Genomic DNA, 57,671 nt, shown 5'->3' with positions numbered 1-57,671 from the left:
GGCGGGAACTGCTCCACGCGCTGCTGCGCCACGGCCGTGCGGAGGCGTGGGAGCTGGTCGCCGACCTCGGCGCCGGGGCGTCCGGTGTCCTGCGGCAGGTGCCGTCCGAGCGGGGCTTGGCCGCGGTGCGGGAGTTCGCGCTCGCGGGCGACCGCGCTTCGGTCCACTCCTGGCTGGCGTTGCACCGGTCGCTCCGTGAGGCCGACGCGGTACGGGCCGCCGCCGACCTCGCGGCGGCACTCGCCACGTCCGGCGCCCCTGAGACTTCCCTGCGCGGGTTGTACGACGCGCTGATCGGGGCCGTCACGGCCGACTGGCGCCGGGAGACGGGGGCGGACCACCGCACCGGCCTGTCCTACGCGGCGCTCTCGACGGTCCGCTTCGGCACCGACGAACGGCTGCCCCACGCCCTGCGCGTCCTCGCGGCGGGCGCAGCCCGCGACCAGGTGGATCTCGTACGGGAGGAGGCGCTCCGGCCCGGCGGTACCGTGCTCGTCGGCACCGACACCGCCGAGGTGCTGGCCGCCGTGGAGCGCTACGAAGCCGTCCGGGACGGGCTTCTGTCCGGCACCGGCACCGATCTCACCGCCTCCGAGGGGGCGCTGAGTCGCGTGTGGCACCGGTACCGGACGCTCACCGACACCGATGTGCGCTGGTTGCGGGAGCGGGTGGCCGACCCGGCCACCGGTCTGCAGGGACTCGGCTTCTGCCTCGAACTCCTCCTCGCCCATGGCAGGGCCACGGAGGCCGATGTCGAGGCGCTGCTGCCGCGGCGGCTCAAGGACCTCACCAAGACGTACCGGACCACGTACACCGAGTGGCGCCACCCGCTCGTCACCTTGACCTGCCTCGCCCTCGACCTGGACCATCCGGCCGCGGGAAAGCTGGTCTCCTGGTGGAACGGAGCCCGGCCGGTGTGGAAGGACAAGGTGCGGCTCCTCACCCACCTCGGCGCCCCGGACGAGGCCAAGGCCGCCGAGCTGTGGGACTTCGTCACCTCACCCGCCCACGACGTGGGCCAGTTGATGACCTGGGTCCTGGTCCGGGCCCGCCTCGACGGGGAGCGTCCGCTGCTCGTGGCCGACCGGCTGCTCGGCACCCCGGGCATCAACGGTCACGTCCTGCGCCGGGTGCTGATCGGTGTGGCCGACGCCGAACAGCCGCTGTGGCACTACTCCATCAGCCCTCACAGCCGGAGCTGGTGGCAGCGAGCCATGGACGTCGCCGACCACCCCGGACTGTCGCCGGAGGCCCGCGCCATCGGACTGCAAGCCGCCCGAGACCACTTCCTGATCCGCAACCCGGACCAGCTGAACCCGAAGCCGACCCAGGCCGAACGCACGGCGGCCCAGGCCTGGTTCGACCGTCACACCGTCGGCCAGGGCGAGGCCACGCCGTTGCGTTGACGGACGCCCGCCCCGGGGCGGCGGCCACGAGCAAGGCAGTGAACGAGCAGGGCCCTGAACCACCGTGCGCGGCCCTTCTCGTGTCCCGGAGTCCTGCGGTACGGCTCACATCGGCGACACGAGGCGTGGCGGTGGGTCCACGCGGGGCGCGCGGACCCACCCCGGGAGGTCAATGGTCCCGCGTCCACCACATGATCCCGGCGATCAACGCCGAACCGGTCGCGGTGGCGATCCCGCGCACCAGGCCGAACAGGGCCGTGCGGCCGAGGCGCAGGGCGGTGGGGCCGTCGTCCTGGCCGCGGCGCTTACCGGATTCGGCGTCCTCGTTCACCCGGTCGTTCGCTTCGTTGTTCATCTTGGTCCTTTCGTGGCGGCGGCTGCCGATCGCTGTGGAGCAATCGGTGAAAAGGAGCACGCGAAGCCCCTTTTGTGGCGAACCGAGACACCTGTGCGGGCCCAGCGCATACGCTCCTGACGGCATCGCGTGAGCGGCGGGGAGGCAGAGCGTGACTGTTGGTATTCCGGTCGGCCGAACACCCGTGAGCGATCGGGGGAGTTCGGCTGGGGCCAGCCTGCACCGGAGCGGGGAGGACCGGCCCCGGTGGCGGTCGATGCCGGAATCACCGGGTGAACGCGCAGGCCGGAGGCGGTTCCGGCACGGTGGCGCCGGAGTTCACCGGAGCTCCGGCCACCGGGTGAGCGGATGACGCCGGCCCCGGGCGGCAGCGACGAGGCGAGCGTGCGGCGTGCCTTGCTGGGGCGGCATCTGCGTGAGCTGCGTGTCGAAGCCGGCCTGACCCAGGAGGCTCTGGCCCGCCGGAACGGCTGGGCCGGTTCGACCATCTCCGACCTCGAGAACGGCCGGGGCACCAGGGTTCCGGACCGCACCCTGTTCGACTCGTACGTCAGCACGTGCCTGGCCCGGTTGAAGATCGACCGAAGGGAGACGCAGAACCGGACGGAAAGCCTGCTCGGCGACTATCTGGCGCTGAAGAGCCTGCTGGCCCGCCCCACCGGTTCCGACCGAGGATCCGGCGGCACTCAAGGTCGCGTTGACGAACGATGCCCCTATCCGGGACTGCACGCCTTCACCGAGGACACCGCCGTCTGGTTCTTCGGTCGCACCGCTCAGGTCGAGGAACTTCTCAGACTCCTGAAGAACCGCCTCGACGGCGGACCGCCGCTGTTCGTCACCGGAGCGTCGGGGGCCGGCAAGTCCTCCCTGCTGAGTGCCGGCCTGGTCCCGGCGCTGCGCCGAGGAGAGCTGTCCCCGTACGACGCCGGTGCCTCGACGGCGCTGCGTATCACCCCCGGCCCGCACCCGCTGGAGGCGCTGCGCCGGCTGGACGGGCTCGATCGGCCGCCGGCGGACGAGAACGGTCGGACCAGTCAACCAGTGCTGATCGTCGACCAGTTCGAGGAGATCTTCACCCAGTGCGCCGATCGGGAGGAACGGCGTCGCTTCGTGGCCCGCCTCATCGAGCGGGCCGCCGGCGAGGCGGGCGGCCGCGGGCCGGCCCCGGTGGTGCTGGCCGTGCGCGCGGACTACTTCCACCGCTGCATCGCCGTACCGGGACTGGCGGGAGTGGTCGGCTCGGGCAGTCTCGTCCTGGGGCCGATGAGCGAGCCGGAACTTCGCGAGGCGGTCGTGGGCCCGGCGCGCACCGCGGGTCTGGAACTCGAACCCGGTCTGGTGGAAACCCTGTTGCGCGACCTGGGCGTTCAGGACGGCGGTCACGACGCCGGATCCCTGCCGCTGCTGGCGCATGCGCTGCGGGCGACCTGGGCACAGGGCGACGGCCGCTGCATGACCCTGGCCGGCTACCGGGCGTCCGGCGGAATCCGGGACGCGGTGGCCAATACGGCTCAGGGGACGTATGACGCCCTCGACCCAGACCAGCGGCAGGCGGCCCGGCGGCTGCTGCTCCGGCTGGTCAGGGTGGACGAGGGCGGCGAGGCGGTGCGCCGCAGGGTCCGCGAGGACGAACTGGCCCACGAAGGCGGTCCGGCTCGGGTGGCCTTGGAACGGCTGGTGGACAAACGTCTGGTCACCGCCGACGACGGGGTCGTCCAGATCACGCACGAGGCGCTTGTACGGGCCTGGGATCTGCTGCGTGGCTGGCTCGCCGAGGACCGCGACTGGCTGCGGGCGCACCGCGACCTCACTGCCGCCGCCGAGTCCTGGCAGGCTCTCGGACGCGATCCGGGGAGCCTGTACCGCGGCCACCGGCTCGTCCGTGCCGCGGACATGGCAGAGGGGCGGCGTGCCGACCTCAATCCGCTGGAGAGCACGTTCCTGGCGGAGAGTGAGGCGGCGGCACGGGCCGAGATCCAGGCGGCGACCGCGCGGGCCGAAGCCGCGCTGCGCAGCAATCGGCGGTTACGACGTCTCACCGCGGTCCTCGCGCTGCTGGTCGTCTCCGCGCTCACCGCGACTCTGCTGGCGGGCTGGCAGTGGCGGACCGCCGAGGCCGAGCGCAGGACGGCCGACGACCAGAGTCGCACCGCCAGAGCGAGCAGCCTTGCGGCGGACTCCCGCGCGGCACTCGCGACCCGGCCCGAGCTGGCCGGCCTCCTGGCCCTGGCCGGGCTGCGTTTCCGGTCGAACGCGACGACCGCCGCGAGCGCGCAGGGCGCCCTGGCGGCACCCGTGCACCCTGTACGGCCGCTGATCGGCCACACGGGCGGGGTCACCGCGGTGGCGTACAACCCCGACGGCCGCGGGGTGGCCACCGGCGGCAGGGACCACACCGTCCGACTGTGGCGTGCAGACCACGGCTGGAAGGCGACCGTTCTCACCGGGCACACCGGCGAGGTCACCGCCGTGGCCTTCAGCCCCGACGGGAAGACCTTGGCCACGGGCTCCCTCGACGGCACCGCCCGCCTCTGGGACGCCCGCACCGGTGAGAGCGTCATCCGGCTGACGGCGCACGCGGGCCCGGTCACCTCCGTCGCGTTCGGCCCCGACGGCAGGACCCTGGCCACCGGTTCGGAAAGCGGCACCACGCAGCTGTGGGAATCCCGTACGGGCCGACCGCTCGCCACCCTGACCGGCCACACCGGCAGAGTGGGCTCGGTGGCGTTCAGTCCCGACGGCCGCACGCTGGCAACCGGCAGTTGGGACGACACGGCCCGGCTGTGGGACTTGCGGAGCGACAGGGGCACCGCCGTCCTGCGCGGTCACGGGAGAGAGGTGTTCTCCGTGGCGTTCAGTCCCGACGGCAGGACGCTGGCTGCGGGCTCCGCGGACGGCGCGGCCCGCCTCTGGGACGTGCGCACCCGGCGTTCCTCGGCCGCTCTGCACGGACATACACGCGTGGTGAGCTCGGTGGCGTTCAGCCCCGACGGCCGCACGCTGGTGACCGGAAGCCGGGACGGCACCGCCCGGCTGTGGGACCTGCGCACCCGGAAGGGCTCCGTCCTGGAGGGCCATACGGACGCCGTCAACGCGGTGGCCTTCGGTCCGGACGGGAAGTCCGTCGCCACGGCCTCCTCCGACGGCACCGCCCGGACATGGGGCATCGCGGTCCGGCGGGCGTTCAGGGAACTGACCGGTCACAGCGGCTACCTCGATGCCGTGGCGTTCGGCCCCGACGGCCGCACGCTGGCGACCGGGAGCAGGGACGGCACCGCCCGGCTGTGGGACCCGGACAGCGGCCGTACGGTCGCCGTACTCCCCCAGGGACCGCACGTGCTCGCGGTGGGGTTCAGTCCCCGTGACCCCGTGCTGGCGACCGGAGACGAAGAGGGCCGTACGCGCCTCTGGGACACCCGCACCCACCGCGCCCTCGCCACCCTGCGAGGGCATGTCGCCGCCGTGGACTCGGTGGCGTTCAGCCCCGACGGGAAGACGCTGGCGACCGCCTCCACCGACGGCACCGCCCGGTTGTGGGACACCCGCACCCACCGCTGCGTCGGCACCCTGCACGGCCACGACGGCTGGGTGGACGCGGTGCGGTTCAGCCCCGACGGAAGGACGCTGGCGACGGCGTCCGCCGACGGCACGGCCCGCCTGTGGGACCTGCGGACTCACCGCACCACCGCGCGCTTCGACGTCGGCGCCATCGTCAACGGGGCGGCGTTCAGCCCCGACGGGAAGACCCTGGCCATCGCCACGAACGACGGCACCACACGCCTGTGGGACATCGCGGCCCACTCCGTCGTCCGCACCCTCGCACGGCAGGACGCCCCGGTGACGACGGTGGCGTTCAGCCCGGACGGCAGCATGGTCGCGATCGGGAGCCGGGACCGTACGGCACCGGCACGCCTCTTCGACGTACGGGACGGACACCTCGTGACCACCCTCGGCGCCACGGCCGGCTGGGTCACCTCGGTGGCGTTCAGCCCGGACGGCACGCTCCTGGCCACCGCCTCCTGGGACAGGGCCGCCAGGATCATCCCCGTACCCCGGCAATGGGCCGACGAACTGTGCCGCAGGGCGGGCCGCAACCTCACGCACCAGGAATGGGAACGACACGTCGGAGACACGCCCTACAGGCGCCTGTGCCCGCAGTACCCGCCCGGCCGCACCCAGACCCGGTGACCGCTCCGGGGTCAGCGGGCGGGCGGGGTGAACTCGGGCTGGTCCAGCAGGCGCAGCCAGCTTCCGTCGGGCTGGCGGCGGACGACCTGCGCCCGGGCGCCCGCCCCGTCCTTCGGCGGGGTCGAGGTGAGAGCGATGTCGCCGCTGACCAGCGTCGGCAGGGGCGGTTCCGGCTCGAAGCGGGGAGCGGCGGCCAGCACCTTCTCCCACAGCGCGCGGATCGCCTCCCGCCCGACCGTCAGCTCGCCGGGCGGGAAGGCCATCACCGCGTCCTCTTCGTAGAGCGCGGCGACTCCGGCGGCGTCACCGGCGTTGGACCGCTCGACGAACAAGCGGGTGATGTCCTCGGGTCGCATGGCCTTCTCGTACTCCGGCATGGGTTCCTCCTGGGGCTGGGCTCCGGCACTTCCCAGCGTGGCCGTCCGCCTTCCAGAAGTCCAACAGATGGATCTTCTGCGAACTAGAATCAACAGTCATGGACCTGAGGCAGCTGGAGTACTTCGTCGCGGTCGCCGAGGAGCGGAACTTCACCCGCGCCGCCGAGCGGGTGCACATCAGCCAGTCCGGCGTCAGCGCCCAGATCCGGCAGCTCGAACGGGAACTCGGTGCCGAGTTGTTCGACCGGTCGGCCCGCACCGTGACCCTCACCGTCGCGGGGGCCGCGGCACTGGACCACGCCCGTGCCGCACTCGCCGCGGCAGGGGCGGTCGGTCAGGCGGTGGGCGAGGTGACCGGCCTGGTCCGGGGCCGGCTCACCGTCGGAATGGTCATCGGCTGCACCCTCGCCCCGCTGTTCGACGCCCTCGCCGCGTTCCACGCGGCACATCCCGGTGTGGAGATCTCGTTGCTGGAGGACGGCTCCGACAGGCTCGTCGACGGGGTGCGTGACGGCACCGTCGACCTGGCGCTCGTCGGCGCCGCGAACGCCGCCCCCGACGGGCTGGACTCGCTGACCGTCATCAGTGAACGGCTCACCGCGGCGGTCCCGGCCGGACACCCCTTGGAGAAGCGACGGCGCGTCACCCTGCGCGACCTGATGCCTTACCCGATCGTGTGCATGCCGCCGGGCACCGGCCTGCGTGCGGTGTTCGACCAGGCTTGCGCCGCGCAGAACCTCCGGCCCACGATCGCGCTGCAGGCCAGCGCCGCGGACGCCATCGCCGGCCTCGCCGCCCGCGGGCTCGGCGTCGCCGTCCTCAGCGCCTCGATGGCCGAGAACCACAGCGACCGGCTCACGGGCCGCACGATCGCCGATGTCCAGGCGCCGGCGTTGCTCGCCCTGCTCTGGAAAAACGCGCACAATCCACCGATCCGCGAGTTGGTGATGCACTGCCGGAAGACGTTCACGGGCTTTCCGGACCATCATGACCCGCGGTGAACGGGCGTGAGACCCGGCCGCCGGACGGGCAGCCGGGCCCCCTGGGCGCGCCGCGTCAACTGACACGGACCTTCTTGGTGGTGGCCGTGCCGGTGGTGCGGCCGATCTTCTTGGCGGTCACCTTGACGGTGATGTCGCGCCCGCGGTCGCTCGTCGTGAGCCTGTACGTGGACCTGGTGGCGCCGTGACGCCACTTGCCGTTGCAGTACCACTGGTACACGTACGACGTCGGGGCCGGGGTCCAGGTGCCCTGGTCCACCGTCAACGCCTCGCCTGAGACGCTCCCTTGCCCGCTTCGAGCTCTCCACGGGTTCGGCCTCGCCGTCTCCCCCGCGGCCGTCACCGCGCTCGCGCCCCGCGGTCCCGCCGCCCTCTGGGGCAGTCTCTCCACCGCGAGCGGGGGCTCCGTCGCGGCCGCGCGCCCGCGAACGCGCCCCCGATCAAGGACTGCTCCGAGTGGAGCCCATGAGTGGTGGACCTCTGGCCACGCGTCCAGGCTGGCCCACGTGGTGCCCGCCCGCAGCAGGCGGTGGCGGGCGGAGCCCTGCGCCGGCGTCGCGACATCGGCGTGGCCGGGGACGTCAGAGAAACGGGATCACATGAGGGAACAGGGCATCGGAACGGGCTGTCCGCCCACCGTCGGCGGGGCGGGCGGCGAGCCCCGGAACAGCGGAGACGGCGGCAGTAGCTGCAACAGCGGGAGCGGGGACGTCGGTCACTGGAGTGGCGGGGGCGGCGGTGGCCGGCTCGTGGGCGACGTCCATCGCGGCGGCTCCGGGGCCGAACCGGTGCGGACACCGTACCGGTCCACGCGGCGGCGCTCCCGGCACGCACGCACCAGGCTGGCTGTCGTCACGGCGGGCGTGGCCCTGCTCGGTGTCCTGGCCCCGACACCTGGCCACGCCGTGACAGCATCCGAGAGCGGACCGCGGCCCGGGGCGCCCGCACGATTCGTACCCGGCCCCTGCCCGGAGACGCCCGAGCCGGTCCCGGGACGGTGCGGGTTCCTGGAGGTTCCCGAGAACCGCGCCCGCCCCGGCGGGCGGACGGTCCGGCTGGCCGTCGCGATCATCCCGGCCGTCTCGGCGAAGCCAGGCGCGGATCCGGTCGTGTTCATGAACGGCGGTCCCGGGGGTGACGCGTTCGACGACATGCCGTTCGTGATCGGCGCGGGCGTGAACCAGGACCGCGATCTGATCGTCATGACCCAGCGCGGAACGCTCTACGCGCAGCCGAACCTCGCCTGCCCGGAGATCGACCGCTTCAACGCGGAGTCCGTCGGGCTGCGCTACGACGCGGCGTCGACCGGACGGCGCCTGGTGCGCGCGACCGAACAGTGCCGGGACCGTCTCGCGGGCGAAGGCGTCGACCTGAGTGCCTACAACACCACCGAGAACGCCGCCGACTTCGCCGACCTGCGCAAGGCGCTCGGGATCCGCCGGTGGAACGTCTACGGGTACTCCTACGGCACCGACCTCGGGCTCACCTACCTCCGCCGCCACCCCCAGGGCATCCGTTCGGTGGCGATCGACTCGGTGGTACCTCCCCGGATCGTGAGTCTGCCGTGGACCTGGGACAGCGCGCAGGAAGGCATCAACACCATCTTCGCCGCCTGCGCGGCCCAGCCGGCGTGCAGGAACCGCTACCCGAACCTCTCGCGCACGTTGACCCAACAGGTCCGGCGGCTCGAGGCGCACCCCCTGACGGTGATGGCACAGCCTCCCGCGGGAGGCGCGCCGGTCAGGGTCGTCCTCGACGGAGGCGCGCTCGTCAATCTGCTCGTCGCCAACGCCGTCCCGGCCGTCGACGTACCCGCGGCGCTCGACGAACTCGCCCACGGCGATCCGGAGCGCTTCGCGCGTGCCCGCGCCGCCGGCGCCACACCCGTCATCGGCGAGTTCGCGCACGGCCTCACGCAGTCCGTGGCCTGCAGCGAGTGGGTGCCGGGCTATTCGCAGGCCGACCTGCTCGCGGCCGGCCGCCGGGCCTTCCCCGGGTGGCCCGACTCGGTGCTGGCCCAGGCACCCCAGCTCCCCTTCCAGCACGAGGCGTGCCGCGTCTGGAACGTCCCGGACCGCACCCCGGTCCAGCGGGTGACGACCGTCAGCAACGTGCCGGCGCTCGTGCTCTCAGGAACGTTCGACGCCAAGACGGGGGCCCGCTGGGGCACGTACGCGGCCCGCACGCTGTACCGCTCGACCACTGTGCGGATTCCCGGAATCGGCCACTGGGTGGTCCCCCAGTCGCCGTGCGCGGCGAGCGTCCTGACCTCGTTCCTCACGCGTCCCACCGCGCCCGACACCCGCTGTGTCGCGGGCCTGACGCCGAAACCGTTCACCATCGTCCCCGCTCTGGAGAAGTCATGACGTCCATCCGTCCGCCGCGCCGTCGCAGCAACGCGCGACGGCTCCCCGCCGCGCTGGCGGGGGTCACGGCCGGCCTCCTGGTCGCCGGTCTCGCCGCCTCCCCCGCCGAGGCCGAGTCCGGCACCACCACACCGGGCGCGGTCGCCCGGACGGCCGGCCACTCCCGCTTCGTACCGGGCCCCTGTCCACGGACCGCGGACCCCGTCCCCCCTCTGGCCGGGGCGAACTGCGGCACGCTCACCGTGCCCGAGAACCGCTCCCGCCCCCGGGGGCGGAAGATCACCCTCTCCGTCGCCATCGTGCCGGCCGCCACCCGCAGGCACGCGTCCGACCCGATCGTGTGGTTGGCCGGCGGGCCCGGCGACGACGCCGTCTCCGAGGCCCAACTGGCGGTCGACGGCGGCCTGAACCGCGACCGGGACGTCATCTTCATGTCCCAGCGCGGGACCTACTCCGCCGACCCGGTGCTCACCTGTCCGAACATCGACGAGTTCAACGCCCGCGCCGTCGGCCTGGTCTTCGACGCCCCCTCCACCGGGCGTCTGCACGTGCAGGCGACACGCGCCTGCCGCGACCGACTGGTGCGGCGCACCGCCGACCTCGGCGCCTACAACACCACCGAGAGCGCCGCCGACTACGCCGACCTACGCGTCGCCCTGGGCATCAGGCTCTGGAACGTGTTCGGCATCTCGTACGGCACTGACCTGGCCCTGACGTACATGCGCACGCACCCGCAGGGCGTCCGGTCCGTCGGCATCGACGGCGTGCTGCCGCCCTCCCTGGCCGGGGGCGCGGTGACCTGGAAGGCCGCGCGCGAGGGCTTCGACGGCCTGTTCGCGGCCTGCGCTCAGCAGCCCGCGTGCAACCAGCGCTATCCCCATCTGTCGAGGACCTTCCAGGGCCTGGTGAGCAAGCTCGAAGCCCATCCGGTCACCACCCACGTCACCGTCCCCGGACAGCCCGGACCGGTGAAGGTCGTCATCGACGGCGGCACGCTGGTGACCTGGCTGACCTCCGCCACCCACCTGGCGCCCGGAGTGCCGCGCTCCATCGACGAGTTGGCGCACGGCAACCCGCAGCGCATCGCCGAGCAGTGGGCCGGGGGCAAGCTCAGCCCGCAGGCTGTCGGCCGGGTCGCGCACGGGCTCGCCTACGGCGTCTTCTGCGGCGAGTGGACACCGTACGAGACCCAGGCCGAGGTGATCCGGGCGGGACGGCGCGTGTTCCCCACGTTCCCCCGCTCCGTCCTCGCCAACGCGCCGCAGCTCGCCTTCCTCCACGACGACTGCCGCGCCTGGAACGTCCCCGCACAACCGCGTGCCGTCCGCAGCGTCGTACGTAGTGACATCCCCACCCTGGTCATGTCGGCCGGCTTCGACGCGCAGACCGCGCCGAGCAACGGGCCCTACGTGGCGCGCACCCTGAGCCGCTCCACCACCGTCAAGATCCCGTACGTCGCCCACGTCGCGTTCGCCGAATCACCCTGCGCGCAGACGATCACCCGGTCGTTCTTCGACACGCCGACGGCACCGGACAAGTCCTGCCTCGCGGGCCTTCAGCCCCCGCGGTTCGAGATCGCGCCATAGAGCGCGACCCATCAGGTCCGGGGAGACCGGGGCGGGCGAGCAGCCGAGGACACGGCGCCCACCCGCCCCTTCTCGGCGTCCGAGCACGCGGCTCCGGACCACTCCCCTCGTGGTCCGCCGGACGTCAGGGGCGCGTGGCCGGAGCGGTACGGGTCGCCGGGGCCTGGGGGAAGTTGGCGGCTGCCACGACCTCGGGCCGGCGCACGTATCCGCCGACGCTCTCGACACGGACCACGAGCGCCAGCGGCGACGTCGTGTCGTACGCCTTGGCCAGTGCGCGGATCTCACCGCGGGCGAAGAGCTGGGTCGCGCCCGAGGTGGCCAGGAGCGCGCAGCCCGCGATCATGATCAAGCGGCTCCCCGCCGCGAAGGGATTGTGCGCCAGCACGACGACGGCGTGATCCACGAGGGTCGCCGTGTCCACGTCCGACTCGCCGTACTCCTCGCCGCTCTCCACGCCGACGATGCGGTATTCGTCGGGGAACTGCCGGAAGACGTACGGCGGGTCGAGCCGGTCGGTCATCAGCGTCCAGACGCCGTTGTGCACCGGCCCGCCGATCACGACCAGGTTCTCCTCGGCGTCCGACGCCATGGCGAAGGCCCTGGCCCGTACCGTCGCAGCCTCGTGCAACCCCAGGTCCTGGGAGAGGAACTGCCGCAGGTTCATGGCCGCGAGGGCATCGGTCTCCGGGATCTTCGGGTACGCGGACGACGGCCCGCCCGACTCCCCTACGACCATCACGACCCGGCGGTCCCGGTCCAGCCGCCACACACGCGCCGCCGGTGTCCTCGTGCGGTAGTGGTGAAGCAGGGCGCGGCCGAGCCAGCCCACGCCGAACGCCAACAGTGAGGCCACGAGGTTGACCGCCAGATCCTGCCGCACGACCGGCTCCCCCCACCCTCGTCCGCACGTCAACGAGCAGTCTGCACCACGGTGTTGGCCAGGGGGAGGAAAACAGCAGCACGGCAGGCCCGGACCCCGACAAAGGGGTCCGGGCCTGCCGTCCGAACGCTCAGCGGCGCTCTCGGCCGACGGTCCGGCAGTCAGCCGCACCGGTTGGTGTGGTTGAAGTCCAGGACCACACGCTCCGGGCTGTGCAGCTTGAACACCTTGTACGCGGGTTTGGTCTGGAACGCGGTTCCGAAGGAGACGACCCCTTCGAAGTCCCCGGTCAGGGCCAGACCCTTCAGCTTGTACAACGGGATCTTCACCAGTCGGGGGCCCTTGTACACAGACTTGCCCGCGTTGTCGTGAGCGACCGCAGGGGACAGCCTGATGGACAGGAAGTACTTGCCCGTGAGCGGGACCTTCTTCCCTGAAGGGTCGTAGCGGAGTGTGCTGACCCGGCTCACGGCGACGGACGGGGTGCCGCCCTGGACGTCGATGACGAGCCGGTCGTAGGTGCAGTGCCCGGCCCACCGGGCGTTGACGATGCGCGCGGGGGACGAAGGCGTCGCGGCTGCCTTCGGCTGGGTGACCGCGGAGGCGGGGATCGTGGCGCCGACGGCGGTGAGAACGACGCCGGCGACTATGGCTGCGCGGGATGGGTGGTGGTGCATGACGCCCCCAGTTGCTCCTGGTGAAGGGGACACACTATTTCACTAGGGAAGACATGCTCGGGGTACGAATGGTTGCACTGCCGGAGACTTGTTGTGGCGCGTTCGAGCCAGTGGCCGGATCAGGCAAGGTCATGCACGGCATGCACGGCATGCACGGCATGCTGGAGGCTCCCAACGGCTTCGTCCTCATGGGGGCCGACGCCCCGCCGGGGATGGAACGCCGTGCGGGCAACAACTTCGCCGTGAGTCCGAGCGGCGACGACGCCGGGGAGCTGAGCGGCTACTGGGCCAGGCTGTCCGCCGGCGGCAAGGTGGCGGTCCCGCTGGAGAAGCAGATGTGGGGCGACACGTTCGGCATGTGCACGGACCGGTTCGGCGTCGAGTGGACGGTCAACATCGCCGGGGCTCCGACGGCCTGATCCGTTCCGGCCCCGCCAGGGTGCCCGGCGCGGCAGTCGCCCGACCACGTCGAGCACCCCGGGCCCCTCACCCGGAGTGAAGGATCCGGAAGCGACCGGGTTCCGCCCGTACTCGCTCGACGACCTGGACCGGTGCCCATGACCACTGCCAGACACTGATGCCCGGAACACGGGAGAACCTGATCCGCCCGCGGGTCCCCTCGACGTCGACACCCGGCCAGGCCGCGGCGATCCGTGCCCGGTCCGCGCCCTGGGTTCGCAGCACATCGGCGAGGACGGTGACCGTGTCGTAGCCCTCGAAGGCGACGAAGGAGGGCGCCTGGCCCAGCCGCTCACGCAGGGCGCTCCCGACGCGCGCGCCGAGTGGGCTCAGGCGCTCCGGCAGGTAACGCAGGAACGGGACGGCGGCGCCGTCGTCGCCCGCCGACGTGGCCCATTCGGCGAACTCCGGCTGCCCGGCCGGAGCACCGATCGTGATCCCGGGCAGGCGCTGGTCTCGGCGTACCGACGTGACGATCGACACCGCGGGTTCCGGATGGCCGACCAGGAGAAGCAGTGCCGTCGCGCGATGGCGGACGAGTTCGTCGCACACGGCCGCGGGAGTCAGCGTGCGCATGTCGAGTTCGACGACGGAACCACCGTGTGCGGCGAGGCGGTTCCGCAGGATGCCGGCCCCGGACGCCCAGTAGACACTCGGTTCGGTCGCCACGGCGATACGAGTGTGGCCCGCGCCGAGGAGAAAGTCCGCGTAGATCGTCCAGCCGTGGGACTGCGCCGGGGCGAGGCGCGCGACCCAGGGCGTCGGCCGCTCGGTCAGTGTGTCGAGCACCGCCGACGAGCAGAGGAACGGCACACCGAGGGCGTCGGCCCTTGCGGCAGCGGCCCGAGCGACGACGCTGTGATACTCCCCCGCCAGGGCGGCCACGCCCAGCCCGGCCAGTTCGTCCACGGCCGCCGCGGCCTTCTGCGGATCGGCCGCGGTGTCGCGGACCAGCAGTTCGAGGGGTTTCCCGGCCATGCCGCCGGTGTCATTGACTTCGTGAACGGCCAGCTCGAGCCCGGTGAGCAGGTGTCGGCCCGCCTCGGTCCAGCCGGGCCGGGTCAGCGGTACGAGAGCACCGATCCGGACGGATGATCCGTCGGTCGGCGTCTCCCCCGGCAACACGGGCGGCGATGGTGGCGTCTTCATGCGTCGGTGTCTCCCGTGAACCTGCGCGGTGCGTCATGGGCGTCAGACCGGGCCGTCGAAGAGGGCCCGGCCTGCGGAGCGAGGCCGGACCGTCGAAGGCGGCCGGTCACGGAGCGAAGTGCTGCCGCTCCGTGACCGGAACCCGGGTCGCTCCAGGAGGCTACTTGCACCCCCTACTGAAAGGTGACGGTGATCGGGGCACGCACGCTGCGGCGCGGAAGCGTGATGGTCAGCACCTTCGAGGTGTCGTCCCAGTGGTACGCCTGCGGGGACAGGTGCACACCGGTCGCCGAGACCTTGGTGGGCGCGTGCGCCGCCATGAGTGCGATCGTCCACCGGCGGGTCCGCACCTGACCGGCGAAGGAGCCCCGCGCCGGACCGATCGACACCGTGTGACGCTCTCCCTTCTGCCGGTACCGGATCGTCGTCGTGGCGCTCCTGCCCTTGGGGGCGGTGACTCCGTCGTCCTCGTAGAGGCGCAACGATCCCGGCCGACCGGCGGCGATGCTGAGCGTGACGTCGGTCAGCGGGTTCCCGTCGTTGCCGCTCACGTCGTGGGTGCGCGTGGGCAGGATGCCGCCCGCCTTGATGAAGACCGGCATCGAGTCCAGGCCGGTGGTGACGTCCTGGATGCCTCCGCCGGTGTACGTCTCACCCGTGAAGTAGTCGGTCCACCGGCCGGGCGGGAACCATACCGGAGTGGTGGCGGAGGTGCCCGGCGTGGTCACAGGGGCGACGAGGACGTCGGAGCCGTAGAAGTACTCGCTGTCGGCGGCGGCGTACGCCTGGGGCTCGTCGGGGTACTCCAGGTAGGTGGGGCGGACGATGGGCACGCCGGTGCGGTTCGCCTCCTCGGCGAGGGTGTACGTGTAAGGCACCAGGTTCTCGCGGAGGTTGAGGAACGTGTCGGCCGACTGCCGCGCCGCGGTCCCGTACTGCCAGGGCAGCCGGTCGCTGTGATTGCTGTGCAGCCGGTCGATGGGCTGGAACGTTCCGAACTGGACCCAGCGGGCGTACAGGTCGTCGGGCAGTTTGCGTGTGGTGCGGCTCTGCCCGCCTTCGGTGTACTTCTCCGAACCGGTGAGCCCTGTCGTGTCGTTGTGCCCGCCGATGTCGTGGGTGACGGCCGCCATGCCGGTCGCGGCGGACTCCCCCGGGGTGTAGCCGACCTCCAGCTTCAGCGCGCCCCAGGTCGAGGAGGTGTCACCGGTGAAGTGGACGGTGCTGCGCTTGTCGGCCCACGGCCCGGTCGGCAGCCCCTGCTGGCCGCTGTACCCGGCCGCCTGCAACGAGCCGTAGGCCCGGGAGAGGACGAATCCTCGGCCGAGGTTCGCCGAACTGGCGGTGGCGTACGCCTGGTTGATCCACGCGTCGGGGGTGACGCCCCTCAGTGAGGACCGCGACGCGTCGCAGCACCAGTCGAGCCACCAGAAGTCGTTGCCCTGCCGGTCCATCGTCCGGTGCAGGTCCATGTACGCCTTGAGCTGGTCCGGGTCGCCGAAGTCGAAGGTGTAGCAGTTGTCCTCGACGGCGGCTCCCGAGGCGCAACCGCCCTTGGTCAGCTTGCCCTTGGCCGTGGCCTGCGCCTGGGCGAACTGGGGATCGGACGCGAGGATGCTCGGGTGCACGTTGAGCGTGTTGTGCAGCCCCTGCGAAGCCGACCAGTCGAAGAAGCCCTGGGGATCAGGGAACTTCGCGGGATCCATCTCCCAACCGCTCCAGGTGTTCACGGCTTTGAAGTCCGTGTCGGTCACCAGGACGTCCAGCGGAGTGCCTTCGGAGCGGAACGCCGGGAGGATGGTGTTCTCGTAGTCGGCCGCGGTGCGGTCGATGTACTCCGAGTACCAGACGCCGTAGGCCCATTGCGGCAGCAGTGCGGGCGGACCGGTCAGTGTGGCCAGGTCGGTGAGTCCCCGCTTGTAGTCGTGTCCGTAGCCGAAGACGTAGCCGTCCTGGTAGGGCGTGCCGCCGTGGTCGGGGCGGGGGGCCGTCTTGTGAGCCGTGGCGTCGTACACCGCTGACGTCGTGTCGTCGAGGAGGTACCAGCCGTCCTGGTTGAGCAGGCCGGGCGTGGTGGGCACGGAACTCTCGTTGCCGGTCACACCGTCGAGGCCCCGGCGGTATCCGCCGAGCGCGAGGTGCGGCGGGGGCGCGGCCGTACCGGGGGCGGCCACCGAGACGGTGTCCGCGTTGATGTGACAGCTTGCCGCGTCGGGGCAGCCGAGGGTGATGTCGTTGGTGCCCGCGGTGAGGGTGACGGGGAGCGCGGCGGTCTGCCAGTCGTCCCAGCCCTTCGTCGTGGGGAACGACAAGGTGTCGCCGGCTCCGGCGGCGGACACGGAGGCGGTGCGCCGCTGGTGGAGGCCGTCGCCGCCGACGCCGTTGGCGTACCGCACCCGGAGGGTGTAGACGCCGTCGGCGGGCACGCCGACCACGTGGGTCGTCAGACTCGATCCTTGGTGGAGGTCGCCGACGAAGCCGCCGCCCGCGTATCCCTTGTGATCGGTGGCGCCGACCGCCGCGCCGCCGATGCGTCCGGCTTCCGCCTCACAGCTCGCGCCGTACGCGCAGTCCATGATCGCGGTGCTGGAGACGGGCGGGTAGGTGTCGCCGGGCCGGACGAGCGCGACGCTGTCGACATTGACATCGCCGGAGTCCGAGGCGGTCCGGGTCAGGGCGAGGGTGTGATGGCCCGCGCCGAGCCGGACGCTTGCCGAAGCGGTGTTCCAGGTGTCCCAGTTCGCCGTGACCGGCAAGGACATCGTCTGCTGTGCGCCGCCGTCCACGCTGAGCGTCAAGGTGCGGGTGCGGGTCTGGCCGTCACCGCCGAGGGAGTTCGCGTAGCGCAGGTCGAACCGATACGCCCCGCCGTCCTTGACATCGATGTCAGCGGATGCCGAACTGCCTGCACTCTCGAATCCCGCGGCGAACCCGCTCCCGGTGTGGCCGCCGTGGTCGGAGGCGACGGAGAGCCCGTCGAGACGAAGACTCTCGGCCTCGCACAGGGTCCCGAGCGCGCAGGTCAGACGCTGCCAGGGAGCGGAGGCCACGGGAGTGCCGCCCGCCGTCGACCGCAGGGAGAAGTTCTGGGCGTCGAAGGGACCCGAGCCGACCTTGTAGCGCAGGCTCATCGCGCTCGTCTCGATGGTGAGCCAGCCGTTGGACGTCGTCGCGCTGTACGCGGCCGGCTCGAACCCTTCGCGGCCGATCGCGTTGAACGTCGGTTCGTCGGTGAACTTCTGGTCACCCGCGTATTCGGTACGGATCAGGGTGGGCGAGAGGATCTCGAAGCGGGCGTTGCCCGAGGAGACGGCCGGGATGCGCCGAGTGTGCGCAGCACCGGCTGACGGTAAGTCGGCACCTGTCAGCGTCATGGCGGCGGACACGGCGAGGACGGCTGCGACGCTTGCCCGCCCTCGTACGCATCTCAGCCGTCGCCTCTTCGACGCCTTTGCCGTCTTCGACGTCATTGAGGTCTTTGATGTCCTTGCCGCGGTCTTCATACGCACATCCGTTCTGCTCTCAGCAGGAAGACATGTCCCCCTGTGCCGGTCGAGATCCGGAGTTGCCTGACCGCTCGTGGGCAGTGGCCGAGCTGCGGCGTCCTCCGAAAGTGCGGCGGTGCAGCGGTGCGAGGTGCAAGGTGACACGGGTCTTCGGCCCGTGCCCGAAGAAACCGGCCAGTGCTCGAACAGACCGGCCCGCACCCGAAGCGATCAACCTGGGAATCAGAGCATGTCGACTCTCGCGGTGTCCATATGCCCGACCGCATCCGGACTCGGCCCGATGACATGGCCGAACCCGACCTCTCCCGCCCCCGTGACGAAACCCATGGGCGTTGGCATAAGACCGTTGGTATAAGAGCCCGCGTCAGGGTTTCCGTGTCTTCGCGGGATCGGGGTAGCGCCGGGCGCTTGCCCAGGCGAGCTGCTCGGCCGCGCTGTTCAGCAGGGTGTCGAGGACGACGGGGTAGGCACTGTGGGTCATCCGTCCGGCCAGGAGCCGTGCCGTGGCCGCGATATGCGGGTGGGTGCCCGCGGGCAGCTCGGCGTATGTGGACTGCCACATCTCCTCGTCCGCCGCGCGGGCCTCGTCCGTCAGCGCCAGCGACCCGGCGTCCAGGGCGGCGAAGGCGAGAGTGAGGTCGATGAACGCGTGGTAGACGACGACCGCGTCCACGTCCGGGAAGCCCGCGCCGCGCAGGATGCCCAGGATCGTCTCGTCCACCGCGATCTCGCGCGGCCGGCCGGTGACCCGGCTGGCGGTCAGCACGGCGGCCTGGGGATGCGCGAGATAGGAGGCGTGAATGGCCTGGCCGAGCGCCCGCAGGTCGGCCCGCCACTCTCCGGTGGCCGTCCAGACGTCCAGCGCCCGCCCCATCAGCTCCTCGCCGATGGCCCTGGTCAGGTCGTCGAGACCGGCGAAGTAGCGGTAGAGGGTGCTGGGGTCGGCGCCGAGGGCGGTGCCGAGCCTGCGTGCCGTCAGCCCGGTGCTGCCGTGCTCGCGCAGCATCCGCAACGCCGTCCGCACGATCAGCTTCTCGGACAGCACCGTGCCCTGCCGGGTCGGCCGGCGTCTGCGCCGTTCCGTCTCCGGCACCACCTGTTTCGCCATGCCGACCCTCCCTGCTCACCGTGCGGCGACAGTCCTTATGCCAACATGATTGACCTTAACCGAAGGCATCCCGTTGCATCTGTCCAGCCCGGAGACATTCGTCCCCGGCGACGAAAGGTGTGTGACATGCGAGTACTTCTCGTGGGCGCGGGCGGCGTGGGCACAGCCGTCACCCGGATCGCGGCCCGTCGCGGCTTCGTGACCCACATGGTGGTCGCGGACTACGACCTCGCCCGCGCCGAGGCGGCCGTGGCGGCGATCGAGGAGCACGGGCACCGGTTCAGCGCGAGGCGCCTGGACGCCTCCGACGAGGACGCGGTACGCCGGGCGCTCACCGAGGAGAGGTGCGACGCGCTTCTCAACGCGACCGATCCACGGTTCGTGATGCCGCTGTTCAACGCGGCCCGTGCCGCGGGCACCCACTACCTCGACATGGCGATGTCCCTGTCCGCGCCGCACGCCACCCACCCTTACGAGCAGTGCGGGGTCAAGCTCGGCGACGCGCAGTTCGAACAGGCCGATTCCTGGGAGCGTTCCGGACGACTGGCCCTCGTCGGCATGGGCGTGGAGCCTGGTCTGTCGGACGTCTTCGCCCGGTACGCGGCCGACGAACTCTTCGACGAGATCGAGGAGATCGGTGTCCGCGACGGCGCCGACCTGACGGTCGAGGGCTACGACTTCGCCCCGTCCTTCAGCATCTGGACGACCATCGAGGAGTGCCTCAATCCCCCGGTGGTCTACGAGAAGGACCGCGGCTGGTTCACCACCGCCCCCTTCAGCGAACCCGAGGTCTTCGACTTCCCCGAGGGCATCGGTCCGGTGGAGTGCGTCAACGTCGAGCACGAGGAGGTCCTGCTCATCCCCCGCTGGGTCGACGCCCGCCGGGTGACGTTCAAGTACGGCCTCGGCGACGACTTCATCGCCAAGCTGAAGACCCTCCACGAGCTGGGCCTCGACTCCACCAGGAAGGTCACCGTCCCTTCGGAGAACGGGCCGGTGGAGGTCTCCCCGCGCGATGTGGTCGCCGCCTGTCTGCCCGACCCGGCCACACTGGGCGACCGCATGACCGGCAAGACCTGTGCGGGCACCTGGATCAAGGGAACGAAGGACGGCTCGGCTCGCGAGGTGTACCTCTATCACGTGGTCGACAATCAGTGGTCGATGCGTGAGTACGGGTCTCAGGCGGTGGTGTGGCAGACGGCGGTCAATCCTGTCATCGCCCTCGAACTCATCGCGGGCGGAGCCTGGTCGGCGAGCGGTGTCCTCGGCCCGGAGGCTCTGCCGCCCCGCCCCTTCCTCGACCTGCTCAACGAGTACGGCTCGCCGTGGGGCCTGCGCGAGGAGATCTGAGACACCGGGCGTGGCCCATGGCCCACGGCGAGGGCGTCGTCACCGGCGGAAGGTGCGGTATGAAGTCTGCTGTGCACGATCAGACGCGACCCGCGACCGTTCGGGTGTTCATCGCCCTCGCCCCGCCCGACCCCGCGAAGGAAGAACTGGCCCGGGAACTGCGCCCCGCCTACGGCACCCACCCTCACCTGCGGTGGAACCGTATCGAGGACTGGCACATCACCCTGGCGTTCCTGGGGGAGCTGCCGGTCGGGACGGTTCCTCTCCTGCGACCGCCGCTCGCCGACCTCGCGGCGGGCCGCCGGTCACCCTCGCTGGCCCTGCGCGGCGGCGGCCACTTCGACGACCGTGTGCTGTGGAGCGGAATCGACGGAGACCTCGACGAACTGCACGCCCTCGCCATGGATGTGCGTACCACCGTCAAGGACTGCGGAGTCGTCCTCGAGGAACGGCCCTTCCGTCCGCATCTGACGCTGGCCCGCGCCCGCAGGGGAGACCGGTCCTCGGCGGGCGAGATCGCCCAGGGGCTCGCCGGGTTCACCGGTCGCCGGTGGCCCGCCGAACGGCTGCACCTGGTCGGCAGCAACGTCGGCCGCAGCAGCGGACCGATCCATTACCGCGACATCGAGGCGTGGCCCCTCGGCGACGGGCGCTCCCCCGGTTCCTGAGTCGCCGGCCGGGCCGCTTCACACGGGCCGCATCACTCGTCGGAGTCCGGCTTGTTCCGCGCCGCCGCGTAGGCCTGTGCCGGAGTCATGGGGACTCCGTTGAGGCTGACCGTCTTGTAGGGGCTGACGTCGGCGCATTTCTTGGCCTCGGCGGTGGAGGCGTGGGCGTCGGCGACCGCGGTCTTCCTGTCGGCCGGGGCGGACGACGAGCCGCCGGGGTAGGTGCTGCCGCTGGACCAGTCGCTGCCGACCACCAGGACCAGACCCGGGCCGGTGCCCTGCTTCAGATGCGAGGCGGACAGCCCCAGGGCCTTGGCGGCCGTCAGTGCCTCGCCCTTCTGTCCGGTGCCGTAGGTGAGCGTCGTGGTGGGGGCCGAGGCCGGGGCGTTGGCCGTGGTCGTCCTCGGGCTGAAGCCCTTCCCGGTGAGAGCGGCCGCGACCACGGAGGCGCGGCCGGTGATCCCGGTGCCGTTCTCCACCGTCACGGCGACCTCGGAGGCGGGTACGGCCGGTGTGGTGTCGGTGGGCTTCGCGGTCGCGGCGGCCGCCGCGGACTTCTTGCCCGATCCGGTGGTCAGCGACTTGTCGTCGGCGATCGTCGCGAACAGGCTCTTCGCGCCCGCGCCCACCACCACACGGTTGCGGTCGGCGGGGTCGGGTGCCGTCTGCATCGTCGTGAAGGTCATCCGCTTGGTCGGAACCTTGTCCAGGTCGGACGCGAGCCCGATGAGCTTCTTCACGCTGCCCAGGCCTTCGTCCACGGTCAGGGCCTTGGTGGCGGCGTCCGCGAGGTGGTACACGGCGCTGGGGTCGGTGAGGGTGCCCGCGCTCTTGAACTTGCGGATCATCGCGCTGAGGAAGATGTGCTGGGAAACAGTGCGGCCCAGGTCGCTGCCGTCGCCGAAGCCGTGCCGGGAACGGACGAACTGCAGCGCCGCCTCGCCCTTGAGCGTGTGGCTGCCCCCGGACAGTTTCAGGTGCGAGTAGGTGTCGTACACGTCGTCGTTGACACACACGGAGACGCCGCCGACGGCGTCGGACATCTTGACCACGCCGGAGAAGTCGAGTTTGACGAAGTGGCTGATCGGGATGCCGGTGAGCTGGTGAACCGTCGCCACCTGGCAGGCCGGGCCGTACTGCAGAGCGCTGTTGATCTGGCCGTAGTAGCCGGCCGTCGACTTTCCGGTCTCACTGTCCTTGCAGGCGGGGACACGGGTCATGGTGTCGCGCGGGATGCTCATCACGGTGGCGTTGGATCGGTCGGCGGACACGTGCACCACCATCTGCACATCGGCGTTGCTGCCGGTCTGCACCCCGGTCCGGGCGCAGCCGCCGCCGAGCTTGCAGTCCGCCTTGCTGGTACGGCCGTCCGAGCCCATCACCAGGATGTCGATCGGGGTGCGACCGAAGGCGTCCGCCTTCTCCGCGCCGCCCTTGCCGTCCAGGGGGAGGGTGTCGATGTTGCCGTTCAGGTGCTCGTAGAACCACCAGCCGACCCCGGCCGTGCCCAGCACCAGGAGTGCGACACATATCCCGGCGGTCCTCAGCACCCGCCTGCCGCGCCCCGCCCGGCGCGTCCGTCTGCCGCCGTGCGAGCCGGAGGCCGTTCTGGATGCGAACCGGTCGCCCGGAAGGCCGGTTCCGTCGGGCTGCGACGTGCCTTGCCCGGGAACCCGCGACGTTCGGTTGCGTGTCGCCTGGCCGCCCGAGCCGTCCCAGGGGTCGCTCATCTCCCACTCCCATGAACACTCGGGCCCGTCGGCTCCGGCCATCAGGAGTTACGGCCGAGCGTGAACTGCGGTCTACGGGCGGATGAAGCGCGCGTCTGTCCGGGTTGCGTAGTTGCGCAATCTAACAAATCGACGGCCGGGTCAGCCGCGATCCTCTCGCGATGCGCAGGTGAGGCATCTCATGGCACCGGTGGGGCAGTTGATGGAACCGTCTCCTCAAGGGAGACGTCCGCCCGAGCCGTTCCGTTCCGCGGGTGCCCCGGTTTTGGACCCGGCTCCCCCAATCCCTCGTACGTCACCGACGCACCCGTGCGCCGATCCGGCTGCGTTCCCGGCTCCCGGGAGTCGTCAGAGTCCGTGCAGGCCGGCCGACAGCAGCGGCCATGTGGCCGCGAATCCGGGGTGCAGACGAAGCGAGTCGATCTCCACGGGGGCGCACCACCGGTAGGCGGCGCCTTCGCCGTCGCCACGACGCGGGGAGAACGACTCGGTGACCTCCGCGACGACGGTGTGGTAGGCCCAGCCGCCGTGATCGTCGACGAAGGTGTGGATCCGACGGAGTGCGGGAACACCGCCGAGTTCCTCCGCGAACTCCCGGCGGGCCCCGTCCCAGGGGCTTTCACCCGCGTGCAGCGCGCCACCCGGAGTGCTCCAGGTGCGGCCGTGATGGACCCGCCAGGAGCGACGCTGGAGCAGGAACCGGCCGTCCTGGCGCAGGAGCAGTCCCGCCGCGCCGTGGGGGCCCCAATGACGGCATCCACGCCGGTCCCTGACATATCCGCGACCGCTGTCGGCCATGCTGCCTCCCTTGCTCCGCAGGATGCGACGCGCCTTCATTGTCTGCGGACCTACGGCCTGCCGATGACAGTCGCGGGAGAGAACGGCGAGCGTGCGGGCCGACGAGCGGCTGACACCCATCCCGTGTTTGCCTCGCACGACGCAGGAAACCCGGCGGAAGAAGGGACGCCCGCAGACGACGTCCCACCACCGGAGGACGCCATGATCATCCTCGGAGTCATCCTGCTTGTCATCGGCCTCATCGCCGGTATCGGAATCCTGTGGACCATCGGGATCATCCTGGTCGCTGTCGGTGTCCTGCTGTGGATCCTGGGAGCGGTCGGCCGCGAGGTCGGTGGGCGACGCCATTACTACTAGGTCGCGTGACCGCAGGTCGCCTGACCGGAGGTTCGGCACGCCATCGGGCGTGAGTAGCCGCGGTACGGAAGGGAGCGGGTGGAGGAGATCTCCGCGTTCGCGAGCCTACGAACATGGCCGAACCGGACCGGAAGAGTGGCTCCGGTTTCGGCCACGTCCGGAGCGTTCGGCAAGGGAGTGTTTCGAAGTGCGGTGACTCGACCGTGCAGCCGCAGGACGGGTATCCCTGTCACGGGCAGCGCGTCGACCGGGTTCAGGATCCCGAGATGTCGACCGAGATCATTCTCGCGACCAGCACTGTCTCCTGATGGGCTGGCATCGGCTTCATCCGGTGGACTACGTTGTGCAGCCATGACTACCGGGACGGCATTGCGCCACACACGGTTCGGTGACCCGGTGCTCTCCTGAGCGCCGTACGGGCCGGTGTCGGCCCGCTGTTGGACCGAAGATCTTGCCCTGCTGCGCGGGCCCCGCCTCCATCGTGTTGACCACAGACTCGGCACGTCAACCACGACAGGAGAGTTCATGCCCACCAAGACGCTGCAGATTCCCACCGCGGACGGACAGGCCGACGCGTTGGCCACCTTCCCCGACGGTGGCGGGCGGCACCCGGGGGTGCTGATGTACGCGGACGCCTTCGGGATTCGGCCCGTGCTGCGGGAGATGGCCCGCGAACTGGCCGGGCACGGGTACTACGTACTCGTCCCCAACTTCTTCTACAGGCACGGCCCCACACCGGTGATCGAACTTCCCGAGCACATCGGAGAAGAGGTCCGGCCCACGCTCTTCCCCCAGCTGATGCCCATGATCGAGGCGCACACCACAGAACGTGTCCTGAGCGACGCCGACTCCTATCTCGAGTTCCTCACCGCTCAGCCCGAGGTCGGCGCCGGACCGGTCGCGGTGACCGGTTACTGCATCGGCGGCCTCCTGGCGACGCGCACCGCCGCGGCCCACCCCGGCCAGGTAGCCGCCCTCGCCGCATTCCACGGCCCGGTGGGAGCCGACGGCCCCGACAGCCTCTCCAAACTCACCGCCGAGGTCCACTTCGGCCACGCCGAGAGCGACTTGACGCCCGAGGCCCTCGACGAGCTCAACCAGGCCCTGGACACGGCGGGCGTCGGCTACACCTCCGAGATCTACCCCGGCACCATCCACGGCTTCACCATGTCCGACACCGATGCCTTCAGCCCCGCCGCACTGCAGCTTCACTGGGACCGCCTGCTGCCCCTTCTCGGCCGCACCCTGACCAGGAGCTGAGGCTCCGGCCCGGAAGTCAGGCCCGAAGTACACGTCTCCGGAGTCCTGGCGACGTTTCGGAGTCGGTGGAGGGCGAGCGACGCCCGCCCTCCACCGAGGGGTCCTTCAGGCAGAGCCGGCCGCGATCGTTGATGGAACCAGGCTGCGGACGTCCCCTGCACTCGGTGATCCACAGGGCCGGGTGATCGGGGAACCCGAACCGTGGCCGGACATTCTCGACGTAGTCGGCGACCGCATCGACGGCCCAGTCGGATGCGTCATCGCGCGACGGCCCACCACCCCGTCCTCCGGTACGAGCCCGAGCCGCGTCCTGACATGATCCGGTGGTATGACCGCGATACCTTCCGACGATCTTGCCGCCGCTTTCGCACGTCTGGGTGGTGAGGACGACAGACAGGTCTGGAGCGAGTTGTGGGACGACTTGTGCCATCAGGGGTACGTCGGCAGCGGCAGCTCCGTCGCCCTCCCCGACCTGGCCGAGATCGCGGACGGCCGCGCCCCCGGCGAACCGGACGAAGCCGTCGAACTGGCGGGCCTCATCGCGTCGGCGGCCGACGACGAGCACAGCGCGCGCTACGCCGAAGAACTCGCCGTCCTCCTCCCGGTGGCCCGCCGCCTGCTGGACGCGGCGCGCGGGTCCGCCGTGGCGTTCGTGGACCTCCTCCAGTGCGTCCTGGCCTTCGAGGGGGAACGGGTCTGGAGCACGGGGCTGTTGGAAGGCCTGTACCAGCACGAGTACGAGATCGAGTGCCCGAAGTGCACGTGGGAACTGTTCATCGCCTTCGGCGACCGGGGCACCTTCGCCTCGGCCGGCGACTACGTGACGTCCGACCCGGCCAAGGCGGCCCTGCTGCCCGCCGATCCGGCCGCCCTCGCTCCCTTCCCCACGCGCCTGCACCGCACCGCGGCACAGACCGGACACGAGGACATCGCACGCGGCATCACGTACCTCTTCGGCCGGGCCACCTGCCCGGACTGCGGTGACGTCTTCCCCGTCGAGGACCAGGTCGAGGCGAGCCGGATATGAGTGAGGCGCCCGCGCGGATCGAAGCCGTGGACTGGACAGCCCTCAGGCACGCCTACGGGACGGCCGAGGACGTGCCCGCCATGCTGCGGGACCTCCGGCGGCCGGAGGCGGCCGCCGAAGCCGCCGACGATCTGCTGACGCACGTCCATCATCAGGGCGGTGGAGTCTATTCGTCGGCACCCGCCGTGCTGCCCCACGTGCTCGCGGCCGCCGCGGACCCGGCCGTCGCCGCGGGCGTCCGCGGCGATCTCCTCCACCTCGTACAATCCCTGGCCCACTCGGGAAACACCGCACAAGCCCGCTTCGTCACCTCCGACTGGCCCGAGGCGTGGGACCTGGCGGTCACGGACCTGCTGCCACTGCTCGACGACCCGGTGGCGGAGCACCGTACGGCCGTCGCGCACTGTCTGGCCGAGGCCAGGCGGCGGGCCGACGAGGTGATCGCCGCGCTGCGGGCACGCTGGGACGTCGAGTCCGCGCCACGGACTCGGCTCCAGCTCATCGACTCGGTCGGCTCACTGGCCGCCCACACCGGTGAACAGCGCGGCACCTCCGTCGACTGGCTGCGGGCGCAGATGAACGGCACCGAGCCCTCCGTACGGCTGACGGCCGTGCAGGCCCTGCGCCGCGCGCTCCCGGGGCAGGCCGACAGCGACTGCGGACGGACCGTGTCCGACGTGCTGTCCAACAGCGAACCGGCCACGTGGCGACCGGAAGGCGCGACCACGGGGACCGTCGTCTGGGCGGCCGGCCTGCTGGGAGACGACCGGACCGCCCTGACCGACGCGACCCGCGAACTGCTCGCCCACCGGGACCCCGTGGTGCGCGCGGGAGCGCTGCGGGTGGCGGCCCAGTCGCTCAGCAGCCGGCGCTCCGCCGTCGCCGACCTGCTGCCGGCCGTGGCCCGCCGCCTCGGCGATCCCGAACCCGACAACCGGCTCTTCGCCGCCCGGGTCCTCGGCATGTGCGGGCGCGCCGCCCGCCCCTGGGCGGACGCGCTGGCGGCCATGAGCACGGACGCGGGCGAACCGCATCCGCCCACCCGGTCCCACGCGCTCTGGGCGCTGTCGCGACTCGGTGACGCGCGGTGCGTCCCGCCCCTGGTGCGGCGCCTGACCGAAGAACGACACGGGTTCGCCTCCCACTCGTCCCACGCCGACGGCTGGTGGACGTACGAGCTGAGCCTGAACGAGGTCGCCGCGGATCTCGGCGCCCACGCGGACGTGCTGCTGCCTCCGCTGCGGGCCCGTCTCCCCGCCGCCTCCAGTCTCGACGAACGCCGTTCGCTCTGCCGGTTGCTGACGTCGTGGGGTGCCTCGGCCGCCCCCGCGATCCCGGAACTTCTCGCGCTCCTGGACACCGACGCCGCGGTCTGGGCGCTGGACGCCCTCGCCGCGATCGGGCCGGAGGCGTCGAAGGCCGTATCTCCTGAGCGACTGCGCGCCCTTCTCGACGCCCCGCCGGCGGACCAGCCCTTCGCACCACGCAGCCTGGCCCTCGCCTACGGGCGGCTGACCGGCGACCGCGAGCCCGCACTGCGACTGCTCCTTCCCCGGCTCGGCGAGCCGTACGGCCAGGAAAGCGCCGCCACGCTGCTGGCGGAACTGGGCCCGGCGGCAGTCCCGTACGTCGGACAGTTGCGTGAGCTCCTGACCCGGCACGCGCAGGGCTGGCTGCCGCTGCGCGCCGGTGAGGCACTGTGGCGGATCACCGGCCGGACCGACGAGGTGGTCCCTGCCCTCGTCCGGGCCATCACCCCGTTCGCCGAACGGGGCGGCGCCTATCCGGCGGTCATCGAAACAGTGCGGCTGCTGGCGGAGATGGGCGCGGACGCGGCTCCCGCGCGCCCCGTCCTCAAGATCTTCCTCGACGCCGACGAACGGCCCGTGAGACACGGCACCTGGCGCTCCGTCCCGGAGGACGACGCACTGTGCGAGGCCGCACGCACGGCACTGCTCGCCGCCTCGGCACCGGGTGGTGCCGTCTGACAGCACCAGGGCAGCCGGGCCCCTTGTCGCCCGGCACCGGCACGGACCAGTCCCCGACCGGCCCCGGACAGCGAGAAACCCTGTCCCGCACACCGCGGAACAGGGTTTCGACAGAGCGCCGGGCAGGCCTTGCACCTGCATTTCCCCGCAGGAAGCGGGGCGTCTTTCCTTGGACCACCGACGCATCACCAACCGGAGTGACTTCCTCCGACCGGCTCTGGCGAAATAGTAGCGCACACATGTATGGGCGATGTCCTGCCCACCCATGAGCATGGAGACCGGCCGCACCTCCTGCCGCCGGCCACTGGGGAGCTCCGGGCGTCTCACCGATCAGCGTTCACGGATCGCCGGAAGTACCTTGTCGGCGATGGCGAGGAGAGCGCTGTCGTCGGGGAGCGCTCCGGACTCGCTCCACACGGTGATGTCGCAGTAGCCGCCCCGGTCCTTGCGGTCGAGGGCCACGGTCAGGGTCCTGGCCAGGGGACCCCGTTCGACCGGACCGCCGGTACTGCCGCTCCCACCACTGATCCGAATCTGCATGGTGTAGTCCGACGAGAAGACCGCGGGCCGGCCGAGAACCGTGAGGGGCTTGATGTTCTGCTCGGTCCCGTACTTCATCAGCTTCACGTACTGGCCGGTCGTCAGATGGTTGTACGTGGCCGAGACATTCACGGTGTACGTGTCGAACTCGACCTCGGCCTCCGGCGCGGCCACCTTGCCGTCGGTCAGGGGAGCGGTGTTGTTGGTGCCGGAAACACTGGTCGCGGTCTCCGTCGGCGTTCCGAGCAGCTTGGCCAGGTCCGGTCGGTTGAGCGCCTTGCACAGCTCTTCACCGGTGACGGTCCTGGGCGTCTTCTTGTAGACCCTCGGCAGCTCCTCCTGCTCCGCGCCCGGACACGAGACGGCCTGCGGGGTGCTGACGTCGGACGGCATCACGCGGGGGCCCAGCCACAGCGCGGCCCCGAGCGCCCCGAACAAGGCTATGGCCGCGACGGCCTGGCCCCACGCGTTGTGGTCCTTCCGCGGAGTGACCGGGCCAGGGCGCGGCCCGACCGCGATCCGGTCGGGGGCGTCGGCAGCGACCGCCACCCCGGCCGCGGGGACCGCCGGAGTGGGAGTCCGGCGGGCACGCAGGGCCCGGACCACCTCGTGGACGCGTAGTGCGGTGAACACGAGGAACACCGCACCGATACCGGCCGGGACCAGTTCCTGATCGCGGATGGCGAGATACATGATGCGTACGCCGAAAACCGACCCGACCACGATGAGCAGAGGCTCACGGACCCAGAACGGCAGGAGACGCAGGACGAAACCGAGCATCCGACGATCTCACCACACCAAGATCACAATCACCGTGGTGGAAGCCACAGTTCCGGGCACGTGCAGCGAATTGGTGCGGCGACATCGCCTGGATCACCTCAACTGGCTTACCACACACCGGGGCCGGCGCACCCGTCAGACGAACGCCGCGCGAGGGCTGACCGGCACGCGTCAAGCGGTAGGGTGCAGAGCCTTCCCGCGGTCTTCACGGAGGTACACACCCATGTTCCTGTACCGGGCGATGCTGACGTTCGGCACCCTCGCCCTGTTCGTCGGCATCGGCATGCTCTACGACCACGACTATCTGCTGGGCGCCCTGCTGCTGGCGGCCGGCGTGGTGTTGGGCGTGATCCCGATCGCCACGGGTGTCGCGCGCGCCCTGGCCGCATGGCGGTATCAGGGCGAGGACATGGGCGCCCTCGCCGACCCGGTGCTGCGCAAGCGGCTGCGGATCCTCGGCGGTGTACTGAGCGCGCTGGGCCTGGTGGTGTTCGTCGCCGGGGTGGTGATCGAGTCGCTGATCTGGGCCACCAACCACGAGGACCCGCCGATCCCGATGCCGGTGCTGCTGCTCATCGGGCTGATCCCGGCCGGTCTGGTGTGCTTGGTGGGCTACGGGCTGGTGAACGCGGGCCGGCTGACGTTGGCCGGCGACGCCGAGGGCGTGGATTCCGGCTATCGGCTGGGCTGGATCCTGGTGGGGTTCTGTGTCATCGTCGGCGGCTCGGTGACCGACCCCCGGCTGTCCTGGCAGATCGCCGGAGGCATCGCGATCCCGACCGGCGTCCTGGCACTGGCGTCCTGCCTGGCGTTGCGAGCGCTGCGCGGGCCGATGGCCGAGATCCAGTCGAAGTTCTGGGCCGCCCACAGGGCCGCGGCACGGGAGCAGGCGATCCGCGCCGGGCGGATCGACGACGCCGGGCAGAGCCTGCCACAGCCTCCGCAGCAGTGACGAGGGCCGCGCGTCGCGCGGCTTTCATCGGTCCACGGCGGCTGGTCATCGGCATTCACTTCGTCTGCGTACATCGCGCAGGCGCCAGGTCGGACCGGCCGTCGATCACCAACCGAACGCCCAACTTCACGGCTTTGTTCTGGAGTTGGGCGTCCGACCACGTCCAACCGCCTTCGATCGCATCCTCCAGCGGTCCGGGGCCGATGCCTGTGCTGTCGAGATCGCACGATGGCATCCGCGGCAAGCATCCGTGACTTTCGCAGCCAACTCGGCGAAGCCGGACCCGAGTTCCTGACAGAGGGGCATCGCCTCGCGGCTTGTTCGCCGGGCTCGCGGAGGTTTCCGAGCGGTCCGCGGAGGCGGTTGTCCATCTCTCGCGTGGTACGACAAATCCATCGCGAGGGAACGGCGGGCACGCGCGGGTCATACGCCGTGTCGCCCCCCGCCCGGCATATGCCGTTCTAACCGCCCCCCAGGGCCCAATTGACCGGGACGGCCGACACCACTCACTCCTGCGAAAACTCCTGGTCGCAGGCCCGGCGAGACAGCGCCCGCCTTCACCGTGCCGGCGACGGCTCGGCGCACCGGGCCGGTCCGGTGATCCGGTGTACGCCTCGGCGCTGTCGGCGATGGGCGGTCCCAACATCACGCCCGGGGCGAATATCTTAGGAAAAGCCTTCTTTCGCGCCGTTGTGGCCGAAGTATCGCCTTCCCAATACTTCGAGTGGCCGCAGCCCCGCCAAGAGCTCCGGCCACCAGCCGAAAACGCGCAGCCCGCTCCCGCTCCCCGGGCCGGCGCACCTCCCCGCTCCCCGCTCTCCAGGCCGGTCGGATCTCCGCTCCCCTTCGCCGACTCGCCTGTACACGTCCCTGCCCTGAGGAGAAGTCCGATGGACAACCGGTACGAGGCCTATGCCTACGCAGACCCGATCTTCTACGACTCACCCCGACGCTGGGGCGCTCAGGAGGAGTTCGCGGCCGTCAGCCGGCCGCTGCCCGCCGGCTGGGAGCGCGGCGACCTGGAGATCTGGGCGGTGGTACGCCCCCAGGACGTGCAACTGCCCCCGCAGGGCTGGAAGATCCACGTGTCCTCGTGTGCGGAGGACGCCGAGGCGGTACTGGAACAGGTCTACGACTACTGTCTGCGCGAGCACATCACGTTCAAGTTCCTGCGCGGGCTGCCCATCCTGCAGATGCAGAACTCCAAGTACTCCCCGCGTGGTTCGAGCGGAAAGTTCTGCACGCTCTACCCGGTGGACGACGCCGGGCTGCGGCGGTGTCTGGAGGGCCTCGGACCGCTGCTGGCCGGACGCCGCGGCCCGTACATCCTCAGCGATCTGCGCTGGGGGGAGGGACCGCTGTATCTGCGCTACGGGGGATTCGCCGAGCGCCACTGTCACAACGACGCCGGTCAGCGGGTGCTGGCACTCGAAGACCCGGACGGCCGGCTGGTCCCCGATGTCCGTGGCGCCGGCTTCTCGGTCCCCGGCTGGGCGCCCGTACCCGCATTCGTCGAAGGCGCCATCGCCGAGCGCAACGCCCCGCAGGCGCCCTCGCTCCCCTACACCGTCGAACGCGTCCTGCACTTCTCCAACGCGGGCGGCGTCTACCTGGGCCGCAAGGACGCGGACAGTCCGCAGGTGGTGCTCAAGGAGGCTCGCCCCCACGCGGGTCTTGACCAGCGCGGGGTCGACGCCGTCGCCCGGCTCCAGCAGGAACACGACATGATGGCCCGCCTGGCCGGCTCGCCCGGGGTCCCCGCACTGCACGAACTGCTGTCCGTGTGGGAACACCGTTTCCTGGTCCAGGAATTCATCGAGGGACAGTCACTGAGCGAGTGGCTGACCGCGAAGTACCCGCTCATCCATCCGGACGCCGACGACACGACGGTCGCCGAGTACACCCGCGAGGCGATCGGGATCGTGGGCCGGATCGAGCACATCCTGAAGGCCATGCATGCCCGCGGGGTGGTCTTCGGAGACCTCCACCCCCGCAACCTGATCATCCGGCCGAGCGGCGACATCTGTTTCATCGACTTCGAACTCGCCAGCCCTGTCGACGCCTTCGTGCGTCCGGCGCTGGGCGCCGCGGGCTTCACCGCGCCGAAGGGATACACCGGACCGGAGATCGACCTGTACGGACTGGCCGCGATCCGCCTGTGGTTGTTCCTGCCGCTCGCCCAACTGCCCACCCTGGACGCGGGCAAGAGCACCGAACTCGCCGACGTCATCGAGCGCCGGTTCCCCGTGCCCCCCGGGTACACCGCCGAGATCCGCCGCATGCTGGCCCCCTCCCCCTCGGACGGCCGCACCCCGAGGCCCGAACTGGGCCTGCGCAGGGCCGAGACACAGGCCCTGCTCAGCGGGCCGCAGGCCGACTGGCCGGCCATCCGCGACTCGCTCGCGGCCGGCATCCGGGCCATGGCCACCCCTCACCGCGGCGACCGGCTCTTCCCGGGCGACATCGCCCAGTTCACCCAGGGCAGCCTGGGCCTCGCCCACGGAGCGGCGGGTGTCCTGTACGCCCTCCACGCCACGGGCGCCGGAACGGACAGCGAACACGTCCGGTGGCTCATCGACGCCGCCCGCACCCGACCGGCCCAGCCCGGTCTCTACACCGGCGGACACGGCGTGGCCTACACCCTCGACCTCCTCGGTGAACGGGACGCCGCACTCGATCTGCTGCGACGGCTCGCCCACACCACCTCGGACGGCCCGCCGGGCCCTGACCTGTCGTCGGGCCTCGCCGGCATCGCCCTGACCCTGTCGCACTTCGCCACGGCCACCGGTGACCCCCATCTGCTGGACACCGCCCTCACGCACGCGCAGGCCGCGGCCGACGAACTGGAGAAGGAGGGCCCTTCGAGCGGGCGCCGCAAGGCCGGCCTGATGAACGGAGCGTCCGGTGCGGCCCTCGCCCTGGTCCGCCTCTACGAACGCACCGGCGATCACGCTCTCCTCGAACGGGCCCAGACGCTGCTCGAACTGGACCTCGAGCGATGTGTCACCGCGGCGGACGGCACCGTCCAGGTCCTCGACGAGTACCGGGTACTGCCCTACATCGAGACCGGCAGCACCGGCATCGGACTGGTTCTGGACGCCCTCCTCGGCCATCATCCCGCCAGTCCGACGGCCCGCTACCGGACACCGATCAGCCGCGCGGCCGAACCCGAGTTCATCATCCAGCCCGGCCTGTTCAACGGCCGCGCGGGGCTCCTCGGCTACCTCGCCCTCACCAGGCTCCAGCCGCACCCTCCGGGTGTTCGGCACTCCCCGCCCCCGCGCACCCCGGACGACGTGGAAGCGGCCGCCCACCGCCAGACCGCGCTGGACCGCCACCGCAGGCTCCTGGCCCTCCACCAGATCTCGTACCAGGGCCACCTCGCCTTCCCGGGCGACCAGCTCCTGCGGCTCTCCGCGGACCTGGCGACCGGCTCCGCCGGAGTGCTCCTGGCCCTGGGCACCGCCCTGGCCGGCACCCCCTTCCTCCCCTGGACCGGCGGAGCCGGACCCGTACCGACGAGCGCGACCCGAACGGCTCCGCCCACCGCCGGCCACAGCCCTGTCTCCGCCGGGCACACGATCGGCCACCTCTGACCACGTCACCACAACGCGCAGCGGGATCAACCGAGTTGCGCACCCCAGACTCCCGGCCGCCCGGCCGGGTGATCCACCCGTCAGTGAATGAAGGAGAACCGACATGATGATCCTCGACCTGCAGACGATGGACCTGCCCGAGACCGAGGCCACCCCGATCGACGACACCCTCGCGAGCACCAGCTCCCTGAGCGTGCTCAACTGCGGCACCAGCACCGTGAGCACGCTCCTCTGCCTCTAGCAGGCACCGCCCCGTAAGGGGCGTACGCAGCGCAGTCGGCCGGGCCGCCACCAGCGGCCCGGCCGGTCGCCCATCAGTGCCTGTACCCGCAACAACACCGGACGGCCGCACAGCCCACAGACCCATCCCAAGGCAGCCCGTCCACCACCACCGCACACCCCCGGCGAACCCGACCGGCTTCCGCGACTCCGCCACCCCGGCCCCGACGTTCAGCCGGCCTCAGCCCCGGCAACCCCTCCCTCCGCCGGGTGCGTGCCGTACACGACGACGCCCCCTCGCCCACCAGAGAGGTTCCCCGTGGCCGACGAGCCTGCTCCCCACGCTCTCCACACAACGGGCCCACTGCGGCTGCGCCGTGAACTGACGGCCGAACCCGGCCCCCTCACCGTCGCACTGCTCCTCGCACTCGCGGCCACCGCCTCCACCCTCGCCCTCCCCCTCTTCCTCCAGGACGTCATCACCGACTTCTCCGACCATCACCCACTCACGGGTCACATCACCCTGATGTGCGCCGCCGCCGCGGCCGGTGCCCTCACCCAGGCATGCTCCGGCTTCCTGCTCGCCCGCATCGGCGAACGCATGGCGTACAGGCTGCGCATCACCTTGATGGAACACGCGCTGCGGCTGCCCCTGCCCGTCGTCCGGACCCAGGGCACCGGCGAACTCGCCGCCCGGATCACCTCCGACGCGCTGCTGCTGCGCCAGATCGTGGACGTGGCCAGCCAGTTGCCCCTGGCCACCGTGACCATCGCGGCGACCCTGGGCGTGATGCTGTGGATCGACTGGGTCCTCACCGTGGTCACCCTTGTCGCCCTGTCCGTCCTGACCCTCATGGTGATGCTGGTCCTGCGCCGTATGCGGGCCAACGTGACCGGCCAGCAGGACGCCGTCGGACACATCGCCCAGCGCTTCACCGCGAACCTGGAGGCCCTCACCACGATCAAGGCCAACCGGGCCGAGCCGCTGGCCACCCGCGCCCTCGCCGAGGACGCCGAACGGCTGCGCTCCGTCTCCCTGGAAGGCGCCCGGCTGGGCACGCTGATCCCCGCCGTCCTCACCCTCGGCAACCAGCTCGCCATGATCGCCGTGATCCTCACCGGGGGCGCGCGCCTCGCCGCGGGCGACATCACCGCGGCCGCGTTCGCCGCGTTCCTCCTCTACCTGCTGCAGGCCATCCCGTCCGTCAACACGCTGGCCACCGGCCTCGGCCGGCTTCAGTCCGGCCTGGCCGCCCGCGACCGCTGCAACGACCTGCTGCTCCTGCCACCGGAGAACGACCCCACCGACGACGACCAGGCCGCCCCCACCCCCCTGCCCGACGCACCCGCCGTCGCCTTCGACTCCGTCTCCTACACCCATGCCGGAGCCGGCCGGCCCACCTTGCAGAGCATCTCCTTCGCCACCGCCCGCACCGGACTCACGGCCGTCGTGGGCGCGTCGGGGGCCGGCAAGACCACCACCCTCTCCCTCATCGACCGGTTCATCCGGCCCTCCTCGGGCACCATCACGGTCCTGGGTCACGACATGCGGCACTGGCCCCTGGACGCCCTCCGCACCCGCATCACCTACGTCGACCAGGCCTTCACCCTGCTGGAGGCCACCGCCCGCGAGAACCTCCAGCTCGGCCGCACCACCCCCGCCACGGACGCCGAACTCACCACCGCCCTCGACGCCGTAGGACTCACCGACGACATCACCCGCCTCCCCCAGGGACTCGACACCCATCTCGGCCGCGAGACCGACCTCTCCGGCGGCCAGAGGCAACGCATGGCCCTCGCCCGCGCCCTGCTCTCCGACGCCGACATCGTGCTGCTCGACGAACCCACCAGCCAACTGGACGGCCTCAACGAACAACGTTTCCGGACCGTCATCGAAAAGCTGGCGACGACCCGCGCGGTCATCGTCGTCGCCCACCGGCTCACCACCGTGCAGCACGCCGAGCACGTGATCATGCTCGATCAGGGCACCGTCACCGACACCGGCAACCACCCCACACTCCTCGCGCGCTGCACCCCCTACCAACAGCTCATCGCCAGCCAGGCCATCTCCGGACCCTGAATCCGACGGAAGGGCGGCCAGGACGACACGACGGACGAAGGCGGCCGATCAACGATGACCGGATCGAACAGGACAGGGTCCGACAGGACCGGATCGAGCAGGATCGAAGAAGCCACCGCCACCGAGCCGCGGCTAGCGTGATCGGCATGACTTCCATCGCATCCATCACCCTCGAAGTGGACGACACGACTGCCGCCGAGCAGTTCTACACCACCGCCTTCGGACTCGGCTCCCGGCTGCGCCTGCGCACCTCCGAGGCCCCGACGGCCGGCTTCCGCGGATTCACGCTGGCACTCACCGTGTCCCAGCCGGCCGACGTCGCGAGCCTCATCGACGGTGCCATCGCGGCCGGCGCCACCTCACTGAAGCCCGTGTCGAAGTCCCTGTGGGGCTACGGCGGCGTCGTCCAGGCCCCGGACGGAACGATCTGGAAGGTCGCGACCTCGGCGAAGAAGGACTCGGGCCCGGCCACGGGCACCATCGACGAACGAGTGCTCCTGCTGGGCGTCGCAGACGTGAAAGCGAGCAAGCGGTTCTACGTCGAGCAGGGGCTGACCGTCGCGAAGAGCTTCGGCGGCAAGTACGCCGAGTTCACCGCGGACGGACCGGACCAGTTCAAGCTGGCGCTGTACAAGCGTGCCGGGCTGGCCAAGGACCTCGGCGTCGCCGACGACGGCAGCGGCTCGCACAGGCTCGCCCTCACCAGCTCCGCCACAACGTTCACCGACCCGGACGGCTTCACCTGGGAAGCCTCTTCCCTGACGTCCGCACAGTCCTGACCGGCTCCCGGGCACACCGGCCCTTGAGCGGCACTCCCGCCCGCGGCACGCCGCGCCGCCGTAGTCTGTCGGCGTGGCCCGCCATACCCCGCCCCGCCCTGTGGACGTAGAAGAGCTCTTTCCCGAGGTGGCGCCCCTCCGGAGAGAGACCGTGCGGCTCCACCCGCGTGCGGGTGAACCCACGTACCGGGACAGCTCGGTGGGTGGCCCACTGCTGTGGCCGGCCGAGGAAGCGTGGCCCCTGTGTCCCGAGCACGAGGGTTCCCCGATGGTCCCGGTCGTACAGATCTACCGGGGCAGCGTTCCCGACATCGTCCCGTTTCCCGACGGGTCCGATCTGCTCCAGGTCCTGTGGTGCCCGAGGAAGCACAGCGGCGGTCGCTGGGTCGTTCCGCATGTGCGATGGCGCGAGGCCGACGCGGTGGGCGAGGTGCGGGCGGCGGCGCCGGGTCCGGTCGAGAAGTGGGAGAACTACGTGCCGCGTCCGTGCGTTGTCCATCCGGAGCCGGTGACGGAGTATCCCTTCTGGGACCTGGACGACGACCTCTGGGATGAACTCGAGTTCAGGTTTCTGGACCTGGACGAGAGAACGGGCTGGGACTACCAGAGCCACCTCTCCACGGCGCCGGGCACCAAACTCGTCGGATATCCCGGCTGGAGTCAGGACCCGAAGTGGCCGGACTGCGCGGAGTGCGGGAGTCGCATGGAACACCTCCTGACCGTGGAAAGCACCGAGGCGGACGCACTGTCCCGACGTGCCTGGACCCCGATCGAGGAAGCCCATGCGCCCCACCAGGGTCCGGGCCTGGTCCTGGGTGACCTCGGCGGTGTGTATCTCTTCGAGTGCCACACCTGTCCCGGCCGTCCCTTCACACAGCGCTACGACTGCCCTTAGCGGTCGACTCCGGAAGTCCTTCGGGCATTGATCAAGCTGCCGGCGCGACGGAGACCGTAGGCCGCCTTCTTCAGTCGGTGCCGCTCGGAGGCGGTCAAGACGATGGGACGGGCTACGGCGACGGGCATGCAGACGGGCCGGCCACGAGAAGCGGATCACGACAGGCCGTAGTCTGCGGCCCTTTGGTCCTGCGAGCGTCGGGCAGGTTGGCGGCCCTGCCCATGGCCTTCCGCTCCAGCGGCACTCACCACAGGGGGCTCTCGGCTTTGGTGAGTTGCAGGCTCGCCTGCCACAGGCGCAGTCGGGCCTCGCTGTCGTATGCCTGGGGATGAGCGCGTGCGTCGCGGGTGCGGTCGTAGAAGCGTCCGGTGGTACCGGCGAGTGCCGGATCGGTGACGAGCCGGCGGGTGGCAGTCACTCCTTCTTCCAGCGTGTCGATGCTGTGTCCGATCTCGGCGAGGACGATCTTGGTCGGCATATAGGTTGCGGGGTGCAGGCTGTTGACCGTGACCTCGTCGGCGGGCAGGCGTGCGGCGAGTTCGAAGCCGAACGCGATCTGGGCGAGCTTGCTCTGGCCGTAGGCTCGGATGCCGTCGTAGTCGCGCTCCAGCATCAGATTCTCGAAGTCGAGCGAGTGCTGGCCGATGGAGGCGACGTTGACGATGCGGGCCGGCGCTGACGCGCGCAGCAGCGGCAGGAGTTCGAGGGTGAGCAGGAAACCGGCCAGGTAGTTGACGGCGAAGCGCAGCTCGTGGCCGTCGGCGCTGGTACGGCGGGTACGGCCGTCCGGTTGCCCGCCGCCGATACCGGCGTTGTTCACCAGGACGTCGAGTCGGTCCACCGATGCGCGAATCCCAGCGGCCATGCGGCGAACCTGGTCGAGGTCGGCGAGGTCCGCGGTCACGGTCCGGGGTCTGGATACGCCGCGGGCCGCGAACTGGCCTGCGATGCGGTCGAGTTTGGCCTGGTTGCGACCGTGCAGGATCAGGTCGGCGCCGTCGGCTGCCAGGCGTTCGGCCAGGGCCAGGCCGAGGCCGTCGGTGGCGCCGGTGATGAGGATGGTACGGGAAGGGATCATCGCTGATCTCCCAGGTCGATCGCTGTGCTGGTCGGGGGTTGTGCGGCCTGCGTGAGGGTGGCCGTGAGGTCCTCGACGAGGTCGTCACCCACGGGCTGGCGCGTGGCCAGGAGGCGGTACCACAAGGTGCCGAACACGATGTCCAGGACGGTGGACGCAGCAGGACGGGGCGGCAGGTCGCCCCGTGTCCGGGCCCGATCGAGGACCACCTGGAGGGCGTCGCGCCGACGCTGCAGAAAGGCACCGCGGAAGAGTTCGCCGAACTCCTCGTTGATCTGGGCCTCCGCCATCAGGACGCGCAGGATGTCGACGACACGCTGCTGGCGTCCGAGCCGGAACGTGTCCCCCAGGAAAGCCCGTACGTCGTCGGTATAGGAGCCGTGGTCGGCGTTCGTGACGTACAGATCGGCTTTCACCGCGAGTGCTTCGAGGAGAACGTGGGCCCTGGAGGGCCACCAGCGGTAGATCGTCTGTTTGCCGCATCCGGCGCGGTTGGCGATTCCTTCGATCGTCAGGCCCGCGTAGCCGACCTCGCCGACCAGTTCGAACGCCGCGACCAGGATCGCCATCCGGCTCTCCTCGCTGCGCTTGCGTCCCGGGCGCGACTCCGAGGGGGGTTGCTTGTCCATGACCATGGAGGCTAGCTTAATTCGAGACGCAGCGGTTCGAAATAAGGAGGCGCCATGTCCCAGCGCACTGCCCTCGTGGTCGGGGGAACGTCTGGCATCGGGCTCGCAACGGCCCGCCTGCTCCAGGCACGTGGCGCCACGGTGCACATCGCCGGCCGCGACAAGGAGCGCCTCGATGCCCTTGCCGACACCGACGCCGAACTGGTCGGGCACCGGGCCGACGCCGGAAACCCTGACGAGATGAACGCACTCGCCGAGGCGACCGGCAGCCTCGACTGGCTGGTCCTGGCGGCCGGCGGAAGCGAAGGGCCGGGGCCGGTAGCCGATCTCGACCTGACGATGCTGCGACGCGCGTTCGAGGCCAAGTTCTGGCCCCACGTCACCACGATCCAGGCGGTCCTACCGCACCTCACACCGGACGGGTCCATCACCCTGCTCAGCGCCATCACCGCGCGGACCGGCATGCCAGGAACCGCCGGCATCGCCGCCCTCAACGGCGCCGTCGAGGCCCTGGTCAAGCCGCTGGCCGTGGAACTCGCTCCGATACGAGTGAACGCCGTCTCTCCCGGGCTCGTCGACACGCCCTGGTGGAACGGCCTGCCGGAAGACGCCAAGCGCGAGTACTTCGCACACACGGCCGCCACTCTGCCGGTCCGCCACATCGCCTCGGCACAGGAGATCGCCGAGGTGGTGGCCCTGGCCGCCACCAACGCCAACCTCACCGGCACCATCATCGAGACCGACGGGGGCGCGCGTCTGGTCTCGCTCGGCTGACCCGCCCACCGCGCCGTGGCGTCCTGCCCCGCCGCCTGGCCTCGGCAGGGCAGGGCAGGACACCGACGCCCGAAGCCCGGCACCGGGGTGACCCCGGGAGCAGTTCACGCTCGGCAAAGACCTTCTTGGCGACGAAGGTGGCGTTGACGGACCGTGACATCGCGCAGCAGACGGCCGAGTGCAGCAGCACTTCGGCGATCTCGGACGTGGCGGGCCGACGTTGAGCGCGGCGTTGATGCGTACTTCGAGTTCGAGCTCGATCTCACAGCTGCCGAGCGCGGCGAGCCGCGGTGATCAGCGGCCGGTCGCACAGCAACCACTGCCACAGGCAAGACCGAATGACCAACCCCCGAAGGACTTCCAGGCGAGACCACCCAGCCACCGGAACTCGGCGCACGGGCCCGGGCCACCGAACCTCGTCGAAGCCCCGGGACGCGTCGCGCTCGACAGCGTCACCGCGCCCCGGCCGTCGGCGACCAGGGCTCGAGGCTCAGGACTCATCAACGCCCGCGTCCAAGCGGTCGGCCGCCAGGCGGGCCTCGAAACCGTCGAGAAGGGAGCGCAGCCCGAACTCGAATGAGTTGTCGGGTGCTCCGGCGTACTCCGTGACCGCCGCGGTGTCCGATGAGGAGATGCCTCCGGACCACCCGGCCGCGGCCATCGGGTTCCTTCCCTGCGACAGCGACAGCGACGAGTACGTCATCACCGAAGGAGGCCTCGCGGGACAGCGCGGCTGCTTCTCCCACGACGCCGACGGAACGGTCACAGGCGTCGACATCGCCGGCCGGCTCTTCAACCGGGTCACGCGGGCGTCCTGATCCACCCTTCGGAGCCGGCGATGTGAAGAACGCCGGGCCCCTCGGCGGCACAGCGCACACCCCTCATCCGAATGACGCGGAGGGGGACGTCACCGATGCGGGAGGCCGACGGAGGGAAGCGGCAGATCGCGTCGGAAGACAGCCATGGGGCGACCGGGCCCGTTGTAGTCGTCGATGACGCTCACGTCGAAACCGACACGGCGATGGAAGGCGATCGAGCCGGCGTTCCCGACGAACGTGATCGCCTTCAGCCGCCGCGCACCCTGGCGTTCGGCCGCTTCGGCGAAGGCCCCGTACAGGCGGCGTCCGAGACCGCTGCCACGGGTGTCGTCCCGTGTGGCGATCAGATGCACGTAACCGGTGGCGTCCGGGGTGACGAACCCGAAGACGTACCCGCGGATCCCGTCCCCGGAACGGGCGACCAAGCAGGTGGAACCAAATTCCTGCACCAGTGCCAGAATATGCAGCGAGCGAAGGTCCCGTCCGCCCCAATAGCGGGAGTGATCGGTCAGCACCTGGTGAAAGTCGGCCACTTCAGCCGACGTTATGTCGATTCCCATGGGTGACGATCCTGACAGTGCGCTGCACCGAACGCCAAAAGCAGTCGACGCCGGTCGCCCCGGCAGTCGATCATCGGCCCATGCCACTGAGAGACACCCTTGCGCGCGTCGACGGGGACCTGGCCGCCGGCCGGGTCCCCGTCGCGCGTCAGCGCCTGCGCGGGCTGGTCTCTGCTCGGACCGAGGCGCGGAAGGGCCACTGGTGCGGGGCCCGATAGGTGGCGGGCCGGACACCGCGCCGCCGATCCGTCGCCGCGCCGGGCTCAGGCATTCACGTCGGCTTCAGGCGTTCACGTCGGGCTCAGGCGTTCACAGAAAGCGCCACAGGTGGTCGGCCGTTCCGTTGTCGTCGTACTGGACCACCTGCGCGCTGTTGCCGGTGGACATACGGTCCACCCCGAGGACTTTCCCGCTGTTCTTGTTCCGGATGCGGTACCAGCCGTCGCCGTTGTCGACCAGCGCCCACAGGTGATCGTCCGTTCCGTTGTCCTCGAACTGCACGACGATCGCGCTGTCGTCCATCGACATGTGGTCGACGCCGAGCACCTTGCCGCTGTTCCCGTTGCGGATGAGATGCCAGCCGTCGCCCCTCTCGATGAGCTGCCAGGCGTGGTCGCCCGTCCCCGTGTTGTCGAACTGCACCACGCGCGCGCTGTTCTCGGTCGACATCCCGTCGACGGCCAGGACCTTGCCGCTGTTCTTGTTGGCGAGTCGGCGGAAGGGCGGCTCCGGCGTCCAGGTTCTGCCGTCGGGAGCCGCCGTGGGGAACGACGTTACGCGAAGTCGTGCGGCGCCCATGGGGATGAGGGTGACCGTCTCGACCGGCGCGTCGCTGCGGGCGGGAGATTCCTGCAACGGTGCGACGACGTGTTCGTCGTCCGCGACCCACTCCTGGATCCTCCGGGCCTGCGCCGCGATGGACACGGGCGTGGTGCCGGGTGTGAAGGGCTGGTCCGGGACGGTGGTGCCGGTCTGCGTCGGGGTCAGGGACGTCTCCGGCAGGAGGCCGTAGTTCCATCCGGTGGTGGCGTGTACCTCGTAAGCGGGGAACCTGTCGTCTCCCGCGTAGCGGTCGTAGCGTTCGCCGATCTTCAACGAATAGGTGAGAGGGCCCCGTTCGACGCTGACCGCGCCGTGCTGGCCGGGCCACGAGCGCAGTTGAGCCTTCTGAGGCAACCGAAGGCGGACGACGTCGCCGTCGCGCCATGTGCGGTCGATCCGCGCCCAGGACGGGCCGTCCGAGGAGGTGACCGCCGTACCGTTGACCTGTAGCTGGGGACCTCTGCACCAGCCGGGCACGCGCAGTTGCAGCGGGAAGCGCACCGGACGGGGCGTGGAGACGGTAAGGGTGATCGTGTCCTGGAAGGGATATCCCGTTTCCTCGGTGACGGTGACCGTCGTTCCGCCGGCGACCGTGGCCCGCACACGGCTCGGGGCGTAGAGCGCGGCGGCCAGGCCGCCGTCGGCGCTCGCGAGCCAGAGTTCCTCGGTGAAGTAGGGCCAGCCCATACCGTAGTTGTGGGGACAGCACCGGTACTGGTCGACGCCGGCCTGGAACGCCTGCATGGCGAAGCCGTTCTGGAACTGTCCCTGGGTCTTGGGGCGGTTGTCGAGGTCGACGCTGTTGGCACTGGTGACGTAGTGAACGGACTTGCCGTCGGGATCGAGGGACGCCGGGAGCATGTTGAAGGCCAGGTCCTCACAGCGGTCCGCCCATACCGGGTCTCCGGTGATCCGCGTCAACAGCTCATGGCTGGCCATGAATTCGACGATGCCGCAGGTCTCGAAGCCCTGCCGGGGGTCCGCGAAACCGGGGCGGTAGTTCTCGTCACCGGCGAGCCCGCCGCCGGGGAAACGCCCGTAGGCGCCCATCACGGCATCGTAGGCCTGGTACGTGGCCCGGGTGAGGTCGGCGGAGCCGGTCAGCCGCCCGTACTGAGCGGGCTCCCGGAAGCCCTGGGCGATGTTCACGTTGTGCCGGCTCGGGGTGGCCCCGGTCCAGTCGACGCCGTAACTGTGCATCTTGGCGGCGAGATCGAGCAGGAACGCCTCGCCGGTACGGCGGTGGAGCCATACGGCGATGTCGAGGCCGTCGCCCCAACGGTAGGACACCCAGCTCGCGTTGAAGGCACCCGGACCCTGAGCGTTCATGTAGCGGAGGAAGCGGACGAGGAACGGCACGATGCGCTGGTCGTGGGTGTATTCCTCGTGCGTCCGCAGTGCTTGCAGGAGCGGCAGGAAGGGCCAGAAGTCCGGTCCGCCGTTGAGTGCCGTGCGTAAACCGCGGGGCCCGAAGAAGCCGTCGCTCTGCTGGGTCGCGAGGATCGCGTCCACCCACTCACGCGACCGGGTCAGCGCGTGCGGGTCACCCGTGGCGATCGCCAGCGGTATGTAGCCACGGAGCCAGTACGGCACCTCCTCCCAGGCGTCGTGCTCGGGATGCGCCCAGCCGGTCGTGGAGAAGTCGAGGAAGTGCGAGAAATTCTCGTACGTGCCGCACAGACCGGCGAGTTGCAACCGGAGCTGCCCGGCGAGCCAGCCACGGGCGACCACACTTCCGGGCGGCAGCTTCTGGAACGCGTCGGCCGGTGTCGTCTCCGCTCGCGGCTGGGGCACCGCGGCCGCGGCCCCCGCGAACGCGCCTCCGAGGGTCGCGGCGCCCAGCGCGCCGGAACCCATGGCGAGGATTCTCCGTCTGCTCACTGACATGCAGGTGACCTGCCTTCCCGAAGGGGCCTACTCGCAGTGCGACAACGTTGTCTCATTCTGTCCGGTTGCGCAGGATCCGCCCGTCGGATCGTCCGGATCCGGTTCCACGCTGTCTCCGAGCCGTAAGGCGCCGCGGACTTCTACAACGTTGGAAATAACGCCGCGGACATGACAGCACGGCGGAGTCCGGCTGTCCAGAGAACGCGTCACCGACCATCCACGCACGCCGACCGCATCCCTGCGGATCCCTTCGGGTCGGTGTCAGGTTCCGGCGACGCGGGCGGGCGTCAGGTTCCGGCGGCGGATCGCGTGAGGTCTGCGCCCATGGCGCCGTAGTGGGCCGCGAGCCGGGGCTGGGAGACCTCGGAGTCGTACACGGCCACTTTGCCGATCGCGCCCTTGAAGTACGACGTGGCGTCGGCGGCACCGATCCTCAGCGGGGCGTCGGTGTTGCTGGGGGCGATGCCGTATGCGTCGAGGGCGTCTTGGTCGCGGAGCACCCCGTTCTTATAGATCTTGACGTATCCGGTGGGATACGTATCGCTCTTGTCCCGGATGCTGATGACCAGCGCGTAGTGGATCCATTCGCCGGGCCTGACCCGGTCCTCGAAGTACGACCCGGCACCGAGTCCGCCGCCCCGGTTGAAGACGTATCCGCTGATGCGGTTGGCGCGGACCTCGGTGTTGTCCCGCGAGTACATGCGGGCCAGCCACTCGGCCCCGACCTGCTTGGCGGAGACCTTGCCGAGCCAGTTGACGTAGCCGGAACCCGCGGTCCTCGGGAAGGTGAGCGTGTCGGGCCGCATCCACGCCTCCACGGTCAGTTCACCGGTCGTGGTGACGGAGAGCCGGTCGTCGTCCGGGACCTCCACGTACTGCGAGGTTCCGTCGAACACGCGGGCTTGGTCCCCGTTGGGCATGGAGGTGACGCCGGGCGCGTGATGGTAGGTGGCCTCGAGTCCGGCCGTGGACCGCTTCACGGCGTTCCCGGCGCCGAGTGGCAGATAGAGGGCCGGGGAGTCGGAGCGCACCGCAGCGTCGTACGACGCGGGCGGACCGGCGGACGGGGTCCGACCGCCGCAGGCCGTCTGTGTCATGGCGGCGCCGGCGACGAGGACGGCCAGGAGGCTCGCTGCGCGTCGTCTTCGCGTCATGAGCGGAGCGTCCGGCGCTCGACGCGATGATGCCGCAACGGTCCGTCCGGCATGGGGAGTTGGCAGTGAGTTGCTGCCGCGATGCCACAAGTCATAGAAATTTCCCGCTTGTTCCGCAGTCACAGCCGCCCCGGGCAGCGGGCGCGGCATTTCGCGATGGTGAAGACCACTCGCCTGATCCGGCGCCCCGGTCGCCTTTCCCGCGCGACGCCTCGCTCACGGAGCAATGGCTCCGCAGCCTCGTTCATTCTTCCACACACCGCCTCGCCACCCGAGAAACGAAGCCCGGGGTGAAACCGACACGAAACCGAACCGGACTCTCCACCGACAAGTGACCCGCACCACTCCCCGGCGGCTCGGAAATTGGCTGCTATGTCACACCGACGCACACACGGAAGGGGCCCACCAGTCGGTAAAGCGGAGGCAAAAGGCCTGGCCAGAGGGTCGGTAATGATTCCGTAAAGGCCATCGAGCAACACCTTCTCCCCTATTTCCAGCGCTTGCCCCAAAAATGGACAATTGGGACGATTGTTGAAGCGAAGAACATTCTGCGAGCAGGACTCGAGGTCCCCATCGCGGCAATCCGTGCGCGCCGGTCGGTGTGCATCCCCGAGCGCAATTCCTGGAGCTTCGATCATGCTGACGAACACCCTGTCCGCCCCCCAGGGCCTCCACCTCGGCACCGCTTTCGAGACTCTCAGCGGTCAAGTCACCCTGGACGCACCGGACGTGGGGGCCGTGGCGGTCGTAGGGCTCGGGTACGTCGGCCTGCCGACCGCGCTCGGCCTGCTGGCCGCGGGCACCGAAGTGATCGGCATCGACGCGAGCACGGAGCGGCTGGAGGCCATTCGCGGCGGTGAAGTCGACCTCCTGCCCAGCGACCTCGATCGGCTGTCGCAGTTCAACGGCGATCCGCGCTTCACCCTCACCGACGACCCGGGCGCACTCGCCCGCGCCCGGACCGTCCTGGTGTGCGTGCCGACACCGGTGGACCGGCATCTCGCCCCCGACCTGCGGGCACTGACCGCCGCGGCGGCCACCGTCGTCGAGTACGCCGTGCCCGGCCAGTTGCTGATGCTGACCTCCACCACCTACGTCGGTACCACCCGTGACCTGCTGACCGAACCGCTGACCGAGCGCGGCTTCACGGTCGGCGAGGACATCTTCGTGGCCTTCTCGCCGGAACGGATCGACCCCGGCAATGCCCGCCACACCCAGGACACCACCCCGCGCGTGGTCGGCGGCGCCGGCCAGGAGACCGTCGACCGGGCCATCTCCGTGCTGTCCCGCACGGCCTCCTCGGTGTACGTGCTGCCCTCGCCCGAGGCGGCCGAGATGACCAAGCTCTGGGAGAACACCTTCCGCGCGGTCAACATCGCGCTCGCGAACGAGTTCGCCGACAACTGCCGGGTCCTCGGCCTGGACCCGATCCCTGTGATCGAGGCCGCCTCGACCAAGCCGTTCGGCTTCATGCCCTTCTACCCCGGCCCCGGAGTCGGCGGGCACTGCATCCCCTGCGACCCGCACTACCTGCTCTGGCAGCTGCGCGCCGAGCGCAGCACCTCCCCGCTGGTCGAGGCGGCCATGAACGCCATCGCCGGACGCCCGCGCAAGGTGGTGCGCCGGGTGCGTGAGGCGCTGGGTGAGCGCGGCAAGCCGCTCACCGGCGCCCGGGTCCTGATCGTCGGCATGGCGTACAAGCCGGGCGTGGAGGACCTGAGGGAATCGCCCGCGCTGGAGATCTTCGACGAACTCGTCCACGAGGGTGCCCAGGTCCGCTTCACCGACTCGATGGTGCGCGCCGCGCGCGTGGCCGGCGGGATCCAGGAGAGCGTGATCGCGCCCGAGGACCACGAGTGGGACCTGGTGCTGGTGCACACCGTGCACCCGGGCGCCGACCTGACCTGGCTGAACGACCGGGACGACGTCCTCGACGCCACCTACCGGCTGGACTCCGTGAACGCCCGGGAGACCCTGTGAGCGACCTGCGGACGCCGGGAGCCGCGGACGCGGCCCTCCCGGCGCCCGGGGCAGTGCTGCCCGGGGCGCCGGCAGGCGGCGTACCAGGTCAGGCGACTCCGGCCGAGTCCCGGGACATGACGGTCGCCCCCGCGGGCGAGACCGTCCCGGTGCCCTCCGCCTCGTGCGGACTGATCCTGCCGAACCCGCGTCCCAAGACGTCCGTGCCGCTGCCGCGGGTCCGCTCGTCCGCCGTCGTGGGCAGACCGCCCGGCCGGCTGACCCGCTGGACGAACCGGATGCAGACCGATGTCCGTTTCGCGGTGCGCCGGGTGCTGGCCATGTTCTGCCTGCTGCCGCTGGGGCTGATCCTGGCCCGCGAGCTCCCGCTGGTGCCGGAGAAGCCGCTGGTCATCGGCTACGGCATCACGGTGCTGGTCGGCACCATCGCCATGCTGCAGATCGCGTACAGCCGGTACGACGACCCGTCGGTCCGTACCCTCCGCAGGCGCCCCAAGAACCTCGCGTCCTTCCCGTCCCTGCCGGCCGTGCCGAAGGTGTCCTTCCTGCTCGCGGTCAAGGACGAGGTCGACTACATCGAGAGCTGTGTCCGCTCGATGGCGGGCAGTGACTACCCCGACCTGGAGATCATCGTGATCGACGATCTCTCCGAGGACGGGACACGGGAGATCCTGGACGGGCTGGCGCAGGAGCTCGGCATCACCCTGCTCAAGCTGGACAAGAACCTCGGCAAGAAGCACGCCCTGGTCAGGGGAGCGGGCATCGCGACCGGTGACGTGCTGGCGTTCACGGACTCCGACTGCATCCTGGCACCCGACGCTCTGCGCAAGTGTGTGCAGGCCCTGGTCGACCACCCCGAACTGGGCGCGGTCAGCGGCCACTGCCGGGCGCTGAACGTGGACGAGACCCTCTTCACGAAGGCGCAGGACGTCTGGTACGAGGGGCAGTTCCGCGTGGCCAAGGCCGCGGAGTCGGTCTTCGGATCGGTCACCTGTGTCTCCGGGCCCCTGGCGGTCTTCCGCCGGGACGCGGTGTACAACTACTTCCCCGCGTGGGCCGGCGACCGCTTCCTGGGCGCCCCCTTCCGGTTCGCGACCGATCGTCAGCTCACCGGCTACGTGCTGGGCCAGCTGTGGGTCGGCAAGAAGCTGAAGAAGCAGTACGCCGACTCTCCGTTCGTCACGGCGCAGGACTACCCCGAGCGCAAGTGGCGCATCGGCTACGTCCAGTCGGCCAAGGTGTGGACCAACGTGCCCGAGCACTTCCGGCCGTTCATGAAGCAGCAGATCCGCTGGAAGAAGAGCTTCATCCGCAACACCTGCTTCACCGGCACCTTCATGTGGCGGCGGGGCCTCGGCCCTTCCTGTCTGTACTACGGGCACGTGCTGTGGGTGATGGCCGCGCCGCTGATGGCGGTACGTCACATGATCTGGTCGCCGATGCAGGGCGGAATCTTCGTGAGCGTGCTGTATCTGAGCGGCGTGGTGCTCAAGGGCAGTATCTGGGGTCTGGCGTTCAAGATCGACAACCCTGGCGACCCCCGCTGGCGCTACCGGCCGCTGATGAGTCTGCTGTCGGCGCTGCTCCTGTCCTGGCTGCTTCCCTACTCCCTCGCGACCATCCGTCGCGGTGTCTGGTCGAGGACTCGATGATGAAGAACTTCCTGCGGCGCAGGACGGTCCGGGTGATCACCGACGTGGTCGCCATCGCGGTGGTCGGCTGCGTCTATCTGATCGTCCTGTCGCGAGGGAGCGTGCTCTGATGACTCTGCAGCGCACACGGCGCGAGCCTGTCGGCATCGTCGTGCACGACCACGGGCACGGTCCGGAACCGTGTTTCCGCGGTGACTACGCGGAGAAGGCGGCCCACGACCGCAGCCGTGGCCGCGGCCACGGCTGGGGCCGTGGGTGGACGCAGTGGCCCGTCCGTGTCCTGCTCGGGGCACTCACCCTCTCCGTGGTGGTGGCGTCGGGCGCCGCGGGCATCGAGCGTTACCTCAGCCGGAAGTACATGTCCCCGCAGGCACCGCCGACCCGGGCATCCGTCACCTCCGCGGACAGGGCCGGCTGGATGAGTCAGGGCCGGGAACTGCCGGACTACGCTCCGCCGGTGGTGCTGACCTTCCACGACGTCAACAAGAACAGCAAGAGCCCCTACGTGCTCACCCCGAAGGCGTTCGACGCCCAGCTGACCGCGCTGGAGAAGGCCGGCTACCGCACCCTGAGCGCGAAGCAGTTCACCGACTACATGAACGGCGGTCCGGTGCCGCGGCGTTCGGTGCTGCTGACCTTCGACGACGGCACCGACGGACTGTGGAAGTACGCCGACCGCATCCTGGCCAAGCACCGGATGCACGGCACGATCTTCCTGATCACCGGCTCGATGGACAAGCACCGCCCCTACTACCTGACCTGGCGCGAGATCGAGCGGATGCACCGGTCGGGCCGCTGGGACTTCCAGAGCCACACCCGCGCCATGCACAGCGTCAAGCCCGTGGACGCCACGGGCAACACGGGCGCGCCGCTGGTGAACCGCCTGTGGCTGAAGGACGAGGGGCGGCGGGAGAACTCGGCCGAGTACCGGGCCCGGGTGCTTCACGACCTCGTCGGCTCCGTCGACGACATCGTCCGCCACGGCATGCCGACCCCGTCGATGTTCGCCGTCCCCTTCTCCGACGGACCGGGTCAGCAGGACGCCGACTCGACGGATTCACAGGCCAGGCATCTGCTCAAGGAGCTCTTCCCGCTCGTGATGACGGACCATTCCAGCGTTCCGCTCACCCCCAGTCGGCGGTCCGCGTCGACGGGCCTCGTCCAGCGTGTCGAGGTCTACGCCCAGACCACTCCCGACCGGATGCTGGAGGACGTCGGGCGGAACGTCCAGGTGCCGGCCCGTGCGCACCGGCCGCTGTTCGAGCCGGAGAACTGGAGTGGGCGCCAGACCCGTACGAGCTTCGACGTCTTCCTGGGCAAGGCGCCCTCGACGGCGCGGACACCCCGGTACGCCAAGGCCGACTACCGGCCGAACAGCAGCGTCGACTGGACGGACTACAGCGCCACCGCGCTCCTCGGATCGCTGGGCAACGGCACCAACCAGGCCGCGCTGGGGGTCCGGACCAACAGCAAGGAACCCATGACCGTGGTGATCACCCGGAACCGGGCGACCCTGCTGGCCAACGGCTACAAGGTGGCTTCGCAGCCGCTGGACCCGAAGTCCGAACACACCGTGACCGTCAGGGTCGGACGGGACACCACCACGGCCTACATCGACGGCCAGGTGAAACTGAGTCATGTGTCGAACCGGCCGTCCGCTCAGCTCTCCGGCGGCATCACCATCCGGTCCGGCATCAACAAGGCCGGAAACCAGTGGCCGGTGTTCAGGTCGCTCGACATCGCGCCGCTCGAGAACGCGTCGCACCGTGGATGACCTGACCTCCGTCCGGCGGTGCGGCGATGTCGCTTGAGGGACCGCGCCCTCAAGTGCCGCTGTTGATCGTGGCGTCGGTCACCGCGCCCTCGCTGACGTTCCACTTGCTCAGGACCTTCCCGTAGGAACCGTCCCGGATGGCGGCGTCCAGGGCCGCCTGGAGCGCGTCCCGGAGCCCGGTGTTCGAACTCAGCACCGCGATGCCGTACGGGCCGGCGTCGCCCTGCTCGCCGACGACCTCGAAGTCCTTGCCGTCGCCTGCGGTCTTCGCCGCGTAGGCGACCACCGGGTAGTCGGCGACGTCGGCCACCACACCGCCGGCCTTGAGGCGGGCCTGCGCCTCGTCATGGGTGTCGTAGGCCTCGATGTCGATCGGCTCGTCGCACTTCTGGGACTGGAGCAGGTCGTACGCGGTGCTGCCGCTCTGCACGGCCGCCTTCTTGCCACAGAGGTCGGCTGGCGACCCGACGCCCTCCGGATTTCCCTTCTTCACCATGATCGACGATCCGGAGGTGAAGTAGTCGACGAAGTCGATGCCCTCGCCGATCTTCTCCCCGGTGGAGGGGTCCAAGCCCTCCTGACGGTCCTTGGTGTCGCTCATCGCGGACATCACGGCGTCATAGTGCTTGGCCCGCAGACCGGTGAGCAGGGTGTCGAACGCGCCGTTGGCGAACTCGAACCTCACTCCCAGTTCCCTGCCCATCACGGTGGCGAGGTCGGGGTCGACACCGACCGGGTTGCCGTTCCGGACGAACTCCATCGGCGGGTAGAGCATGTCCGAGCCGACCTTGACGACACCGGCCTGCCGCACCGACGCCGGCAGTTCGTCGCACAACGGCGCCTTGACCGTGCCGGACGCCGAGGGCGTGACCTTCTTGGGGGTCTGGTCACCGCAACCGGTCAGGGCCAGAGCGGCGGCGCCCGTGATCGCACCGAGCGCGGTGAGGTGTTTCATCACCGTGAAGCCGCGGACGGCAGGCGCGGCCATGGGCGGGTTCCGCCCGAGGGCGCCCGGAGCGGTCGATCCGTCCTGAGCGCGGATGCCCCGTGGTCGCAACCCCGGGAATCCTCCGCATCCTGCCATCCGGACAGCTCCTCTCAGGTGCCCTGTCACGTCACAAGTCGACAAGTGACACCTGTAGGTGATCTTTATCCGCTATTAGGGTATTTAGCCGCTTCGTGTGTCAACGCGCCGGACTCCTCGCAGGGTGTTGTTCACACCTGCGGCCGAGGCCTCGAGGGACGGGCCTGCCGCGGTGCTCCCGCTCCGACCGCGTCGGATCAGCGGCGGCTTCCCGTCATCGACATCAGCAGGTCGTGGGTCTCGCCGTCGGCGGCCACCACAAGTCCGCGGCCCGACGGTCCGGTCGGGGCACCGTCGATCCCGGTGACGACGCAACCGGCGGCCCTGCACAGGGCGATGCCTGCGGCGAAGTGCACGCTCCCGGACAGGTCGCCGCCGTCCGTCACGTACGCGGCGCGCTTGCCGGCGGCGACCCAGGCCAGGGCCAGCGTCGTGGACACGACCCGGGGCCGGAAGTGTTCCACGAAGGCGGAGCGAGCCAGCAGGTCCACAGCCCGGAAGCCGGGCGCACCCGGGAACGGCGGGTCCAGATTGACATCCACGAGCCGGGTGGCGGACGTGGGCACCAGCCGGGCATCACCGTCCTCCCGCCGTACCCACGCGCTCTCCCCGTCGGTGAAGAAGACCTCGCCGCCGAACGGGTCGGCCACCGCGGCGGCACCGCCGCGCAGCGCCACGTTCACGGCCACCAGCATGTTGCCCACGGCGTAGTTCAACGTGCCGCACAACGGATCCACCAGCCACTCGCGCGCGGCCCCCGCCGGACCCTGCGGCCCGCTCTCCTCGCCGAGCACGGCGTCATCGGGCCGGGCGTCGCGAAGGACCCCCAGGATCGTCCTCTCCGCCTCCACATCGGCGGCTGTCGCGAAGTCTCCGGCGCCCTTGTCGATACGCGCGAGGCGCCGGCCGTACATGGCCCGCACCACGTCCGCGCCGGCACAGGCCGCTGCGGTCGCGACGGCGGCATCGTCCAGTCCCGCATACGAGTTGCTCACGTCCCGCACGATATCGGCGGTGGCTCAGGATCCGGTGCGGCGGCCGGGATCTGTGGGACCGCAGGGCCGATTGTCAGTGGCCGACGCTAGCGTTCGCTGCATAGTCGCACTCGGCCCGGGACGCATTGACCTGGGTGAACTGTGCTCTCATCTGGTGTTCTTGACGCGAAAGGCTGTGGCTCGTGGGGTGGCTGTCGGCGGGGGACGGGTATGAAGTCGCCCTGGTGGAAGGGCGGGTGGCAGCGCGTGCCACCTCGGGCCGGGCGGCGGGACGGCAGCTGAAATCGCTCCCGCGCGCGCTCAAGGACCACCCGGAGGTGGACCGGCTGCGACGGTTCGCCGAGTGGCTCGAACGGCACGCCACGGCGTGTGTGGCACAGGCGGATGCGTGGATGGTGTCGTCGCTGCCCGTACCCACGGGGCTGCTGGCCCGGGTGTGGCCCGACGAGGCCTGGCAGTCCGCGCTGCGCGATCTGGTGGTCGTCGGCGACGACCCCGACGACGTGGGTTTCCTGCGGGGCGCCACCGAAACGGGCGAACTGCGGCTGGTGAACCTGGACGGCGAGACCGTCCGGATCGCCCCGCGCACGGTCACGCTTCCGCACCCGGTACTGCTCCCGGACCTCGACGACCTGCGCGACTTCGCGGCCGAACTGGGCATGGTCCAGCGCGTCGAGCAGATCCACCGGGCCATATGGCGGCAGCCCGGGGATCTCCGCGCCAAGGCCACCGAGGTGAGGGACTTCGCCGGGGGGTCGTTCCGCTCCCGCTTCGCGCTCGCCGCACGGGCCAGTTCGCTCGGCTACCGCGTGTCCGGGGGGTACGCGACCGCCCGGGTGCGGGACGGCGGACGCAGCCTCGAATCCTCGGTGTGGATCGGGGAGCCGTACTGGGACAGCGAGGTCGAGACCGGGGCCCTCACCTGGCGGGACCAGGACGGCCGCGCCCTGCCACTGGGCGAGGTGGGACCGGTCGCCTGGTCCGAGGGGATGCGGATGGCCGCGGCGCTGTACGCAGGCCGTGTCATCGAGGAGGGCAAGAACGCATGAGCGGGGGGACGCAGGTGTCGTACGGGGAACTGCTGGCTGCGGGCGCGGTGCTGCCGCCCGACACGGAGAACGCGGGCGAGCAGGGGGTGCCGCTGACGGCGCGGGCGTACCGTCACCCGGGTCTGGACGACCGGGTGGTGGTGCGGCTGGTCGCGGGCGAGCTGGGGGAGGCGGAGGACCTGGCCGCCGGATTCCTCGGCCTGGAGCGGGACACCGAGCCCGTCGTCGTCGGGTTCGGACCGCGCCAGTCGCTGGGCTTTCCCGAATGGGTGCTGGTGCACCACCCGCGGGACGGACACCACGCGCTGCGCGTGGTGCCGGACCTTGAGCGGGCCGCGCGGCAGGTCAAGTCCCGTCCGAAAGCAGCTCTGGACGCCTTCGTGGAACTCGGGGAGCGGCTGGCGGCCTCGGTGCCGCACTTCCTGCCGACGTTCTACGAGCAGGCCGGGCGGGTGTTCCTGGCGGAGGAGAACGCCACCTACGCGGCCCAGTTGTTCACCCGTGCCCGCAAGGCCGAGGCGGAGCACGGTCTGACGGTGCAGGAGGAGCGGCTGGACGCCGTGTTCCTGGAGTTCGCGCTCGCCGGGGCGCTCCCGGTGAAGGTGCTGTCGGCCTACGCCAGGGAGCTGGCGGCGCGCGTGCCGGCCGAGGACGCGCTGCGGCGCTTCACCCGGCTGTGTCTGCGCCGCACGGCAGGAGGGCTGCCGCCGTCGGTGCAGATGGCGAACGACCTGCGCAAGCTGGCCCGGGGGGCCGGCCGGGACGCGAACCTCACCGAGCAGGAGTACGTGTCCGAGCTCCTCACTCTGCCGGCCACCCTGCGGGCGGCGGCCGGCTGGTGGAAGGGGCACCGCGCGGCACTGGTCTCCCTGGCCGCGCGCGAGCTGCGGGTGCGGGGCGCGCTCCTCGATCTGATGCCCGCCGCTCTCGACAGCGACATGCCGGCGATGTGGCTGGAGCTGCTCGAGTCCTCCGGCGCCACCGCGGGGCTGTGGGACGCCTCCCTGCCCGGGGAGCAGCGCCCGCAGGACGGTGCCGCGGGCTGGCTGGAGCGGTTCCTCACCTACCGGCAGCGGGCCCGTTCGTGGCGTGACCCCAGTCGCATGGCCGATCTGTATCCGCTGGTGGAACGGATGGCGGACCGGTTGCGGACCGAACTCGCCGCGTCCGGCGCCGCGTTGAGGGTCATCGAAGACGTCGACCTGATCGATCTGCTGTTGTCGCTGGACGTTCCGGTGGCCGCCCCGCGGAAGGGCGACGCGCTGCTGCTGACGCAGTGGACCCTGGGCGAGGGGCGCCGCGACCTGGTGTCACTGGCCGCCGACAGCCGCTTCCACCCGGCCTTCCGCCGGGGCGCGGACCGGTTCGCCAACGACGACCAGTCGCTGCGGGCGATCGCGCTCCTGGCGGCGTCGCCGGGCGGCAGTCCCCTGCTCACGGACTGGGTGCGCACGGTCGTACGCCGGTTCACCGCGGTGGGCCTGCCCCAGCTGCCCGAGGCACTGGCCCGGCTGAAGTGGCTGCCCGCCGAGGCGCTGGCGCTGGCCGAGGACGAGGTCCGCGCCGCCGCCGGCACCGACCTCGCACCGGTGCTGGCGCGCACCCTGCGGGCCGGGCTCTTCGACGAACTCGGCTGGCCCGCCTGGGAGGACGCGGTCGCCTCCCTCGTTCCCAAGGCCGACGTCGAGGATGTGGTCGTCGCCGACGCCTGGCCGCACCTCATCGTGGCCGGGGCCGCCCAGGCGCGGGTGATCGGCGCCGAGGGCACGCTCCTCACCCACGACCTGCGGATCCCGACGAACGGCACCTGGGGCGATCCGGGCTTCCACCACGTGGACGGACAGCTTCTCGTCTACTGGAACGACCGCAACGACGGCCTGCGCGGCTACTGGCACACCCGCCCCGACCGCCCGCAGCCCCTGGAGGGCGCCCGGAACACCCGGGGCACCAGGATGGACTGGTACCAGGGCAACGGACCGATCACCCTGCCTCTGCCCGGCGGCGGCCGCACGACCGGCGGCGGCGTCCTGCACGCCGGGGACACCACCCTGCCCGAGGAACGCCAGCTTCTCTGCGACGGCGTCTCGTACTGGGTGTGGAGCGCGGACGGCGGCGCGCACGACTGGCACGAGTACGACCCGGCGACGGGTGAGCGCGGCCGTGCGAGCAGGCCCGCCTTCCTCGCCGACGCCCTGCGGGACGCCCCCGAGGGCAGCACGTTCGGTGGTGGCCGGCTGAGCCCGTCGCCGACCGCCGGCGCCACTCCTGCCTCCGCGCCCGTGGACGGTCTGGTCGGTCTGCGCGTGGTGAAGCTGCCCGACGGCTCCGTGCGCGCCCAGGATCTGGCCGGACACACCGTCACCCTGCCCGCGGACGTCGGCCGGCCCTCGACGCTGGTGGTCTTCCCCGGCGCCGAGGAGGCGCGGGCCGTCGTCCGCGACAGCTGGCGCCTGTCCATCGTGGACGCCGACGGCGTCGTCACCTCGGTGGCCAAGACCGACCGCACGCCCGGAACCTTCGGCGAGGGCTCGCTGCTGCTGCCGCCGGTGCAGTACTGGGAGTGTCTGACAGCCCGCGACCCCGAGGGCTCCGCGTCGCTGCGGCACATCGACCGCGACACGGCAGCGGCCCTGCTGTCCGCCGCGGGGCAGGAGGACAAGGAGGTCCTGCCCGAGGCGATCCGTTCCCTCCTCCCGGTCACCCACGGCGCGCTGATCGCGGGGATCGCCGGTGTCGTACGGCACGCGGGCGGTCAGCAGGCCGTCCTGGACGCGGTGGCCGCCCGGCTCACCCGCGCACTCGACGGCGGCCCGCAGGAGGAGGGTCCGGCCGGACCGCCGGACAGCGTGCTCCTCGACGCGACGAGCGGTCTGAGCGGAAGCACCCGCTCCTGGTGGAACCGGGACAACGAGTCCGACACCGTCTTCCGTGCCCTGCGCGAGATGAAGCGGGCGGCCCGGCTCCCCGGCACCGCCGTGACGGAGGAGGGACCGGCGGCGCTGCTCCACCTCGACGGACGACGGGTGCCCGTCGGCCTGCCGAGCCTGGAGACGCTGCTCGACCGGGTGCCCGCGCTGGCCTTCCGGGCAGCCGCCCGCACCACCCCCGAGGACCATCGAGCGGCCCTGCACGCGCTGCTCGCCGAGTTCGACGCCCTGGGTCTGGGGCCGGCCGCCGAACCCTCGCACTGGCGCAAGGTGGAGCTGCACCTGGGAGCGGGCGTGCTGCGCACCCCGTCGGGCGAATGGCGTGAGGGTGCGTGGAACGGGGTGCTGCCCCTGGGCGGCGGTTCGTTCATCGCCGTGGTGGGACGCCTCTCGCAGGATGAGGACGGC

43 protein-coding genes and 2 pseudogenes (2 of these 45 running past the window's edge) are annotated in these 57,671 nt (G+C 70.7%); 26 read left to right on the top strand and 19 right to left on the bottom strand.

Going from position 1 to position 57,671, the window contains the following annotated elements; all coding sequences use genetic code 11:
* Nucleotides 1-1,406: the 3' portion of a hypothetical protein gene (locus OG780_RS40755; RefSeq protein ID WP_328456921.1), read on the top strand. Its footprint begins 688 nt before the window's first position; only the last 1,406 of its 2,094 coding nucleotides appear in the window; the start codon falls outside the window, past its left edge; the stop codon is at nucleotides 1,404-1,406.
* Between the two features lie 169 nt (nucleotides 1,407-1,575).
* Here OG780_RS40755 and OG780_RS40750 read toward each other — a convergent pair whose 3' ends face one another.
* On the bottom strand, nucleotides 1,576-1,761 hold the full coding sequence (locus tag OG780_RS40750) for a hypothetical protein (protein WP_328456919.1): 186 nt from the start codon (nucleotides 1,759-1,761) through the stop codon (nucleotides 1,576-1,578).
* 348 nt (nucleotides 1,762-2,109) lie between these two features.
* Here OG780_RS40750 and OG780_RS40745 point away from each other — a divergent pair, with 348 nt between their 5' ends.
* Complete coding sequence (locus OG780_RS40745) at nucleotides 2,110-5,949, top strand: nSTAND1 domain-containing NTPase (RefSeq protein ID WP_328456918.1); 3,840 nt, start codon at nucleotides 2,110-2,112, stop codon at nucleotides 5,947-5,949.
* 11 nt (nucleotides 5,950-5,960) lie between these two features.
* Here the strand turns inward: OG780_RS40745 and OG780_RS40740 are convergent, their stop codons facing one another.
* A complete protein-coding gene (locus tag OG780_RS40740; RefSeq protein WP_326790070.1) occupies nucleotides 5,961-6,326 on the bottom strand; it encodes a YybH family protein in 366 nt (121 codons plus the stop codon).
* Nucleotides 6,327-6,424: 98 nt separating this feature from the next.
* Between OG780_RS40740 and OG780_RS40735 the strand changes: the two genes are divergently transcribed.
* On the top strand, nucleotides 6,425-7,327 hold the full coding sequence (locus OG780_RS40735; protein WP_328456911.1) for a LysR family transcriptional regulator: 903 nt from the start codon (nucleotides 6,425-6,427) through the stop codon (nucleotides 7,325-7,327).
* A gap of 55 nt (nucleotides 7,328-7,382) precedes the next feature.
* Here the strand turns inward: OG780_RS40735 and OG780_RS40730 are convergent, their stop codons facing one another.
* The gene (locus tag OG780_RS40730; protein ID WP_328456909.1) at nucleotides 7,383-7,586 is read right to left on the bottom strand and encodes a glycoside hydrolase Chb; all 204 of its coding nucleotides are present in this window, start codon (nucleotides 7,584-7,586) and stop codon (nucleotides 7,383-7,385) included.
* 856 nt (nucleotides 7,587-8,442) lie between these two features.
* Between OG780_RS40730 and OG780_RS40725 the strand changes: the two genes are divergently transcribed.
* A complete protein-coding gene (locus tag OG780_RS40725; RefSeq protein WP_443062352.1) occupies nucleotides 8,443-9,693 on the top strand; it encodes an alpha/beta fold hydrolase in 1,251 nt (416 codons plus the stop codon).
* On the top strand, nucleotides 9,690-11,279 hold the full coding sequence (locus tag OG780_RS40720) for an alpha/beta fold hydrolase (RefSeq protein WP_328456905.1): 1,590 nt from the start codon (nucleotides 9,690-9,692) through the stop codon (nucleotides 11,277-11,279). The genes OG780_RS40725 and OG780_RS40720 overlap by 4 nt, the downstream gene beginning before the upstream one ends.
* A gap of 124 nt (nucleotides 11,280-11,403) precedes the next feature.
* Here OG780_RS40720 and OG780_RS40715 read toward each other — a convergent pair whose 3' ends face one another.
* Both OG780_RS40715 and OG780_RS40710 read right to left on the bottom strand, forming a co-directional pair.
* Nucleotides 11,404-12,162 carry a hypothetical protein gene (locus tag OG780_RS40715; protein WP_328456903.1) on the bottom strand — a complete coding sequence of 253 codons (759 nt, stop codon included), beginning with the start codon at nucleotides 12,160-12,162 and terminating at the stop codon, nucleotides 11,404-11,406.
* A gap of 161 nt (nucleotides 12,163-12,323) precedes the next feature.
* On the bottom strand, nucleotides 12,324-12,839 hold the full coding sequence (locus tag OG780_RS40710) for an AMIN-like domain-containing (lipo)protein (protein ID WP_328456901.1): 516 nt from the start codon (nucleotides 12,837-12,839) through the stop codon (nucleotides 12,324-12,326).
* Nucleotides 12,840-12,970: 131 nt separating this feature from the next.
* Between OG780_RS40710 and OG780_RS40705 the strand changes: the two genes are divergently transcribed.
* Entirely contained in the window at nucleotides 12,971-13,258 is a 288-nt protein-coding gene (locus OG780_RS40705) for a VOC family protein (protein WP_443062273.1), read from the top strand.
* 67 nt (nucleotides 13,259-13,325) lie between these two features.
* Here the strand turns inward: OG780_RS40705 and OG780_RS40700 are convergent, their stop codons facing one another.
* From OG780_RS40700 to OG780_RS40690, 3 genes are all read right to left on the bottom strand, one after another.
* Nucleotides 13,326-14,447, bottom strand: a complete 1,122-nt coding sequence (locus OG780_RS40700; RefSeq protein WP_328456899.1) for an ABC transporter substrate-binding protein — start codon at nucleotides 14,445-14,447, stop codon at nucleotides 13,326-13,328.
* 173 nt (nucleotides 14,448-14,620) lie between these two features.
* Nucleotides 14,621-17,821 (bottom strand): TIM-barrel domain-containing protein, encoded by a 3,201-nt coding sequence (locus OG780_RS40695; protein WP_328456897.1) that lies wholly within the window; start codon nucleotides 17,819-17,821, stop codon nucleotides 14,621-14,623.
* A 496-nt stretch (nucleotides 17,822-18,317) separates the two neighbouring features.
* A complete protein-coding gene (locus tag OG780_RS40690; RefSeq protein ID WP_328456895.1) occupies nucleotides 18,318-19,061 on the bottom strand; it encodes a TetR/AcrR family transcriptional regulator in 744 nt (247 codons plus the stop codon).
* 126 nt (nucleotides 19,062-19,187) lie between these two features.
* Here OG780_RS40690 and OG780_RS40685 point away from each other — a divergent pair, with 126 nt between their 5' ends.
* On the top strand, nucleotides 19,188-20,411 hold the full coding sequence (locus OG780_RS40685; RefSeq protein WP_328456892.1) for a saccharopine dehydrogenase family protein: 1,224 nt from the start codon (nucleotides 19,188-19,190) through the stop codon (nucleotides 20,409-20,411).
* A gap of 59 nt (nucleotides 20,412-20,470) precedes the next feature.
* On the top strand, nucleotides 20,471-21,079 hold the full coding sequence (gene thpR / locus OG780_RS40680; RefSeq protein WP_328456890.1) for an RNA 2',3'-cyclic phosphodiesterase: 609 nt from the start codon (nucleotides 20,471-20,473) through the stop codon (nucleotides 21,077-21,079).
* Between the two features lie 32 nt (nucleotides 21,080-21,111).
* On the opposite strand, the gene OG780_RS40675 is transcribed toward thpR, so the two are convergent.
* Both OG780_RS40675 and OG780_RS40670 read right to left on the bottom strand, forming a co-directional pair.
* A complete protein-coding gene (locus tag OG780_RS40675) occupies nucleotides 21,112-22,809 on the bottom strand; it encodes an LCP family protein (RefSeq protein WP_443062272.1) in 1,698 nt (565 codons plus the stop codon).
* Nucleotides 22,810-23,157: 348 nt separating this feature from the next.
* The gene (locus tag OG780_RS40670) at nucleotides 23,158-23,607 is read right to left on the bottom strand and encodes an NUDIX hydrolase (RefSeq protein ID WP_328456886.1); all 450 of its coding nucleotides are present in this window, start codon (nucleotides 23,605-23,607) and stop codon (nucleotides 23,158-23,160) included.
* 201 nt (nucleotides 23,608-23,808) lie between these two features.
* Here OG780_RS40670 and OG780_RS40665 point away from each other — a divergent pair, with 201 nt between their 5' ends.
* The 4 genes from OG780_RS40665 to OG780_RS40650 all read left to right on the top strand — a co-directional run bounded on the left by OG780_RS40665 (nucleotide 23,809) and on the right by OG780_RS40650 (nucleotide 28,239).
* The gene (locus tag OG780_RS40665) at nucleotides 23,809-23,964 is read left to right on the top strand and encodes a DUF6131 family protein (RefSeq protein ID WP_328456884.1); all 156 of its coding nucleotides are present in this window, start codon (nucleotides 23,809-23,811) and stop codon (nucleotides 23,962-23,964) included.
* Nucleotides 23,965-24,489: 525 nt separating this feature from the next.
* Complete coding sequence (locus tag OG780_RS40660) at nucleotides 24,490-25,224, top strand: dienelactone hydrolase family protein (protein WP_328456883.1); 735 nt, start codon at nucleotides 24,490-24,492, stop codon at nucleotides 25,222-25,224.
* A gap of 328 nt (nucleotides 25,225-25,552) precedes the next feature.
* A complete protein-coding gene (locus OG780_RS40655) occupies nucleotides 25,553-26,251 on the top strand; it encodes a hypothetical protein (RefSeq protein ID WP_328456881.1) in 699 nt (232 codons plus the stop codon).
* Entirely contained in the window at nucleotides 26,248-28,239 is a 1,992-nt protein-coding gene (locus tag OG780_RS40650) for a HEAT repeat domain-containing protein (RefSeq protein WP_328456879.1), read from the top strand. The genes OG780_RS40655 and OG780_RS40650 overlap by 4 nt, the downstream gene beginning before the upstream one ends.
* Nucleotides 28,240-28,569: 330 nt before the next feature.
* Here the strand turns inward: OG780_RS40650 and OG780_RS40645 are convergent, their stop codons facing one another.
* Nucleotides 28,570-29,559 (bottom strand): DUF6215 domain-containing protein, encoded by a 990-nt coding sequence (locus OG780_RS40645; RefSeq protein ID WP_328456877.1) that lies wholly within the window; start codon nucleotides 29,557-29,559, stop codon nucleotides 28,570-28,572.
* A 223-nt stretch (nucleotides 29,560-29,782) separates the two neighbouring features.
* On the opposite strand from OG780_RS40645, the gene OG780_RS40640 reads away from it, so the two are divergent.
* From OG780_RS40640 to OG780_RS40615, 6 genes are all read left to right on the top strand, one after another.
* Nucleotides 29,783-30,511: a hypothetical protein gene (locus OG780_RS40640; protein WP_328456876.1), complete on the top strand. Its 729-nt coding sequence runs from the start codon at nucleotides 29,783-29,785 to the stop codon at nucleotides 30,509-30,511.
* 890 nt (nucleotides 30,512-31,401) lie between these two features.
* Nucleotides 31,402-34,107, top strand: a complete 2,706-nt coding sequence (lanKC, locus tag OG780_RS40635) for a class III lanthionine synthetase LanKC (RefSeq protein WP_328456875.1) — start codon at nucleotides 31,402-31,404, stop codon at nucleotides 34,105-34,107.
* A 103-nt stretch (nucleotides 34,108-34,210) separates the two neighbouring features.
* A complete protein-coding gene (locus tag OG780_RS40630) occupies nucleotides 34,211-34,348 on the top strand; it encodes a SapB/AmfS family lanthipeptide (protein WP_328456874.1) in 138 nt (45 codons plus the stop codon).
* A gap of 297 nt (nucleotides 34,349-34,645) precedes the next feature.
* Nucleotides 34,646-36,406, top strand: coding sequence for an ABC transporter ATP-binding protein (locus tag OG780_RS40625; RefSeq protein ID WP_328456873.1), 1,761 nt, complete (start codon nucleotides 34,646-34,648; stop codon nucleotides 36,404-36,406).
* Between the two features lie 146 nt (nucleotides 36,407-36,552).
* Nucleotides 36,553-37,185, top strand: coding sequence for a glyoxalase (locus tag OG780_RS40620; RefSeq protein ID WP_328456872.1), 633 nt, complete (start codon nucleotides 36,553-36,555; stop codon nucleotides 37,183-37,185).
* A gap of 199 nt (nucleotides 37,186-37,384) precedes the next feature.
* Nucleotides 37,385-38,080: a DUF1963 domain-containing protein gene (locus OG780_RS40615; RefSeq protein WP_328456871.1), complete on the top strand. Its 696-nt coding sequence runs from the start codon at nucleotides 37,385-37,387 to the stop codon at nucleotides 38,078-38,080.
* Nucleotides 38,081-38,324: 244 nt separating this feature from the next.
* Here the strand turns inward: OG780_RS40615 and OG780_RS40610 are convergent, their stop codons facing one another.
* Nucleotides 38,325-39,158, bottom strand: a complete 834-nt coding sequence (locus tag OG780_RS40610; protein ID WP_328456869.1) for an SDR family NAD(P)-dependent oxidoreductase — start codon at nucleotides 39,156-39,158, stop codon at nucleotides 38,325-38,327.
* Nucleotides 39,155-39,787 carry a TetR/AcrR family transcriptional regulator gene (locus tag OG780_RS40605; RefSeq protein ID WP_328456867.1) on the bottom strand — a complete coding sequence of 211 codons (633 nt, stop codon included), beginning with the start codon at nucleotides 39,785-39,787 and terminating at the stop codon, nucleotides 39,155-39,157. The genes OG780_RS40610 and OG780_RS40605 overlap by 4 nt, the downstream gene beginning before the upstream one ends.
* Nucleotides 39,788-39,841: 54 nt before the next feature.
* Between OG780_RS40605 and OG780_RS40600 the strand changes: the two genes are divergently transcribed.
* Complete coding sequence (locus tag OG780_RS40600; RefSeq protein WP_328456866.1) at nucleotides 39,842-40,561, top strand: SDR family oxidoreductase; 720 nt, start codon at nucleotides 39,842-39,844, stop codon at nucleotides 40,559-40,561.
* 94 nt (nucleotides 40,562-40,655) lie between these two features.
* Here OG780_RS40600 and OG780_RS40595 read toward each other — a convergent pair.
* Nucleotides 40,656-40,846, bottom strand: a pseudogene (locus OG780_RS40595) (carboxymuconolactone decarboxylase family protein); the annotation flags it as partial.
* Nucleotides 40,847-41,193: 347 nt separating this feature from the next.
* Between OG780_RS40595 and OG780_RS40590 the strand changes: the two are divergent.
* Nucleotides 41,194-41,379, top strand: coding sequence for a hypothetical protein (locus OG780_RS40590; protein WP_328456864.1), 186 nt, complete (start codon nucleotides 41,194-41,196; stop codon nucleotides 41,377-41,379).
* Between the two features lie 89 nt (nucleotides 41,380-41,468).
* On the opposite strand, the gene OG780_RS40585 is transcribed toward OG780_RS40590, so the two are convergent.
* Nucleotides 41,469-41,939 carry a GNAT family N-acetyltransferase gene (locus tag OG780_RS40585; RefSeq protein ID WP_328456862.1) on the bottom strand — a complete coding sequence of 157 codons (471 nt, stop codon included), beginning with the start codon at nucleotides 41,937-41,939 and terminating at the stop codon, nucleotides 41,469-41,471.
* An 80-nt stretch (nucleotides 41,940-42,019) separates the two neighbouring features.
* On the opposite strand from OG780_RS40585, the pseudogene OG780_RS40580 reads away from it, so the two are divergent.
* Nucleotides 42,020-42,115, top strand: a pseudogene (locus OG780_RS40580) (DUF6584 family protein); the annotation flags it as partial.
* A 133-nt stretch (nucleotides 42,116-42,248) separates the two neighbouring features.
* On the opposite strand, the gene OG780_RS40575 reads toward OG780_RS40580, so the two are convergent.
* Both OG780_RS40575 and OG780_RS40570 read right to left on the bottom strand, forming a co-directional pair.
* Nucleotides 42,249-44,648: a beta-L-arabinofuranosidase domain-containing protein gene (locus OG780_RS40575; protein WP_328456860.1), complete on the bottom strand. Its 2,400-nt coding sequence runs from the start codon at nucleotides 44,646-44,648 to the stop codon at nucleotides 42,249-42,251.
* Between the two features lie 287 nt (nucleotides 44,649-44,935).
* Nucleotides 44,936-45,802, bottom strand: a complete 867-nt coding sequence (locus OG780_RS40570) for a LamG domain-containing protein (RefSeq protein WP_328456858.1) — start codon at nucleotides 45,800-45,802, stop codon at nucleotides 44,936-44,938.
* A 636-nt stretch (nucleotides 45,803-46,438) separates the two neighbouring features.
* Between OG780_RS40570 and OG780_RS40565 the strand changes: the two genes are divergently transcribed.
* The 3 genes from OG780_RS40565 (at nucleotide 46,439) to OG780_RS40555 (ending at nucleotide 51,208) form a co-directional block, all read left to right on the top strand.
* The gene (locus OG780_RS40565; protein ID WP_328456856.1) at nucleotides 46,439-47,782 is read left to right on the top strand and encodes a nucleotide sugar dehydrogenase; all 1,344 of its coding nucleotides are present in this window, start codon (nucleotides 46,439-46,441) and stop codon (nucleotides 47,780-47,782) included.
* On the top strand, nucleotides 47,779-49,434 hold the full coding sequence (locus OG780_RS40560; RefSeq protein ID WP_328456854.1) for a glycosyltransferase family 2 protein: 1,656 nt from the start codon (nucleotides 47,779-47,781) through the stop codon (nucleotides 49,432-49,434). The genes OG780_RS40565 and OG780_RS40560 overlap by 4 nt, the downstream gene beginning before the upstream one ends.
* Before the next feature lie 109 nt (nucleotides 49,435-49,543).
* Nucleotides 49,544-51,208 (top strand): polysaccharide deacetylase family protein, encoded by a 1,665-nt coding sequence (locus OG780_RS40555; protein WP_328456852.1) that lies wholly within the window; start codon nucleotides 49,544-49,546, stop codon nucleotides 51,206-51,208.
* A gap of 49 nt (nucleotides 51,209-51,257) precedes the next feature.
* Here the strand turns inward: OG780_RS40555 and OG780_RS40550 are convergent, their stop codons facing one another.
* A complete protein-coding gene (locus OG780_RS40550; protein WP_328456850.1) occupies nucleotides 51,258-52,196 on the bottom strand; it encodes a transporter substrate-binding domain-containing protein in 939 nt (312 codons plus the stop codon).
* A 293-nt stretch (nucleotides 52,197-52,489) separates the two neighbouring features.
* The gene (locus OG780_RS40545) at nucleotides 52,490-53,287 is read right to left on the bottom strand and encodes an inositol monophosphatase family protein (RefSeq protein ID WP_328456848.1); all 798 of its coding nucleotides are present in this window, start codon (nucleotides 53,285-53,287) and stop codon (nucleotides 52,490-52,492) included.
* A gap of 182 nt (nucleotides 53,288-53,469) precedes the next feature.
* On the opposite strand from OG780_RS40545, the gene OG780_RS40540 reads away from it, so the two are divergent.
* Both OG780_RS40540 and OG780_RS40535 read left to right on the top strand, forming a co-directional pair.
* Entirely contained in the window at nucleotides 53,470-54,336 is an 867-nt protein-coding gene (locus OG780_RS40540) for a DUF4132 domain-containing protein (protein ID WP_328456846.1), read from the top strand.
* Nucleotides 54,333-57,671, top strand: partial view of a DNA-binding protein gene (locus tag OG780_RS40535; RefSeq protein ID WP_328456844.1) — the 5' portion only. Its footprint extends 1,566 nt past the window's final position; only the first 3,339 of its 4,905 coding nucleotides appear in the window; its start codon is at nucleotides 54,333-54,335; its stop codon lies beyond the right edge, outside the window. The genes OG780_RS40540 and OG780_RS40535 overlap by 4 nt, the downstream gene beginning before the upstream one ends.

Source organism: Streptomyces sp. NBC_00386, assembly GCF_036063235.1.
Classification (GTDB): domain Bacteria; phylum Actinomycetota; class Actinomycetes; order Streptomycetales; family Streptomycetaceae; genus Streptomyces.
The sequence above is the reverse complement of the archived record's forward strand: the minus strand, read 5'-3'. Positions and strand labels throughout refer to the sequence as shown.

Bases quoted from the DNA above. Each gene is read 5' to 3' on its own strand.
- thpR (WP_328456890.1), top strand. From the start codon at position 20,471: ATGAAGTCTGCTGTGCACGATCAGACGCGACCCGCGACCGTTCGGGTG.
- OG780_RS40705 (WP_443062273.1), top strand. From the start codon at position 12,971: ATGCACGGCATGCACGGCATGCACGGCATGCTGGAGGCTCCCAACGGC.
- lanKC (WP_328456875.1), top strand. From the start codon at position 31,402: ATGGACAACCGGTACGAGGCCTATGCCTACGCAGACCCGATCTTCTAC.
- OG780_RS40675 (WP_443062272.1), bottom strand. From the start codon at position 22,809: ATGAGCGACCCCTGGGACGGCTCGGGCGGCCAGGCGACACGCAACCGA.
- OG780_RS40700 (WP_328456899.1), bottom strand. From the start codon at position 14,447: ATGAAGACGCCACCATCGCCGCCCGTGTTGCCGGGGGAGACGCCGACC.
- OG780_RS40645 (WP_328456877.1), bottom strand. From the start codon at position 29,559: ATGCTCGGTTTCGTCCTGCGTCTCCTGCCGTTCTGGGTCCGTGAGCCT.
- OG780_RS40690 (WP_328456895.1), bottom strand. From the start codon at position 19,061: ATGGCGAAACAGGTGGTGCCGGAGACGGAACGGCGCAGACGCCGGCCG.
- OG780_RS40620 (WP_328456872.1), top strand. From the start codon at position 36,553: ATGACTTCCATCGCATCCATCACCCTCGAAGTGGACGACACGACTGCC.
- OG780_RS40565 (WP_328456856.1), top strand. From the start codon at position 46,439: ATGCTGACGAACACCCTGTCCGCCCCCCAGGGCCTCCACCTCGGCACC.
- OG780_RS40685 (WP_328456892.1), top strand. From the start codon at position 19,188: ATGCGAGTACTTCTCGTGGGCGCGGGCGGCGTGGGCACAGCCGTCACC.
- OG780_RS40575 (WP_328456860.1), bottom strand. From the start codon at position 44,648: ATGTCAGTGAGCAGACGGAGAATCCTCGCCATGGGTTCCGGCGCGCTG.
- OG780_RS40735 (WP_328456911.1), top strand. From the start codon at position 6,425: ATGGACCTGAGGCAGCTGGAGTACTTCGTCGCGGTCGCCGAGGAGCGG.
- OG780_RS40740 (WP_326790070.1), bottom strand. From the start codon at position 6,326: ATGCCGGAGTACGAGAAGGCCATGCGACCCGAGGACATCACCCGCTTG.
- OG780_RS40640 (WP_328456876.1), top strand. From the start codon at position 29,783: ATGTTCCTGTACCGGGCGATGCTGACGTTCGGCACCCTCGCCCTGTTC.
- OG780_RS40590 (WP_328456864.1), top strand. From the start codon at position 41,194: ATGCCTCCGGACCACCCGGCCGCGGCCATCGGGTTCCTTCCCTGCGAC.
- OG780_RS40710 (WP_328456901.1), bottom strand. From the start codon at position 12,839: ATGCACCACCACCCATCCCGCGCAGCCATAGTCGCCGGCGTCGTTCTC.
- OG780_RS40720 (WP_328456905.1), top strand. From the start codon at position 9,690: ATGACGTCCATCCGTCCGCCGCGCCGTCGCAGCAACGCGCGACGGCTC.
- OG780_RS40670 (WP_328456886.1), bottom strand. From the start codon at position 23,607: ATGGCCGACAGCGGTCGCGGATATGTCAGGGACCGGCGTGGATGCCGT.
- OG780_RS40655 (WP_328456881.1), top strand. From the start codon at position 25,553: ATGACCGCGATACCTTCCGACGATCTTGCCGCCGCTTTCGCACGTCTG.
- OG780_RS40570 (WP_328456858.1), bottom strand. From the start codon at position 45,802: ATGACGCGAAGACGACGCGCAGCGAGCCTCCTGGCCGTCCTCGTCGCC.
- OG780_RS40660 (WP_328456883.1), top strand. From the start codon at position 24,490: ATGCCCACCAAGACGCTGCAGATTCCCACCGCGGACGGACAGGCCGAC.
- OG780_RS40610 (WP_328456869.1), bottom strand. From the start codon at position 39,158: ATGATCCCTTCCCGTACCATCCTCATCACCGGCGCCACCGACGGCCTC.
- OG780_RS40630 (WP_328456874.1), top strand. From the start codon at position 34,211: ATGATGATCCTCGACCTGCAGACGATGGACCTGCCCGAGACCGAGGCC.
- OG780_RS40665 (WP_328456884.1), top strand. From the start codon at position 23,809: ATGATCATCCTCGGAGTCATCCTGCTTGTCATCGGCCTCATCGCCGGT.
- OG780_RS40745 (WP_328456918.1), top strand. From the start codon at position 2,110: ATGACGCCGGCCCCGGGCGGCAGCGACGAGGCGAGCGTGCGGCGTGCC.
- OG780_RS40550 (WP_328456850.1), bottom strand. From the start codon at position 52,196: ATGGCCGCGCCTGCCGTCCGCGGCTTCACGGTGATGAAACACCTCACC.
- OG780_RS40750 (WP_328456919.1), bottom strand. From the start codon at position 1,761: ATGAACAACGAAGCGAACGACCGGGTGAACGAGGACGCCGAATCCGGT.
- OG780_RS40600 (WP_328456866.1), top strand. From the start codon at position 39,842: ATGTCCCAGCGCACTGCCCTCGTGGTCGGGGGAACGTCTGGCATCGGG.
- OG780_RS40585 (WP_328456862.1), bottom strand. From the start codon at position 41,939: ATGGGAATCGACATAACGTCGGCTGAAGTGGCCGACTTTCACCAGGTG.
- OG780_RS40605 (WP_328456867.1), bottom strand. From the start codon at position 39,787: ATGGACAAGCAACCCCCCTCGGAGTCGCGCCCGGGACGCAAGCGCAGC.
- OG780_RS40725 (WP_443062352.1), top strand. From the start codon at position 8,443: ATGAACGGCGGTCCCGGGGGTGACGCGTTCGACGACATGCCGTTCGTG.
- OG780_RS40695 (WP_328456897.1), bottom strand. From the start codon at position 17,821: ATGACGCTGACAGGTGCCGACTTACCGTCAGCCGGTGCTGCGCACACT.
- OG780_RS40555 (WP_328456852.1), top strand. From the start codon at position 49,544: ATGACTCTGCAGCGCACACGGCGCGAGCCTGTCGGCATCGTCGTGCAC.
- OG780_RS40650 (WP_328456879.1), top strand. From the start codon at position 26,248: ATGAGTGAGGCGCCCGCGCGGATCGAAGCCGTGGACTGGACAGCCCTC.